Source organism: Streptococcus pluranimalium (assembly GCF_047785745.1).
GTDB classification, from domain to species: domain Bacteria; phylum Bacillota; class Bacilli; order Lactobacillales; family Streptococcaceae; genus Streptococcus; species Streptococcus pluranimalium_B.
This window is the reverse complement of sequence record NZ_JBLOJT010000008.1, coordinates 1-43,695: the sequence shown is the minus strand read 5'-3', so window position 1 is coordinate 43,695 and position 43,695 is coordinate 1. Positions and strand designations below refer to the sequence as shown.

37 protein-coding genes are annotated in these 43,695 nt (G+C 38.8%); 8 read left to right on the top strand and 29 right to left on the bottom strand.

The annotated features are described in order from the left end of the window. Nucleotides 1–286: 286 nt before the first annotated feature. From asnS to ACMZ6U_RS02485, 4 genes are all read right to left on the bottom strand, one after another. Entirely contained in the window at nt 287–1,633 is a 1,347-nt protein-coding gene (gene asnS, locus ACMZ6U_RS02500) for an asparagine--tRNA ligase (RefSeq protein WP_416106070.1), read from the bottom strand. 128 nt (nt 1,634–1,761) lie between these two features. Continuing rightward, nucleotides 1,762–2,943 (bottom strand): pyridoxal phosphate-dependent aminotransferase, encoded by a 1,182-nt coding sequence (locus ACMZ6U_RS02495; RefSeq protein ID WP_416106069.1) that lies wholly within the window; start codon nt 2,941–2,943, stop codon nt 1,762–1,764. Between the two features lie 95 nt (nt 2,944–3,038). Continuing rightward, nucleotides 3,039–5,486 (bottom strand): bifunctional DnaQ family exonuclease/ATP-dependent helicase, encoded by a 2,448-nt coding sequence (locus ACMZ6U_RS02490; protein WP_416106068.1) that lies wholly within the window; start codon nt 5,484–5,486, stop codon nt 3,039–3,041. Nucleotides 5,487–5,550: 64 nt separating this feature from the next. After that, complete coding sequence (locus tag ACMZ6U_RS02485) at nt 5,551–5,838, bottom strand: rhodanese-like domain-containing protein (RefSeq protein ID WP_416106067.1); 288 nt, start codon at nt 5,836–5,838, stop codon at nt 5,551–5,553. A 147-nt stretch (nt 5,839–5,985) separates the two neighbouring features. On the opposite strand from ACMZ6U_RS02485, the gene ACMZ6U_RS02480 reads away from it, so the two are divergent. Further along, nucleotides 5,986–6,819 carry an alpha/beta hydrolase gene (locus ACMZ6U_RS02480; RefSeq protein WP_416106066.1) on the top strand — a complete coding sequence of 278 codons (834 nt, stop codon included), beginning with the start codon at nt 5,986–5,988 and terminating at the stop codon, nt 6,817–6,819. A 110-nt stretch (nt 6,820–6,929) separates the two neighbouring features. On the opposite strand, the gene ACMZ6U_RS02475 is transcribed toward ACMZ6U_RS02480, so the two are convergent. The 3 genes from ACMZ6U_RS02475 to ACMZ6U_RS02465 form a co-directional block, all read right to left on the bottom strand. Beyond that, on the bottom strand, nt 6,930–7,886 hold the full coding sequence (locus tag ACMZ6U_RS02475; protein WP_416106065.1) for an NAD(P)-dependent oxidoreductase: 957 nt from the start codon (nt 7,884–7,886) through the stop codon (nt 6,930–6,932). 81 nt (nt 7,887–7,967) lie between these two features. After that, on the bottom strand, nt 7,968–8,723 hold the full coding sequence (locus ACMZ6U_RS02470; RefSeq protein ID WP_416106064.1) for an esterase family protein: 756 nt from the start codon (nt 8,721–8,723) through the stop codon (nt 7,968–7,970). Between the two features lie 364 nt (nt 8,724–9,087). Beyond that, nucleotides 9,088–10,266 carry an ATP-grasp domain-containing protein gene (locus ACMZ6U_RS02465; protein WP_416106063.1) on the bottom strand — a complete coding sequence of 393 codons (1,179 nt, stop codon included), beginning with the start codon at nt 10,264–10,266 and terminating at the stop codon, nt 9,088–9,090. Between the two features lie 149 nt (nt 10,267–10,415). On the opposite strand from ACMZ6U_RS02465, the gene ACMZ6U_RS02460 reads away from it, so the two are divergent. Beyond that, complete coding sequence (locus ACMZ6U_RS02460) at nt 10,416–11,051, top strand: MBL fold metallo-hydrolase (protein ID WP_416106062.1); 636 nt, start codon at nt 10,416–10,418, stop codon at nt 11,049–11,051. Between the two features lie 232 nt (nt 11,052–11,283). Then, nucleotides 11,284–11,439, top strand: a complete 156-nt coding sequence (locus ACMZ6U_RS02455; protein ID WP_416106061.1) for an alpha/beta hydrolase — start codon at nt 11,284–11,286, stop codon at nt 11,437–11,439. An 85-nt stretch (nt 11,440–11,524) separates the two neighbouring features. Here the strand turns inward: ACMZ6U_RS02455 and ACMZ6U_RS02450 are convergent, their stop codons facing one another. The 9 genes from ACMZ6U_RS02450 to queG all read right to left on the bottom strand — a co-directional run bounded on the left by ACMZ6U_RS02450 (nt 11,525) and on the right by queG (nt 20,229). Beyond that, on the bottom strand, nt 11,525–12,892 hold the full coding sequence (locus ACMZ6U_RS02450; RefSeq protein WP_416106060.1) for a sensor histidine kinase: 1,368 nt from the start codon (nt 12,890–12,892) through the stop codon (nt 11,525–11,527). After that, on the bottom strand, nt 12,883–13,542 hold the full coding sequence (locus ACMZ6U_RS02445; protein ID WP_104968171.1) for a response regulator transcription factor: 660 nt from the start codon (nt 13,540–13,542) through the stop codon (nt 12,883–12,885). The genes ACMZ6U_RS02450 and ACMZ6U_RS02445 overlap by 10 nt, the downstream gene beginning before the upstream one ends. Before the next feature lie 56 nt (nt 13,543–13,598). After that, complete coding sequence (locus ACMZ6U_RS02440) at nt 13,599–14,339, bottom strand: lantibiotic immunity ABC transporter MutG family permease subunit (RefSeq protein ID WP_416106059.1); 741 nt, start codon at nt 14,337–14,339, stop codon at nt 13,599–13,601. Next, complete coding sequence (locus ACMZ6U_RS02435; protein ID WP_416106058.1) at nt 14,336–15,079, bottom strand: lantibiotic immunity ABC transporter MutE/EpiE family permease subunit; 744 nt, start codon at nt 15,077–15,079, stop codon at nt 14,336–14,338. Before ACMZ6U_RS02435 ends, ACMZ6U_RS02440 begins: the two co-directional genes overlap by 4 nt. A gap of 4 nt (nt 15,080–15,083) precedes the next feature. Continuing rightward, nucleotides 15,084–15,785, bottom strand: a complete 702-nt coding sequence (locus ACMZ6U_RS02430) for a lantibiotic protection ABC transporter ATP-binding protein (RefSeq protein ID WP_416106057.1) — start codon at nt 15,783–15,785, stop codon at nt 15,084–15,086. 292 nt (nt 15,786–16,077) lie between these two features. Next, on the bottom strand, nt 16,078–17,010 hold the full coding sequence (gene ftsX, locus ACMZ6U_RS02425; protein WP_416106056.1) for a permease-like cell division protein FtsX: 933 nt from the start codon (nt 17,008–17,010) through the stop codon (nt 16,078–16,080). Next, entirely contained in the window at nt 17,003–17,695 is a 693-nt protein-coding gene (gene ftsE / locus ACMZ6U_RS02420) for a cell division ATP-binding protein FtsE (RefSeq protein WP_104968176.1), read from the bottom strand. Before ftsE ends, ftsX begins: the two co-directional genes overlap by 8 nt. 270 nt (nt 17,696–17,965) lie before the next feature. Continuing rightward, nucleotides 17,966–19,061 (bottom strand): peptide chain release factor 2 gene (gene prfB, locus ACMZ6U_RS02415; protein ID WP_416106055.1). Its coding sequence is split into 2 segments (ribosomal slippage): nt 17,966–18,988 and nt 18,990–19,061, totalling 1,095 coding nucleotides; the frame shifts between segments, so codons are not numbered across the junction. Between the two features lie 49 nt (nt 19,062–19,110). Next, nucleotides 19,111–20,229, bottom strand: a complete 1,119-nt coding sequence (queG, locus tag ACMZ6U_RS02410; RefSeq protein WP_104968178.1) for a tRNA epoxyqueuosine(34) reductase QueG — start codon at nt 20,227–20,229, stop codon at nt 19,111–19,113. Between the two features lie 90 nt (nt 20,230–20,319). Here queG and ACMZ6U_RS02405 point away from each other — a divergent pair, with 90 nt between their 5' ends. Then, a complete protein-coding gene (locus ACMZ6U_RS02405) occupies nt 20,320–21,177 on the top strand; it encodes a metallophosphoesterase family protein (RefSeq protein ID WP_416106054.1) in 858 nt (285 codons plus the stop codon). 434 nt (nt 21,178–21,611) lie between these two features. Here ACMZ6U_RS02405 and ACMZ6U_RS02400 read toward each other — a convergent pair whose 3' ends face one another. The 13 genes from ACMZ6U_RS02400 to ACMZ6U_RS02340 all read right to left on the bottom strand — a co-directional run bounded on the left by ACMZ6U_RS02400 (nt 21,612) and on the right by ACMZ6U_RS02340 (nt 38,817). Beyond that, nucleotides 21,612–24,296 carry a cation-translocating P-type ATPase gene (locus ACMZ6U_RS02400; RefSeq protein WP_416106053.1) on the bottom strand — a complete coding sequence of 895 codons (2,685 nt, stop codon included), beginning with the start codon at nt 24,294–24,296 and terminating at the stop codon, nt 21,612–21,614. 212 nt (nt 24,297–24,508) lie between these two features. Beyond that, on the bottom strand, nt 24,509–26,311 hold the full coding sequence (locus ACMZ6U_RS02395) for a glycoside hydrolase family 3 protein (RefSeq protein ID WP_416106052.1): 1,803 nt from the start codon (nt 26,309–26,311) through the stop codon (nt 24,509–24,511). A gap of 10 nt (nt 26,312–26,321) precedes the next feature. Then, entirely contained in the window at nt 26,322–27,122 is an 801-nt protein-coding gene (locus ACMZ6U_RS02390) for an HAD family hydrolase (RefSeq protein ID WP_416106051.1), read from the bottom strand. Between the two features lie 119 nt (nt 27,123–27,241). After that, a complete protein-coding gene (locus tag ACMZ6U_RS02385) occupies nt 27,242–28,774 on the bottom strand; it encodes a beta-glucuronidase (RefSeq protein ID WP_416106050.1) in 1,533 nt (510 codons plus the stop codon). A gap of 65 nt (nt 28,775–28,839) precedes the next feature. Continuing rightward, a complete protein-coding gene (locus ACMZ6U_RS02380) occupies nt 28,840–29,679 on the bottom strand; it encodes an SDR family oxidoreductase (RefSeq protein WP_416106049.1) in 840 nt (279 codons plus the stop codon). Nucleotides 29,680–29,719: 40 nt separating this feature from the next. Next, complete coding sequence (locus ACMZ6U_RS02375) at nt 29,720–30,814, bottom strand: mannonate dehydratase (RefSeq protein ID WP_416106048.1); 1,095 nt, start codon at nt 30,812–30,814, stop codon at nt 29,720–29,722. 63 nt (nt 30,815–30,877) lie between these two features. Continuing rightward, entirely contained in the window at nt 30,878–32,278 is a 1,401-nt protein-coding gene (uxaC, locus tag ACMZ6U_RS02370) for a glucuronate isomerase (RefSeq protein WP_416106047.1), read from the bottom strand. A 1-nt stretch (nt 32,279) separates the two neighbouring features. Next, complete coding sequence (locus tag ACMZ6U_RS02365; RefSeq protein WP_416106046.1) at nt 32,280–32,900, bottom strand: bifunctional 4-hydroxy-2-oxoglutarate aldolase/2-dehydro-3-deoxy-phosphogluconate aldolase; 621 nt, start codon at nt 32,898–32,900, stop codon at nt 32,280–32,282. Nucleotides 32,901–33,036: 136 nt separating this feature from the next. Beyond that, the gene (locus ACMZ6U_RS02360; protein WP_416106045.1) at nt 33,037–33,759 is read right to left on the bottom strand and encodes a FadR/GntR family transcriptional regulator; all 723 of its coding nucleotides are present in this window, start codon (nt 33,757–33,759) and stop codon (nt 33,037–33,039) included. Nucleotides 33,760–33,794: 35 nt separating this feature from the next. Beyond that, complete coding sequence (gene uidA, locus ACMZ6U_RS02355; RefSeq protein WP_416106044.1) at nt 33,795–35,588, bottom strand: beta-glucuronidase; 1,794 nt, start codon at nt 35,586–35,588, stop codon at nt 33,795–33,797. A gap of 12 nt (nt 35,589–35,600) precedes the next feature. After that, on the bottom strand, nt 35,601–36,638 hold the full coding sequence (locus ACMZ6U_RS02350; protein WP_416106043.1) for a sugar kinase: 1,038 nt from the start codon (nt 36,636–36,638) through the stop codon (nt 35,601–35,603). A gap of 59 nt (nt 36,639–36,697) precedes the next feature. Next, nucleotides 36,698–38,245: an MFS transporter gene (locus ACMZ6U_RS02345; RefSeq protein ID WP_416106042.1), complete on the bottom strand. Its 1,548-nt coding sequence runs from the start codon at nt 38,243–38,245 to the stop codon at nt 36,698–36,700. Between the two features lie 176 nt (nt 38,246–38,421). Then, nucleotides 38,422–38,817 (bottom strand): DUF1934 domain-containing protein, encoded by a 396-nt coding sequence (locus ACMZ6U_RS02340; protein ID WP_416106041.1) that lies wholly within the window; start codon nt 38,815–38,817, stop codon nt 38,422–38,424. A gap of 101 nt (nt 38,818–38,918) precedes the next feature. Between ACMZ6U_RS02340 and ACMZ6U_RS02335 the strand changes: the two genes are divergently transcribed. From ACMZ6U_RS02335 to ACMZ6U_RS02320, 4 genes are all read left to right on the top strand, one after another. Further along, on the top strand, nt 38,919–40,220 hold the full coding sequence (locus ACMZ6U_RS02335; RefSeq protein ID WP_416106040.1) for an HD domain-containing protein: 1,302 nt from the start codon (nt 38,919–38,921) through the stop codon (nt 40,218–40,220). 79 nt (nt 40,221–40,299) lie between these two features. Then, nucleotides 40,300–41,109 carry a sugar-phosphatase gene (yidA, locus tag ACMZ6U_RS02330; RefSeq protein ID WP_416106039.1) on the top strand — a complete coding sequence of 270 codons (810 nt, stop codon included), beginning with the start codon at nt 40,300–40,302 and terminating at the stop codon, nt 41,107–41,109. Further along, nucleotides 41,109–42,329: an aminoacyltransferase gene (locus ACMZ6U_RS02325; protein ID WP_416106038.1), complete on the top strand. Its 1,221-nt coding sequence runs from the start codon at nt 41,109–41,111 to the stop codon at nt 42,327–42,329. Before yidA ends, ACMZ6U_RS02325 begins: the two co-directional genes overlap by 1 nt. Before the next feature lies 1 nt (nt 42,330). Continuing rightward, nucleotides 42,331–43,560, top strand: coding sequence for an aminoacyltransferase (locus ACMZ6U_RS02320; RefSeq protein WP_416106037.1), 1,230 nt, complete (start codon nt 42,331–42,333; stop codon nt 43,558–43,560). Nucleotides 43,561–43,695 lie beyond the last annotated feature (135 nt).

Genomic DNA, 43,695 nt, shown 5'->3' with positions numbered 1-43,695 from the left:
ATATTTTAAAACCTAGATTCTTATTCTCAAAAATATAATCAAATGAATTAACGTTCAGAACAAGGAACAGAAAAACGCAGACAGTACTTGATACTCAATGAAAATCCAAAGCAGACTAGGCGACACAGATAGCAGATAGAACTGTAGTTCATCAAATCAAGTCAACGACATCTGCTTTGGATATTTGAAGAGTATGAGTACAGCGAATCGAAAGGGACCATGCATCAAATTTAATCCAAAAGACTATACCATCTCCGAGAATAAAATCGCAGAAACACGAGGGGCTTTATGGCTTAATTCTGTGAAGCATACGTGGGAATGGAATAGCTTCACGGATATGTTTGGTACCAGCGACGAAGGTTACCATACGCTCAATTCCGATTCCAAAACCACCATGTGGTACTGAACCATATTTACGAAGGTCAAGGTAGAAGTCATACTCAGACTTATCCATACCAAGTTCGTCCATCTTAGCAACAAGAGCATCGTAATCATCTTCACGCATTGAACCACCGATGATTTCTCCATAACCTTCTGGTGCAAGCAAGTCTGCACAAAGAACACGGTCTGGATTACCAGGAACAGGTTTCATGTAGAAGGCTTTGAAGCTTGCTGGATAGTTAACGACGAAAGTTGGCACACCAAAATAGTTTGAAATCCAAGTTTCATGTGGTGAACCAAAGTCATCACCATGCTCAAGATGTTCGTAGTCAGTGTCTTCATCTGCTTCATGTTCTTGAAGAAGGGAAATAGCATCATCGTAAGACACACGTTTGAAAGGTTCAGCAATGTAGCGTTTAAGAGCATCTACATCACGTTCAAGAGTTTCAAGAGCTTGTGGGGCACGGTCAATAACACCTTGGATAAGAGCTTTAACATAAGCTTCTTGGAGGTCAAGAGACTCTTCGTGAGAAAGGAATGAATACTCCGCATCCATCATCCAAAACTCAGTTAAATGACGACGGGTTTTAGATTTTTCTGCACGGAAAACAGGTCCAAAGTCAAAAACACGACCAAGTGCCATAGCACCAGCTTCAAGGTAGAGCTGACCAGATTGACTTAAAAAGGCTGGTTGTCCAAAGTAGTCTGTTTCAAAAAGTTCTGTTGAATCTTCTGCCGCATTTCCAGATAAAATTGGGCTATCAAACTTGATAAAGCCATTTTGATCAAAGAATTCATAAGTCGCATAGATAATAGCATTACGAACTTGTTGTACCGCATGTTGCTTACGAGAACGAAGCCAGAGATGGCGATTGTCCATGAGGAAATCAGTTCCGTGCTCTTTGGGTGTGATTGGATAGTCATGCGATTCACCGATGACTTCGATGTCAGTGATATCCAATTCATAACCAAACTTAGAACGATCATCTTCTTTAACAATACCAGTCACATAAACAGATGTTTCTTGACTGAGACGTTTAATGGTATCAAATTTTTCAGCTCCTTCTTCTTCGCCAAATTTTTCAAAGAAATTTGGTTTGAAGGCTACTCCTTGGAAGAAGGCTGTTCCATCACGGAGTTGTAAAAAGGCAATTTTACCTTTTCCAGATTTATTGGCAACCCAAGCACCGATGGTAACTTCTTCACCGACGTGCTTGCTGACTTGGTTAATGGTAATTAATTGACGTGACATAATACTTTATTTTAGTCCTTTCTGATTTCAGAGTTGTATAGTTTCAGGTGTTATCCTGTACCAGAGCTTTTTAAATTCTATAAAACAAGTTTCATTATAAAAATAATAACAGTACTCTTTATTTTCTATTATTGTTCCGACATATAATGATTGAGACGCTTGATCGCTTCTTCTAATGTTGCTAAATCTGTAGCGTAACTCATTCGGAGGCTGTAAGGAGCTCCAAATCCTGCTCCTGTAACGAGAGCAACTTCTGCCTTTTCCAAAATATCATTGGTAAAATCAGTAACATCATCAAAGCCTTTGATTGCCATTGCTTCCTTAACATTTGGGAAGAAATAGAAAGCACCTTGTGGTTTTACCAATTTAAACCCTGGGATTGCATTAATGAGTGGTTCAATGATATTTAAGCGATTTTCAAAAGCTTGACGCATTTCCTCAACTGAATCTTGCGAACCAGTCAAAGCCTCAATAGCAGCATACTGAGCCACAGTTGTTAGGTTAGATGTTGTCTGACTCAAGATTTTAAACATTCCAGCAATAATTTCTGGATTACCAACCGCAAAACCAACACGCCACCCTGTCATTGAGTATGTTTTAGCAACACCATTAATGACCATTGTTTGTTGACGAAGCGCTTCTGATAAGGTTGAGATTGGCACAAACGTATTGCCATTATAAACCAGACGACCATAGATATCATCAGATAAAATCAAGATATCATGTTCAAGTGCCCAGTTTCCAATCGCTAAGAGTTCCTCTTTGGTATAAATCATTCCTGTCGGATTTGATGGTGAATTGAGTAAGAAAACTTTAGTCTTATCAGTTCTAGCTGCTTCTAACTGTTCAAGACTTACCTTAAAATCATTTTCTTCCTTAGCTTCTACAAAAACAGGAACCCCTTCTGCCAATTCTACCTGATCAGAATAGGATACCCAATAAGGAGTTGGGATAATAACCTCATCACCTTGGCCCAAAACTGTCATAAAGTAGGCATAAAGGACAAATTTTGCTCCAGTGGCAGCTAGGATTTGATTGTGGGTTACTGTATAACCATAGAAATTTTCCATGTAAGTCGCAACGGCATCCTTCAGCTCCGGCAAGCCACTAGCTGGAGTATAGAAACTAACTCTATTATTCTCGATAGCTTCTATAGCTTTTTGATTGATATGTTCTGGAGTTTGGAAATCGGGTTGACCAAGTGTCAAATTTAAGATATCACGTCCTTGTGCCTTGAGCTCCTTGGCACGCGCGCCTGATGCTAAAGTCACACTTTCTTGCATCTTTAATATCCGATCAGATAATTTCATCTTGCCTCCCCGTTTCTACTTCCTCAATATGTTAACAGCATGATTAAAACCAATCAAAAAAACACATAAAAAAAGTCTTTCTTCAATACAACCTATTATAGCAGAAAATCAAGTATATCTGATAGGATTTTATCATTTTTTTCAATCCAAACCTGATGGGTCTTTCTCAAAATTTCCAAACTAGATGGACCGTAAGACTTCTCAAGGAGACGCGTGTCTAAAATAAGTGCCGCTGACTTCTGATTAGGACGTCTGCTTGTACGACCTAACGCTTGTTTTAAGCGCATCATCATGACTGGTAAACTATAAGCCGTAAAAGGATTTTTCCCTTCTTGAGATAAGCGATTAGCCATCTTTTGATTAAGAAAATCTTGAGGATTTTCAAAAGGAAGTCTCGTAATGACAAGGAGTAACTGATCATGATTGGTAAAATCAACCCCTTCCCAAAAACTTCCTGTTCCCAATAAAATAGCTGATTCTTCCGCTTCAAAACGTCTTTTCAACTGATGACTAGTTCCATTCTTCCCCTGGAGTAAATGCGAAAGCCCCGCTTCTTGCAAAGCACTAGAAACCTGCTCCAAGGCTTCTTTAGAAGTAAATAACACCAAAGTCGGTAGATTTAGCTGACTAAGCCGGTAGATCTTGTTAGCTAGCTCCCGATGGTAATCCTCGCCAGGCAAAGCAGGAGATACTCCTTGAGAATCAATCCAGATAGCCTGAACTGCATTTTTAGAGTCTTCGATAATGGTTTCTTGATAATCCGAAAAGCCTAATAGTTGTGGCAAAGACACTTGTGGGCTGATACTCAAAGTAGCAGATACAAAACTAGTCTTTTGATTTTCCGGTAAAAACGGTGAAAAATCTAAGAGAAGCTGGCTAGCTCCTTTCAAAAAGACACTGCGCTTTTCATTTTCCTGCCGACTATCAATCCAAATGGCATCATAGCGCCTATCCGCAATCTTATTTAATGCTTCTAAATCTGGATGGTTTAGTTCCACAATATCACGACGAATCTTCTGCCACTTATCATTTGGAACAAGCTCTTCCTTAGATTGGTGATAATCCACCACTAAATGGCTCAATTCAAATTGAAGGCTTTCGATTAATCGGCGTATCAGGAGCTGATCTGTCTCCTTCAAGAGGTTTTCCAACTGAGCCAAGGTTTCTAAAAGATTAACCTGAGCATGAGAAAAATCTTCCAGAGTTAAAAAGAATTTCTGCGCCTCATCGATAACCAGGTGACCCCCTTCAATCAAGCTAGCATCATCTTCCAAACGGGGCAAAAGATAAGCATGATTCGTTATTAGCAGACGGCTTGACTTAGCCTTTTCATAAGACCTAAGCCAAAAATCATCTTGAGCAAAAGGAGAACATGCGCTAAGATCACCATCGTGTTGGAGACTATCAAAATACCATTGCAGACGCTGTTTTTGCTTAATTTCGTTGAGGTCACCATCTTGAGTTTCCAAAAGCCATACCAAGAGCTGCATCTTGTAACGATTGAGAAGACGATTATCATCATCTTGGTCTAAGGAAGCTTTAAAAGCGTCCAATTTTAAGTAATTCGCGGGTCCTTTCAAACTCTGATAAGAAGTTCCAAAGACGTCATAGATTTTCTTAGCTTCTTGGGCCACGATTTGATCTTGGAGCAACTTTGTTGGCACAGAAATAATGACTCTTTGTTCTTCATTCTTAGCCAATAAGGGCAGCAGATAACCATAGGTTTTGCCGATTCCTGCTTGAGCTTGGATGAAGTGTATCTCTTTGTCTTCTTGTAAAATAGCTTGTGCAAACAGTTCTTGTTTGGGACGGCTATCAAGACCTAAGAGAGCCATGTTGGTTGTGAAATCTTGCGAAAATTTTTTCTCTTCCTCTTCAAGCTGAGGTTTTCTTATCAAGATACCTGCTACTTCTTGATAAAGAGAATGGTCATAATCCTTATCCAAAGCAACCTCATCAATCAAAAGGCGCGATTCAAAGATAAGATGGTCAGCGTAAGACTTGATTTTTTCAAGGGTTAAGCTAGGAAGGCTAGCAATTTTATCACGAATCTTGAAAAAGAGTTGAGCAGTCGCTTGAGCATCTGCAATAGCTGTATGGGCATCCTCTAAAGGAATATCCAAAGCCCTAGTCAATTCTCCCAAAGAATACTTTTCCATGCTAGGGAAAAAGACTTGAGCTAACTCAACCGTATCAACCCTCGGTGGTCGTAATTCAAATCCTTCCATGAAGAGTTGCTCTGATAAAAGATTGGCATCGAACTTGACATTGTGCGCCACAAAAACGCAGTCCTCAATCAACTCATAAATGTCACGTGCCACCTGTGAAAAATCAGGAGCCTTTGCCAACTGCTGGTCGGTAATTCCTGTTAATTGAATAATATGTTCCGATAAGGGTTCATGCGGATTCACATCGGTTTGATAAGTCTCAATAATCTTATCCCCCTGAATAATCACAATCCCCACTTGAATAATTTGCGCCATGATCGAAGCACCAGTAGCTTCCAAATCAATCACGGCATATTTCTGCTTGGACTTAGTCATAACAGTAAAATTATACCAAAAAAGAAGCTAGTATTGGGAACACTAACTTCTTTTATTTCATCATTCAAGATTCACTTCTTAATCCCAGAGCCTCTACTGCATCTAATGTTTTGAGATTGTGAACATCTGTAAATCCTGCTGCTTTTAAAGCGTCTTCAGCATGATCTGCTCTCGGCCCTAACTTGCAGTAGAGGTAGATTTTCTGATCTTTTGGCAAATCCAGCTTACCTGCCTCAACCTGATCTACAGGCAGATTGAGGGCACCTTTAATATGCTTTTCAGCAAATTCATCTGCACCACGAACGTCAATTAAAAGGGCATTCCCTTGTACAATATCATCTTTAACGGTCATTCATTTCCCCTTTCTTTCCTATCATTGTAACAAATAGATCATCTCTTTTAAAATCCTAACTAACCATTAAGTAAATAATTTTAAAACCCTTTTCAACTTGAAATGTGGTATAATCAATTTCAAGATAATTCTGAAAAAGAGGATATTATGGCAAAAAGAACCCGACTTAACAATTACTATCTAGAAATGGTAGAACATCATCTTCATGTGCCTTACTACGATGAAGAGCGGCGCATCCGTGTGCTTCTTCCTAAAGATTACCACAAGGAAGATTGGGCATCTTATCCTGTTTTATACATGCACGATGGGCAAAATGTCTTCTATAGCAAAGAATCTTTTTCTGGCTACTCTTGGAAGGTTATTCCTACCATCAAATATCATAAAGAGCTACCTAAAATGATTATCGTAGGGATAGACAATGCTGGGGATAACCGTCTTAACGAATATGCACCTTGGATGACCGATGTTGGCACAACTCCTGAAACAGCTAGTGTTGGTGGAGACGGCATGGCTTATGGTGATTGGGTGGTTAACACCGTTAAACCCTTTATTGATAAGACTTATCGTACCTTGACTGATCCTGAGCACACGCTCCTAGCTGGGTCCTCTATGGGAGGGATTATCACAGCCTATATGGGTGCAGCCTACCCTGACGTTTTTGGTAATCTCGGGGTTTTCTCACTAGCCTCTTGGTTCAGCGAACGAGATTTTTTACGGTTTTGCGACCATCATCCATTAGCCAAATCCAGCAGGATTTATATCCAAGTTGGGACTCTTGAGGGGGATGACGTTGATGAAACCTTCGCTTCCAATATGAACCAACGTTACATTGACTGTACCCTTCATTACTATCAATCGCTCCTTAAGTCTGGGACCAGCATAGACAATATCAAACTCAAAATCATGGCTAATGAAATCCACCACGAAAAACACTGGGCCGACCACTTCCTAGAATTCTTACAATTCACTTTAAAAGATTAAGTATCATCATATTTGCCACTTCCTTAACAATTTGTTAAGGAAGTTTTTTGAGCATTGGCCACTGAAAAAACCGCCCTAAGTTTAATCTTTGGACGGTCTTTTCAATCTCATTAAGCATTGACTTGATTAATGATTTTTCCGTCGTGAAGATAGGAAATGATATTTTGAGCTGTTTCTCGAGAAAGTTTAATGCGAGCATCCCAAGTGGCTGAACCAGAATGCGGAGTCATGACCACATTGTCCAAGTTGATTAGTTCTGGATGCGATTGCCCTTCAACCTCATAGACATCTAAACCCGCACCCGCTAATTGACCAGATTTAAGGGCAGCAATCATGGCTTCTTCATCTACTAAGGTACCACGAGCGGTATTAACTAAAAAGGCACCTTCTTTCATCTTGCTAAAGACTTCTTCATCAAAGAGACCTTTTGTGTCAGCTGTTGCTGGCGCGTGCAAACTGATAACATCTGCTTCTCTGACTAAATCATTGAAATCACGGTAGGACACCTGTAGTTCCTCTTCCTGATCCTTTGCTAAGGGATGACGTTTGTTGTAAATCACAGTAGCCCCAAAAACCTGAACCATTTTAGCCACTTCTTGACCGATGCGACCAAACCCAAAAATGCCAACGGTTTTACCGTTTAATCCCTGACTAAGGCCACTTGGCAAAGTTGTGTTAACCCATTCCCCATCACGGAGACGACGATCTAGAAAGGCAACATGACGCATGATTGATAGCATCAAGGTCACAGCCAATTCTGCTGTCGGTACCATGACAGCTTCAGGCGAATTAGATACCACTATACCCTTTTCTTTAGCATAGTCAATATCAATATGATCAAATCCAACACTGTGTGTTGAAATGATTTTGAGATTTTCACCTGCATCAATCATCTCCTTATCAACTGGTAATTGAGTCGTATAAAGGGCATCATAATCTGCTAAATGTTCTAAAAGCCAGTCTCTCGTATTTTCTAAAGGTGCTTGATCAACTTGAAAAACCTCTTTTAACTCAGACAAACCTTCTTCTAAGGGTTGTCCTAAAATCAGAACTTTTGCTTTTTCCATGTCAAAACCTCGCTTTCTCCTCATTATTGTATCAAAATAAAAAGGGCTTCCAAAATGGAAACCCTTATTTTTCAGTTAACCCTAGCCCAGGCGACCTTCTTCTTCTAGTTTGCCCATAAAGAATGGCATTTGCTTGCGCCACCATTCCCAATCATGGGCAACATCATGCCCCCAATAATCAAACCAAGCTGGAAGCTCTTTTGCAGTAAAAACTTCTTCCAAACGTTTCGTATCATAGACATGAGGCTCTTCCCAAGCCCCCTGACCAACAGCAACAATCATACGATTGTTACGGTAGCGATCCAAAAACCAAGGATCATTTTGCTGCCATAAGTAGTCCAGTGGCGAATTAAAATAAATCGCCTGATCATCACCGAATTCACCAGTGAAGAATCGCGCGTCATAGACACCAGACAGAGCAACAGAGACATCAAATAAATCTGGATGTTTTAAGGCAAAATTTACCGTATGGAAACCACCCATAGAGCATCCCGTTGCTAATAGGCCACCTTGCCAGCCAGTTTCATGGCGAATCAACGGTACTAGTTCATTAACAATATAGCGATCATAGGCATTGTGAGCAAGTGCCATATCATGACCAGACTTACCTAGGTTCAACCATGACTCTGAATCATAAGAATCAGGCGTAAAAAACTGAACCAAGCCACGATCAATCCAAGACTGACAAGCTTCAATCATACCAAAATCAGCATATTCATCATGGCTACCACCAGATGATGGAAAGACAAGCACTGGCTTTCCAGCATGCCCATAAACATTAAAAGACATTTCGCGACCAAGTTCCCCTGACCACTGACTGCGACGTTCAAATTTCATATAACAACTTTCTAATTTGTGGATAAGAGTGAGACAAAAATCGCTTCTTCGTCAGAATTCGATTCCCCCTCACCTCCCTAATTTTTAAGATTGGATCTGAAACAGTTCACTGGACTGTTTCAGATCCACCTCCGCACAGCTCAAACAGTCACTTCCTGACTGTTTGAGGTTGGAAATAAGGGAAGCTAAGGCTTATCTCGTTCGTTAGGGCTGTAAAAGCTGATGAAATCAACGAATTAGAACCCCCTCAACCACTGCATCTTGCTTGACAATCTAGAATGAATTGAGAGGTTAGGGCTTTTGTCCCAGCCTCCTAAATAACAAGGCGTTCTCGCAACAAAGACTTCCATTTCTCAGAGGAATCCTAAACTTTTTCTTGGGCATAACGGATTAAATCTCGCATGGTTTCGCGCTCAGGACAACGCCCAATGATACCGTCCTGACCCATAATCTCTGAAAATATTCCTGGTATTGATACTATAGATACCAAATGTTGACCAAAATATTGTCGAATATCCTCTAAACTGTGACGATATTTCTTATCACCTCGACGGGAGATGTAAAAAACATGATAAGGACGTTTGCTTTCAGATTTAAAGTGATTTTCCTTGACCACATTGGTGTATTCTTTGAAAATATCGAAATCGTTGGCGTAGTTCCACATATCAATGGTCATCCCACCTGGTGGGCGGCAGTTCACTTCAAGTGGAATAATCTCGCCTGTTTCCTTGATACGGAAAAATTCAAAATGGAAAAAACGTTCTTTGATATTAAAGGCTGAAACACACTTTTCTCCCAGAGGAACCAACTCAGGATTGATCTCTCTTGGTAAGAAATAATACATGTCCGTACCATTAGCAACCGTGTCTAAAACAGCCTCTGAATGTTCTAAACTAGAATAGAAAACAATCTTACCATCATGATCAGCTAAACCATCAAAGGTGATAATATCACCATCCACAAACTCTTCCATAATGTAATCCACTCGAGGAGAGCGATTAGCTAAAAAATGATCTAATTCATCATTTGTTTTTAATTTATAAGTATCAGAAGCTCCTACACCAGAGTTAGGCTTAACGATAATAGGAAAGCCTAATGTTTTCGCTAACTCCCTAGCTTCCTCATCCGTTTTAAAGGTATCCCCTGCCGCTACTTTCAAGCCCTGACCACGAAAAACCTCTTTCATCTGACGCTTCGTTTTTATAGCCAACATGTCTTCATTCTTAAAGCCAAACACGTTAAAATCGGTCCGTAATTTAGCATCCAGCTCTAACCAAAATTCATTATGAGATTCAACACGATCAATACGACCGTATTTATGGGCAAAATAAGCAACTGCTCTATAGACTTGGTCATAATCTTGCATATCATCCACACGATAATACTCGGTCAGATGTTGGCGAAGAGCTTCCGACAGTTGATCATAAGGCACATCAGCGATTCCTAAAGTGTTAATTCCGCTTTCATATAAACGATGAGCAAAGGTTTCAAAATTCGTCGGGAAATGCGGTGAAATCATTACAAAATTCAATTTATCTGTCATAATAACTCCTCTTAAACAGTATTAGAGATATTTTAGCATAGTCATATCGAAAAATCCATATATTTTTCAGAAAATAAAGAAAATAGAGAAAACAACAAAAATAATAGTCAAAAATACCCTTCACCTTATTTTTTTGATACACTAAGACTATGAAAACACATAAAATTTATAATACCGTAGCCGGCGAAAACACCTATTTATTAGAATCCGAAACAGAACTCCTGGTCATTGACCCAGGCAGCGATTGGACAAAAATTGAAAAGCGTATCAAGGACCTAGACAAACCTGTCTTTGCCATTCTCTTGACCCATACCCACTATGACCATATCTTAAGCGTTGAAGCTGTCCGCAAACACTTCAATCAGCCCCCACTTTATGTTTCTGAAAAAGAAGCTTCTTGGTTACAATCTCCTGTCGATAACCTATCAGGTCTCCCACGACATGACGATATGGATGACGTCATTGTAGCGCCAGCTGAACATATCTTTGAGCTCCGTAAACACTATGTTATCGGCGATTTCAACTTTACAGTTGTGCCAACTCCGGGACATTCTTGGGGTAGTGTTTCCTTCATTTTCACTGAAGAAGAAGCCATTTTTTCTGGTGATGCCCTCTTTAAAGAAACCATTGGACGAACCGATCTGCCAACAGGAAATTTTGATGACCTCATTTCAGGCATTCGTCAAGAACTTTTCACCCAGCCAAATCATTTTGCCGTTCACCCCGGGCATGGCCAAAGCACAACCATCGCCCACGAAAAAAACGTTAACCCCTACTTTCAATGAGACGATTTTAGAAAATTCTCTTAAGCTTATCCCTACTAATCTTGATAGCTATATCTGGTCTCTTGATTTTTGTTAAAGCTAAAACCTATCAGGCTAGCGCTACTGCTGAGAAAATGACCCACGAAGCCAGATCACTTGACCACAGTCTTTACTTCAAGACACAAGGAAAAACCAAGGCATCAGTGATTTTCTATCAGAGGGCACACTAGTTGAGGAAGAAGCCTATGCATCCTTGGCTGTTTCTTTGAGTCAAAAAGCCAAAAGTCGCTTAACTAACAATACCACTTATGTAACAATCGAGGGTGGCAGTCATGCTGGATTTTGCAATTATGGCAGACAGGCTAAAGACGGCAAAGCAAGCATTTCCAGAACCCAACAACGCCAATAATTAGTTCAGATGATGAACAACTTTATCAAAACACACGAAAACGACACCCATTAAGGTGCCGTTTTTTAGTGAGCTCGGAGGAAGATTACAACAATGGAAATACCAATGTGACTTTCGCTCCATCTTTAGCAAGATTATTTTCTAATATTAATTCGCCGTTATGGGATTGCATAATCTGAGATGCTATGTATAACCCTAAACCGTAGTTATCCGATGAATGCCTACTTTTATCACCACGATAAAATTGTTGTACCCCATGTGCCAAATCTTCTAAAGAAAATCCCGAACCCTGGTCAATCACAGATAGGTACAATTTATTAGTAGCAGTTTCTATCATTATTTCAATAGGAGCATTATCTGGAGAATATTGAATGGCATTATTTAACAGATTTTGAAAAGCTCTTTCAAAAAGCACTAAATCAATCAATAGAATATTATTGTCAACATCAATATCTTCTTTCAATAACCTTCCGTTAATTTCTACTATCTCACTTGCGATAAGTCTTACTCTTTCAATAAAATCTGTCATTGAGACTTTTTCTAGTGAAAAATCCAACTCTTTAATTGATTGATTTACCGTCATTAAAGTTTTGGTATATTCTGAAATACGGTTCATGTTTTTAATAATAAAAGAAACATACTCTGACTGCTCTTCGGTTAAATCAGTTTCACTTAATAATTCAGCATTACCTTTCACAATAGCTGTAGGCGTTTTGAGGTCATGTGTTAATGCTGATATTTGATTTCTTTTTTCCTCCTCTTGAAGCCAATTTTCTTTTAACGATAGACTCAAAGCCAGTTTCATGTTGTCAATACTATTCAAAACATCATTAAACTCTCTAATTTTTGAAAAACTAATCTCAATATCAAGATTTTGTTGAGCTATTTTCTGTGATGCTTCCATCATAGGGATTAATTGCTTTGTCATGTACTTAGCCCAGAAAAGAGTGACTAAAAAAGTGCTGATAAAACAGAAAACGATTAGTAAACTGGCAAATAAAAAGTTAATTTTAGGAAAATAATCATTCATCCAATTAATTGAATAATGCGGCTCAAGTTGATAATTGATAATAATGTAACCATCAGGTCTCTTATATTCTATAAATGATGATTTGGGCGTTGAGATTTCTTTTCTATTGTGAAAATGGATTGCCTTAATTTCATTTTCTTTAGTCATATTAGACTGAAGAATTTCACCGTCTAAATTCAGATAAATATAGCTTGCTTTATCAGGAATTAAACTATCATCAAATTTCTTTTGGTGTAAAATTGCTGTTTTATTGTCTATTATTTGATTTTCCGTTTCATTTGCAGGAATGATTAATCCCGTTTGATAAAAAGTAATAAAGGTAAGTAATGAAACTCCTATAGCTATGACTAAGCCGATCCCAACACTCCCTAAATATTTGAGAAAAATGACTTTCAGAGTTTGTCCTTTTTTATTTAATGCCATTTATAACCAATTCCCCAAACTGTCTCAATAGGATATTCTTCGTATTTTTGAAATTTAGCTCTTATATTTTTAATATGTTCCGAAATAGTAGAAGAATTACCGGTACTATCAAATCCAAAAATAGTTTCATAGATTTGTTCTCTAGAAAAAACCTGACCTTTTCGTCTAGCTAACAATTCTAAAATACGATACTCAGCCTTTGTTAGTTTGATTTTTTCATTATTCACAAATACTTCATTAGAAGATAAATTAAAGTGAATTCTACCTAAGTTTAAATTCAAATGTTTTTCTCTTTTCTCCCTTCGTAGATGTGCTTCAACTCTTGCCAATAATTCATGGACACCAAATGGCTTTGTGATATAATCATCTCCTCCATTTAATAGCCCTTCTACAATATCCTCTTCCATTGTCTTAGCTGTTAAGAAGAGGATAGGACAGTCCACTTTGCTACGGATTTTTTTACAAAGACTAAAACCATCAATCCCTGGCATCATAACATCAAGTAAAATTAAATCAAATTTGGTCAAAGTATCAGTATTTAGGTCTAAAGGATTTTGCAAGATTTCAACAAGATGATTATTCTTTTTTAAAATATTTTTCACAAGAACTAACAAATCATATTCATCATCAACAACTAAAATATTTGCCACTAAAACTCCTCCTAAAACGCTATCAATTTATTATACTACATTTTCTATTTGACTCATCAATCAATAAAAGGATTTCCATCCCAAGAATTAAACCATTTTACCGATCCCTCAAAAATAAGCAGAGTCAAAGGAAGAGACACATAAAGCCAAGTATTTAATTCTCTATATAAATAAGTTTGATCACTAAAATTGGTGCCGACAATATAGGTAGCAGCTAACCTTGATGACCAAGTACCTGGCAAAAAATACCAAATGTTATCACCAATAGCGGTCATTGAAAGTAAAGCAAGCAATGTCTCTACAAACCCTAGTCCAATTGAGACTCCGCTCCCGAAGTTCATCGATACCAATAGATGAATCATATAAATTGTTGTGGCTCCACCGGTAAGACATAACACTTCAATGAGACAGATTATTGGAGACTGATGACCAAAAAGCAAAGAAAAGACTGTGATGGAAAGACTGACAGAGATTAATAAATTAACCAATAACACTATTAATTTTCCGATATAAGTTTTACTCCGAGATTTTGTAGTAGATAGGATGACTTGAAATCGACCTGCATTTGCTTCCATATCTATAACTTTAGATGTTATAACGCCACAAATGATTGGAAGAACTACTCCAAGAAGGACTAAATAATTTTCTATGATAACGTCATTATCAAAATTTTTTAAACTCGTAAATTGGCTTGCCACGTAGAAAATCAGAGCATATAAAATTGGTAAAAATATATGAGCTTCTAAAATCCAGGTATGCTTTAATTTTAGAAATTCTGACTTTACTATATTCATCATGATGTCACCTCCTGCTTTGAAAACCAATTTGCAGTTGAAATTGTCAATATATAAAACAGACATATTGATAAGAGACAAGGTAGCCATAATGACGTACTGGTACTCATTGGGTTTGATAGGTCTGTTGGAACACCATTTGGAAGAATATGTAAGACTGGTACCATCAGCCTAAGTCCCCAAGAATAAGGACAATACAGCCACATAGAAGTATCAGACACTAAAATTCCTAGCCCTAAACCTATGATAGCATTTCCAACAATACTAACGACAAGACCAAATTTTTTAGCTAAAAAGAAGCACCATGGAATCTGCCAAATGTTTGTTAAAAGCAATAGTAAACTTGCAAAAAATAAAGTTACAATGCTGTAGTCAGGCGACAATTCTCTTCCAACAAACCATTGAAAAATTAAGACATATAGTAAATGACATAATGTTGTCAGACCCATATAAGTAAAAGTTATTACAATTTTTGCCACCCAAACTTTTTTTAAATTAATATCCAAAGGAAAAATGCCTCTGTAATTGAGTTTTTTATCTTCTTTTCTGTGCATCAAAGCAGGTATTAGGGCAAACGTCGCAGGCATTAAAATGACATACCACCAATTGTATGCATTAACTGTAAAATAAAAAGGCATTAATACAAAGGCATGTAGAACAGCAATGATAGGAGCAATTAAAGGTAATTTTATCAAAAAAGTACGTTTATTCTTTAAATTTTCAGCATGAATATAGCGCTTCATTAATTTACACCTCACTCTCATTAGCGATAACCGTCATAAAGAGCTCTTCTAAATTGCTGTCATGATGGATACGATCTTGATATTTTAATTCTCCCTCATGAATAATCCCTATATGTTCGGCAATATGTTCTACTTCTGCTAAGATGTGACTAGATAAGATGACTGTTATCCCTTTTTTAGGAAAACTCCTTATTAAATCACGTAATTCTTGAATACCAAGCGGATCTAGTCCATTTGTAGGTTCATCTAATATCAGTAATTTAGGATGGTTTAACAAGGCTATAGCTATACCTAATCTTTGTTTCATTCCTAAAGAAAATTGACCACTCTTCTTTTTTCCAGTATTTTTTAAATCAACTATTGCCAGCACTTCATCGATTCTTTTATCAGGTAATCCAAGTAAAAGAGCTCTTACTTTTAAATTTTCTCTAGCTGTTAAATTCTCATACAATGCTGGCATCTCTATCAATGCTCCAATATCCGACAAATCATTTCGGCTCCAACTGTGTCCTTCAAACTGTATTTCGCCAGACGTTTTGTGAAGCATACCTGTAAGCATCTTTAAAAGTGTTGATTTTCCAGCACCATTAGGACCAAGTAAACCATAAACTGTATTTTCTTCAATTTTTATAGATATGTTATTAACAGCTCTTTGTTTTCCAAATACTCTTGTTAATTTATTGGTCTCTAAAATATATTTATTCATATTATAAAGTTCCTTTCTTTTTCAACATCAGTATAGTAAAAAAGTTTAAAGATTTTATAAGGAAATCAAAAAAACAGACAAATATTACTTTGTCTGCTTTACTCATATTTAGTTGTGTCATTCCTCATCCCCAAACCGCTTCTGATACTCAACTTCAATGACAGCATCACCTTTTTTGCACATCCATGACCTGCTAAAGGGCGTTAAGATAAGTGCCAAAACAGCGATCGGTAGGAAAATAGTAAGGTTATCAGTAAATCTGATAGTGATATGTCTATAAGGTCACACTTTCTTAGATTTTTAAGAAGCGTCTCATTGATAGCACTGATCCTAGTGATCCGATGATGATTCCGATAGCAACCATTGCGACCACGCCAACTGGAATAGCTAAGTCCGGTTTGTAGAGGCTGAGATTTTGTTGCACAAGGCCTTTCATCAAGTAGTTATAAGCAATGATGTAGAGATAAGAACTCAAGGCTGCTGGAAGGATGGAACCAAGCAAGCCAATCCAAGCACCCTCAAAGAAGAATGGTCCACGGATGTAAGAATTCTTAGCACCTACCAAGCGCATAATTTCAATATCTCGGCTACGTGAGAAAATCGTAACACGAATGGTATTTGAAATAAGGAAAATAGCCACTAAAATCAAGATTGCAGTTCCTACAAGTCCCCAAATACGTACCATTTTCGCTAGATTGAAAATACGATCAGTATCAGCTCCACCATACTCAACCGAGTCGATGCCACCTAGCTGTTCTGCTGCACGCGCTACTTTCTTAACATCTTCAGGTGATTTGGTTTTCACATAGTAAACATCATAGAGTGGGTTAGCGTCATCATCAAAGACTTCTGAGAAGGAATCCCCCATCTTAGCTTTCAAATCTTCTAACTGCTCATCTTTACTTGAATAATCAATAGCTTTTACGCCCTCAATGTCTTTCAATTGGTCGTAAATCTTATGATAGTCCTTGTTGACAATTGTCTTTCCTGAACTATCTTTGACGGTTTCCTGGGCATCTGTCGAATCCACATTCAAGAAAACATTGACTTGAATATTGTCCTCGATTCCTGAAGCTAATTTTTCTGTATTAAGAAGAACACCAGCAAAAAGACCTACTAAAATCAAGGTAATAGATACTGTTGACATGGCTGCAAAAGTCATCCATCCATTACGTTTTAAACTCTTGATGGATGCCCATAAATGTCTGAAAAAGTTTCTAATCATTATAGCCGTACTCTCCTTCCTCTTCATCACGAACAATCTTACCATCTTCAATAGCAATCACACGATGACGCAAACTGTTAACAATTTGCGAATTGTGAGTCGCCATCAAAACAGTTGTTCCCTGAAGATTGATACGCTCAAGCACCTGCATAATTTCCATAGAAATTTCGGGGTCCAAGTTCCCAGTTGGTTCATCCGCAATCAACACCTTAGGATTGTTAACAATAGCACGCGCAATAGCAACACGCTGCTGCTCCCCACCAGACAACTGATTTGGGAAGGAACGCATTTTATGTTTAAGACCAACAAGTTCCAAGACTTCTGTCACACGCTTTTTGATATGTTTACGCTTTTCACCAATAACTTCCATGGCAAAAGCAACATTTTCATAGACAGTCTTACGTTCCAAAAGTTTATAGTCTTGGAAAACCACACCAATGGAGCGACGCAAAAGTGGTACTTGGCGTTTTTTCATTTTAGCCAAGTTAAATTCTCCAACTTTGAGAGAGCCGCTAGATAATTTTTCCTCACGGTACAATAGTTTGATAAATGTTGATTTACCAGCTCCAGAAGGACCAACGATGTAAACAAATTCACCCTGATTAACAGAGACACTGACATGACGAAGGGCCGTTGTAGAGCGACGATATTTCTTAGAAACATCCTTTAATTCAATTAAAGCCATAAATTAAGATACTAAGAGCATTAAAGGCAGACGAAAAATAGGAGCGTGACGACATATGCCTGCATATGAGGAAGGCTATCTTTTTTCGCTAGCTTTTAGCTCGAGTTCAATTTTTCTTGAACCCGTATCCATTCCTTTCTATAAGTTATAGGAATCATGAAACAAGCCTAAGGGCTGTGCCCAATTCCTTTCATAAGATACAAAGAGATAATTCTATTCATCGAAAACTTCCGATAAAATAGGAGGTTAGTCACCTCTTCATGTTAATCATTAATCCATACGCCACTTGAGGTAAGCGTCGATAAAGCCTTCAATATCACCATCCATGACCTTATCAACTTGAGCTACTTCAAAATTAGTACGGTGATCTTTTACCATAGTGTAAGGTGTGAAAACATAAGAGCGAATTTGACTTCCCCAAGTGATTTCTTTCTTGTCACCTTTGAGAGCATCCACTTCTTGCGCTTTTTTCTCCTGTTCCATTTGGTAAAGTTTAGCTTGCAACATCTTCATAGCACGATCTCGGTTACCATATTGGGTACGATCAACCGTTGAAGCCACCACAATTCCAGTTGGAATGTGGGTCAAACGAACACCTGTGGACACCTTGTTAACGTTCTGTCCACCAGCACCACCTGAACGGAAAGTATCCATTTTGATGTCATCATCGCGAATCTCAACTTCAATGGTATCATCCAACTCAGGCATAACCTCTACAGAAGTAAAGGATGTGTGGCGACGTTTAGCTGAGTCAAAAGGCGAAATACGCACTAAGCGATGAACACCCATCTCAGATTTCAAGAAACCATAGGCATTAGGTCCTTCAAAAGAAAGGGTGACAGACTTGATACCCGCTTCATCACCGGCTTGGTAATCCAAGGTCTCCACCTTGTAGCCCTTGGCATTTCCAAAACGCGTATACATGCGAAAGAGCATCTCAGCCCAATCTTGTGCCTCGGTTCCGCCAGAACCTGGGTGAATTTCCATGATAGCATTGTTAGAATCGTACGGTTCCGATAAAAGAAGCGTCATCTCGTAGCTAGCCATGATTTTATCTAGCTTTTCAAGATTGTCTTCCAACTCTTCTTGAACAGAATCATCCTCTTCTAACATTTCCATATAAAGTTCCGTCTCCTCAGACAGCTCCTCCATATTGTGGAAAGTTTCATAAGTTTGCTTAAGCTCATTCAACTCTTGCGACGTTTTTTGAGCAGCAATATTATCATTCCAGAAGTCTGGCTCAGTCATTCGGTTTTCAAGAAGCGCAATGTCCTCCTCCAAACGATCTAAGTCAAAGAGACCTCCTGAAGCTAGTCAACTTCTCTTTGTTTTCTACTATTTTTTGACGCATTTCAGCGATTTCCATGATAAACTCCTTATCTGAATGTAATCTTATCCATTCTAGCATAAAGCCCTTAAAATTGCCATTTCTGACGAACCAATTCCAACTCTTTGAGACTATCTTCTTCTTTTAGAGAAAGGCTGCGCATAAAATCAAGCATGGCCTCATCTGGTTTTTTAATAATCTCACCCAGTGCCCAAATGGCTGTCGCAGTATGAATGGGATTATTATTCTTATCAATAATCTCCACTAACTTAACCACCGCACTACGGTCATGAGCATTAGCCAAAGCAATAATAGCATTACGCTGCAAAATATTTTTCCCACGCCAAGAACCTGCAATCATGCCGAATTGTTCTTTGAAGGATTTGTTAGTCAACTCCAAAAATGGAATCAACTCAGGATGAGCTAGTTCTGGATCAATCTCACTAGCAAGAGGATTATCAATTCCACGATTATAAGGACAACAAATCTGACAAATATCACAGCCATAAATAACGGTTTTGATTTTCTTACGAAACTCCATGTCCATCATGCCCTTATCTTGAGTTTGGAAAGACAAACAACGACGAGCATTCATGGTTCCATCACCGATAAGGCAAGAGGTCGGGCAAGCTTCTAAGCAGCGAGTACAGTCACCACAACCGTAGTCCACTTCTTGATCCGGCTCAATCTCTAAGTTGGTAATCAACTCCCCTAAGTACATATAAGAGCCGAATTCCTTAGAAATCACCAGACCATTTTTACCGATAAAACCGATACCAGCACGTTTGGCTACTGCAGTATCTACAAGAGCCCCCGTGTCCACCATACCCTTGTATTCAAAATTCTCCGTCAACTCTTCAATCCCTTTAGCCAAGCGATTGAGCTTATCTTGAAGGACATAGTGATAATCTAAGCCCCATGAATTAGGAGTGATTTTCCCACGTTTATACTGGGTTTTAGGCGGTTTAACGGGCAGTTTATTAGGATAAGCGACAGCGATTGAGATAATGGTCTTAGCAGATTCCAAAGACAACTTAGGCTTTATTCGCTCCTCAATGACCTTATGCTCAAAACCAGTCGTCCGGCCCTCCTCGACACCAGCTCGTAAGGTTTTCTCCAAATAACCAAAATCATCGGCAGTCGTAAACCCAATCTTTGAAATGCCAATTTCCTTAGCAAGTTTTTGAATTTCCACCTTAATATCCATACTACTATTTTAAGGAAAAATCATGTTGATAGCAAGTCAGATCAGTAACAAGTTTGTGTCAAATCGCCTCAAAAAAGATACAATAGAGACATGACAACATTAGCTTTCATGAGTGACCTCCACATTGACCTCAACAACTTTACCGACTTTGAAACCAATACCCTCATCGACCTCCTCAAGGGAGAAGGTATTGACCACCTTCATATCGCTGGCGACATCTCCAATCACCACTACCAAGTATCGCTTCCTTTCCTAGAAACACTCAAACAGCATTTCCCTATCACCTATAACCTTGGCAATCATGATATGTTAGATCTGACTGAAACTGATATTGAGTATTTAGACTTCAAGATTCATGAGATTGATGGTCAAAAATTCCTAGCCTTCCACGGCTGGTACGACTACAGTTTTTATCCAGAAAGAACCAAGGAACAAAACTTAGTCTTTAAAAATCGTTTCTGGTTTGATAGACGCTTGGATAGACAGGCTTCCGATAGTAGTATTACCAAAGAAGCACTACGACGACTAGATGAGATACTAACGAATCATCCTGACCTTGATTTAGTAGCAATGCACTTTGTTCCCCACCAAAATTTTCTCATGACCCATCCCAAATTCCTCCCCTTCAACGCCTTTTTGGGAAGCCAAGCCTTCCACGGTGTATTTATCAAACATCACATCAAAGACGTGGTTTTCGGACACGCCCACCGTTCCTATGGCAGCCAAAAGATTGATGGTATCAACTATCACTCCAGACCTTTAGGATATAGACGTGAATGGGACTTAACCATCGATTATGTCAACCAACACCCTGAACTTAATCCTACAGGCACATGGAACCTATCCAAACGCTATCATTTGGTCAAAATATTGCCAGACTACCAGAACTACACTAAAAAACAGCTTAAAGAAGAATTTCGCAAATCTGTAACTGTCTTTGATTTCTAACCTTCTGACCGCTCCTTCACCATACAAGCTACAATTGAGGGATAGACTTGTAACAATAATCATAATTCATGGCCCCATGAAAGCAACTAACTACTATTTTTCTTGTCATCTTCAAAAATCTAGGAATAGATAAAGAAGGTCAAACAGACCCTTATCCTCCAAGGAAATATCACTTTTCTAGTGTTAAACTTGTATCAAAAACCATTCAAGATAAAGCTCATGAAGTCTCCACAGTCATTATCGGGAGACGACAATAGACTATCTCTTTTCCTTATCACAATTAGCAATAGCGTAACTCTGAAAACCACGACTTTCCTCTTTTCAAGAGTTCCGTCTACTCTTGAAAAGTTGACTCAGCTCCAGTTATGAATTTGTTATGACTCCAATAAAAAAATCAGATTCGTCATTGAATCTGATTTTTCTATTTCTATTGATTAGATAGCATTTTTATCCATTCCCAAGGCACGTTGAACAGCTTTAACAATTTCAACAAGCACAAGCATAGCAAAACTACCAATTAAAACAACAGTCCACTGTGATAATTCCAAGTGCGTCACATGGAAAATCTTCTCAAGGAATGGTACTGTCAGAGTCATAACTAAGAGTACCAATGACCCAAGAATAGCCCAGTTAAAGGTTTTGTTTTTAAATGGTCCAACTGTGAAAACAGATTGGTAAACAGACTTAACGTTAAAAGCATGCACCAACTGAATCATTCCAAGAGTTGCATAAGCCATAGTGAGGGCGTCTGCGTGAATTTCATGATAAGTATCATGGGCTGGATTAATGATTCCATATCCATAGACACCTAGAACGAGAGCAGCTTGGAAGAGGCCTTGATAAACAACTGCTCCCAGAACACCACCTGAGAAGAAGCTTGAATTACGTCCACGAGGTTTGTGACTCATAACACCTGGTTCAGCAGGTTCCATACCAAGCGCAATCGCTGGAAGGGTATCTGTTACCAAGTTAATCCAAAGAAGGTGAACTGGCTCCAGAACATCCCATCCAAATAGAGTAGCTAAGAAGATAGACAATACTTCAGCAATGTTAGCCGATAGAAGGTATTGAACTGTTTTCTGAATATTAGAGAAGACCTTACGCCCTTCTTCAACGGCGACAATGATTGTTGCAAAGTTATCATCCGCAAGAACCATATCAGAAGCACCTTTAGAAACTTCTGTACCAGTAATACCCATACCGATACCAATATCCGCTGTTTTAAGCGATGGTGCATCATTAACACCATCACCAGTCATGGCTACAACCTTACCTTCATTTTGCCAAGCTTTCACGATACGAACCTTATGTTCAGGTGATACACGAGCATAAACAGAATATTGTTGGAAGACTTTTTGGAACTCTTCATCTGATAATTCATTCAGTTCAGCACCTGTAAAGACATGATCTTCTGTATCGTTAGGATCAATAATACCAAGACGTTTAGCGATAGCTTCTGCTGTATCTTGGTGGTCACCAGTAATCATGATTGGACGAATACCAGCTTCTTTAGCCACTTTAACCGCCGCTGCAGCTTCTGGACGTTCAGGATCAATCATACCTACAAGACCTGAGAATACTAAATTATTTTCAACAACTTCAGTTTCTAAAGTTGGAACATTATCGTCATACTTGTAAGCCATCATAAGGACACGAAGTGCTTGTTTAGCTAACGTTTTGTTAGTAGTAAGGATAGCTTCTTTATCTGCTTCAGTAATCGGACGAATCGTTCCATTCTCTTCGATTTGCGTCACGCGCTTAAGCAACTGATCGGGAGCACCTTTAACAGCCACCAAATGTTTGCCATCTGCTAGACGGTGAATGGTCGACATCAATTTACGATCTGAATCAAATGGAAGTTCACCAACACGTGGCTCTTCTTTCAACACATCGCGGACATCAAAGTTATGATCCAAACCAAATTGCACAAGCGCTGTCTCTGTAGGATCACCAATCAATTTACCAGATTGATCAATCTTCGTATCATTGGCAAAGTTCATGATACGAAGCGTCATATTTGAATGCTCCAAATCATCTGTCGCATCTTGCAATTGACCATTAGTATAAATTTTTTCAACAGTCATCTGATTCATGGTTAGGGTACCAGTTTTATCAGAAGCAATAATTTCAGTTGAACCAAGCGTCTCAACTGCTGGTAATTGTCTAATGATCGCATTACGTTTTGCAAGGACTTGTGTTCCCATGGAAAGAACAACCGTCACAACCGCAGGAAGACCTTCTGGAATCGCAGCAACCGCCAATGCAACAGCAGTCATCAATGAATTTAACGGAGCTTCTCCACGGACAAAAACAGATACGATAAATGTAATCGCTGCAATAACCAAAATGGCAAATGTTAACACCTTAGAAAGATGGTGTAAGTTTTGCTTCAACGGTGTATCCGATTCATCAGCGTTTTGAAGCATGTTAGCAATATGACCAACTTCTGTAAACATCCCTGTATTGGTAACCACGCCAAGTCCGCGACCATAAGTAACGTTAGAGTTTTGATAACCCATATTGACACGATCACCAATACCAGCATCTTCTGCCAATTCAACAGAGAGATTTTTTTCAACTGGTACTGATTCCCCTGTCAAAGCAGCTTCCTCAATTTTTAAAGAACTTGCTTCTAGTAGGCGCATATCAGCAGGTACAACATCCCCTGCTTCGAGCAAGACGACATCACCAGGAACCAATTCCTTAGAATCCACTTCTTTGACATGACCATCGCGACGAACTCGAGCTAATGGGCTTGACATAGATTTAAGCGCATCAATTGCAGCTTCTGCCTGACCTTCTTGGTAAACACCGAAAGCTGCGTTAAGCACTACAACTAACAAGATGATTAAAGCATCTGTCAAACCGTGCATACCTTCTGTCAATACAGAGAGAGCTGCAGCTACTAACAAGATAATAATCATCAAATCTTTGAACTGATCCAAGAATTTTTGAAGAATAGTACGCTTTTCAGCTTCTTCTAATTCATTACGACCGAATTCAGCTAAACGTTGCTCCACTTGTGCACTAGTTAAACCTTTTTTACTGGTCTCTAGAGCTTCTAGAACAGCGTCTTCAGATTGAGTATAAAACGCTTGACGTTTCTGTTCTTTTGACACTTTTTCCTCCTTGGTCTTTCACTAATAGAAAAAGACCTGTTTATTTTTTAAACAAGTCTCGCAAATTAAGACTATGCCGGAAACAACTGTTTCGAAATGACGACATAATCACGACTGTAATATCTCACAAAAGCAAGATAACAATCGTCGGCTACTCCCTTGATGGATACAATTATAACAAAATCAATAATTTGACTCAAGTTAAATGGGAACTATCTTCCCATTTCAGTCGAATGCCATATCTTAGTATCAATTAATCCGCAATAAGGATCCACACTTGATACACCCGTAAATTCAGAATCACCTGAGAGTTTTTCAACCAAACTACTAATAGTATTTGGTAAGCTGTCATAGGCATTGATATATGTCCCAACTTGCGGCATATCTGCTAGAGCAAACGGGTGTTGTACAGATACTACAACTGTAGGTACTTCATGTACATAGAAAGGCTGATCTGGTGTTCCTTTAGCTGCTGGCCAAATAATACGTTGAGTGGTCCCTCCTGAATTAACATCAACTAAATTAATAATCAAATCGTAATGATCTGTAATTTCAGAAATTGGTCTTTTGGAAGCATAGACATTTTGAATAGCTGCTGGACGTTCTTCCTCTGGTAATTTTTTAATACGTTCTTCTGTATTTTCCCAGATAGAAACCTCATGACCACGAGCTTCTAGCAACTCTTTTAAGGCATCAGAAGCACGCTTCTTTCCTTGATTAATCAAAGCACCAAATCCACCCTTATAACCTTCCACCTCTACTAGTAAGATACGTTTATAACGTTCAGGTGTGACTGGTAAAAGATTTTTCTGCTTATTTTTGACTAGTGTGATAGCTTTATCAGCTACCTGATTAGAAATCTCTTTTGCTTCATCAGTACCAATCAAAGCTAATGCTTCTTCTTTTGGTAACATCATTTCTTCTCGACGACCTTCATAAGTATGAAGACCAAGTTTTGCTTTAAGGCCTAGAGTACGACGGAGAGCATCATGCAAACGTTCATCTGATAATAGACCATTTTCATAGCCTTCTTTCATCCATTTTACATCTTCATCAGGATCGTTGAAGAAGAGGAACAGATCACAACCTGATTCGATAGCAGTTGGCAAAAGTTCTCGTCTTGGGAGGGATGCAGTCATCCCAACCATGTGTGAAGCATCTGTTACAATAGCACCGTTATATCCTAATTCCCCACGTAACAATTCATCTAAGAGCGTTTTGTTCAGTGATGCAGGTAACATGTCATCCAAATCACGTTCAGGATGCATTTCTTTTTCAACATTTGGAAGATGAATATGCCCTGCCATAATACCAGGTAAACCTGCTTCAATCATCTCAACATAGATACGACCGAAAGTTTCCATCCATTCAGACTTGGACATCGGATTTGGCGCAAACGACAAGTGATGATCGCGTTCATCAATACCATCTCCTGGGAAATGCTTAGCGAATGGAATGATACCATTCTCCATAATACCACGCATATATTCCTTAGAAAGAGTAATAACTTGTTCGACCTCTGCACCCCAAGTACGGTTGGCAATAATTGGGTTACGCCAGTTACGGGACAAATCCATGATCGGAGCAAATGAAGCATTACAGCCTACTGCAGAAGCTTCAATACCAGCGATACGGCCGAGTTCATAAGCATACCTCGGATCGTTAGTGGCTGCAATTTTTACCTCATCGCCAATTTTGGTGCCATCTGTTACAGCTCCGTTACCACCTGATTCAGTATTGGCCGCAATTAGTATTGGAATTTTTGATTTGGTTTGAAGAATATAATTCTGCTCCCAAATATCTGCAGCAAGTCCTGGTGCATAACGAACAGCAGCAAACTTATAATCTTCCATAACTTGCGTCAAATATTCTTCACTTCTACTTGAGCCCATATTGACAAATAATTGACCAATTTTTTCATCTAAGGTCATATTGGCAATGGTTTCTTCTACCCAAGCGATAGCCTTATCGTCCAAGTTGTATGGTTTTTTACGTAAATCAACGAGATGTGTCATTGTAATTCTCCTAATCTAAATTTTTCCAAAATGCTTCTTTCAAATTTTCCAACTCTTTTGGAGATATATTTTTGATTGTAAATGATGTTGCAAATGTCTCTTCAAGATATTGCCATGATTCAGCTTCTTTTCCAACTAGAATTGGGTAGAAGGCTACATGGTTTTGTTCAGCAGCTGCCAGATCTCCTGGTGAATCTCCAATCATCAAGATATTTTCTGGTCTGTACCCTACTTTAATCAATGCGGCAATGACATCTTCTTTTTTTCCACGGTCCTGACAGTAAAGATCATCGATGTGATTAATAAGTCCTTGACCAATCCACTCCTCCTCAACCGCTTCCTTGTTAGCTGAACTAACCACATAAACTTTACCTAGTTCATGCAATTTTTCTAACCCGGATAAAGCTCCTGAGAAAGCTAGCGCATCTCCTTCATAAGCTTTGATTTGGCGGTTTACTTCATTAGACCAGTCGAGAGCTTTTTGTAAATCATCCGATGTATTTGACATTACTTCTTTTTCTAAAGAGACATTAGATAGAGATGTTGTCGCGTTAACCCATTTCTTTAAACGCTCAATGCCCTTGACACCTACACCATCCAACGCCATGACGAGACCGACAAATCTATTAACCCCTCTTGTTCGACTGTAAAGATTGATATTATCCCACTTTTCAAGGAAATCTTCTTTATTATCAACTTCAAAAAATCTTGCCGCTAAAGGTCCAAAAAAGAGCTGATGTTTGTAAGTCATTGTGTCCATCGCACAGCCATCTGAATCAACACAAAAGACATATTCTTGGTTTTTTGACATATTTCAACTCCTATATTCCTGTAATTCATCCGATGATTTTAATATATCACCGAAAGCAAGCGTTGTCAATTATAGAATCGTTATTTTATAAAAAAATTGAGCTCAAGAACTCAATCTTCTTATACTAAAATAAACACGCATTCCGTCGGCTTAATAAGTAATTGATCTGAAGAGAATTTTTCTCCCTCTAAATTAGGCAACTTATTATCTTGACTCAAGGACAATACTTCACCATTCAAGGTTATCTCTTTGGAGCGTTTGTCACCCTCCCTGCCTGATAAGCGATAAATTAAAGCATCTTTTTTGAGAGATAGTACGGTATTTTCAATTTCTGAGTTATTGATAACCAGAATAGCTTTCCCATCTTTACCATCTTTACGAGAATGCACAAATACATGAGAGCCTTCTTGAATAGGAATACCACTCTCAAAAACTTCCGTTCCCATTAAACGATTCCAGAGCAACACCGCAAAATAGTTTGGTCTTGGATCAAAGACTTCACGAGCTAGGTAGCCATAATCTGATGAAGCTAAGGTATTGTGGAAAATAATGCCATTTGTGAGTTTAGCAAACGTACCCATTTCATTTAAAGTGCGAGGAACATCTAAATAGGTAGATGCCCAAGTATTTCCCCCACCCCCAGCATCACCAGATTCTGTTACCCACATTTCTGCCCCCGGAACGAATCGATCACGCAGGGGAAGGTAGGTTTTACAAAAGTTTGAAGCTACAGCTAAATAGGTTTCTGACAAGGCAGCTTCCACCGACCAATGCCCTGCTGGCATTACAGAAGCCAGACGTTCTGAAACCCCATTGTAGTAGTGATAAGAAAAGACATCTAAAGGCACTTTCGTTCCTTCTAACAAATCTTCACAGTTAACCATTTTATGAGCAATCTGCTCAATGCCCCCGATACCTTTTTGCTGACTTGGATCTCCAAAGACAATATCATCTCCACCTGTCGAACTTGGTCCTACTTTTAAGCAATCCGGATAATTCTCATCTAACCACTGGAAGAAAAGGTCTTGGTCACGGCGATAGTGTTTTGCTGTGTAGCCTTTTGGAAATCCAGTGTCCTCTAGGATATTAGGCTCATTGGCAAATTCAACAGCTTCTATCGGTATACCATATGACTGGCTTAGAGCAAAGATTTTTTCAGCCTCACTCGGATGCCATGGTTCCTCCGCCGTGTGTAAACCGGGACAGTTAGCCATGGAAATTTTCAAGTGTCCACCAACTGCTTTAACAAAATCTAAAACACCCAGCCACTGTTCTTTTGTCAAAACATTAAGATAACCTTGTGGCGGTACTCCAGCAGTTTCACCATCAAAATCGTAATAAGTTTTGGTTGACCAAGTTCCTGAGACACGTACCCATGCTTCTCCCAATTCTTTCGTCAAATAACGCAACTTCTCATTTGATAAATCAATCGGATCATACTCTTGCATAAGGTCCTTATACATCGCTGCGATTCCTTCATCAGAAGGTTCGACGTAAAAATCTTCCGTTCCAGCAATTTGCTCTTCTGAATAAGACTTCCAGAAAGTTCCACCTGTCACTTCTGCAAACTCAACATTATAAGAAACCAAACGCGGATTTATATCACGTATCTTGTCTAGCTTTTCTAGCTCCAATGTAATCATTTCACTCATAAAAACTCCTTTATCTTTTCAAACCATGAGCAATCATCAACGACGCATCAAGCGCTTAAAACATATTAGACGCCTGAATAGGCTGAAAAGCCACCATCAATTGGAAGGACGACACCATTAACAAAACTTGCTGAATTTTCATCCGCTAGGAAGAAAAGACCACCAATTAATTCTTCAGCTTCTCCAAAACGCTCCATCGGAGTATTACGAAGAATTTTTTTCGCACGCTCCGAAGGTGAACCGTCTTCATTAAAGAGAAGACCACGGTTTTGATTAGTTACCAAGAAGCCTGGGGCAATAGCATTGCAGCGGATACCAACTTTTGAAAAATGCACTGCCAACCATTGCGTAAAATTCGAAATAGCAGCTTTAGCACCAGAATAGGCAGGAATCTTAGTTAATGGCGTAAAGGCATTCATGCTAGAAATATTGATGATATTTGCTCCTTTACGTCCCGCCATATCTTGGGCAAAAACCTGAGTAGGAAGCAAGGTTCCTAAGTAATTAAGATTAAAGACAAATTCAATACCGGCTTTATCTAAATCAAAGAATGATTTTGTTCCCTCAGGCAAATCTGTTTGGTGAAACTCATTGTCTGTCGTCGCTTTAGGGTTATTTCCCCCTGCCCCGTTGACAAGAATATCTGTCGGACCCAAATCCGATACAACCGCTTGGCGTACTTCTTCAAGATTGTCTTTATCCAAAACATTGGCTTTATAAGCTTTAGCAATGCCACCTTCAGCTTCAATGTCATCAACAAATTTCTGAGCTGCTTCTTGGTTCAAATCTAAGAGTGCAACTTTAGCACCAGCTTTCGCAAACTCTTTCGCCATATAGCCACAGAGAACACCTCCTGCTCCAGTCACAACAACAACTTTTTCTTTAAATTCAATTACTCTAGACATGATGTTTTTCCTCTCTTTATATTAGAAAATGACGGTTCAGCTATTTATCTCCCACTGTTTTCACGGTAATTCCAAAATCAGGTGTTTTTCCTGCAGCACGCATATTGGCTTCATACAAACCGTTGAAATAAGTGGCTCCAAGAGCACGATCATAAATACCATAGCCAGGTGTTTTTGTCTGATCAGACCAGATACGACGTCCATGGTCAGGACGAAGAGAACCTTTCCAGTCATAATCAACCAAAAGTTTCACGATAGCATTCATATCAATATCACCAGCTTGCGACAAATGCGCGGTTTCTTGAAAGCCCCAGTCTCCCGCAGTAACATTTCGTGTGTGCATAAAGTTGATGCGATTGCGTTTTAGAGCATATTCTGTCATGACAATCACATCATTTTGAGGATCTGATGCATATGAACCCACACACATGGTAATGCCATTATTTGACGAATCATAAATATTAAGGAAGCGTTCAATAGCTTCTTGACCAGTGATGATACGTGGAAGTCCAAAGATGCTATATGGTGGGTCATCAGGGTGAATCGCCATTTTAACGCCCGCAGCTTCAGCTGTTGGCATAATCGCTTCGATGAAGTACTCTAAGTTAGCCCACAAATCTTCTTCAGAAATATTATTGCGATAATTCTCAATAATCGCTTTCATCTCTTCTTTTGAATAAGATGAGTCCCAACCTGGCAAGTTCAAATCATCTGCCACTGGATCAACCCCTTCTAAATCTTCTTTGAGAAAGGCAAGTGAGGTTGAACCGTCTGGAAGTGGGTGATTCAGATCAGAACGCGTCCAGTCAAAAACCGGCATAAAATTGTAACAAACAACCGGAATACCAGCTTCTCCAACATTTTTGATGGACGTTTTATAATTTTCAATCAATTCATCACGATTGGGTTTTCCTTGCTTAATATCCTCATGAACAGGAATGGATTCAATAACTGTAATTTCAAGACCTGCATCTTCGACCATTTTTTTGAGTTCAAGGATATTCTCTAAAGGCCATGCCTGTCCGACAGGCACATCATAAACCGCTGTTACAATCCCCTGCATGCCTGGGATGGCTTTAATTTCTTCAAGTGACACAGGATCATTTTTCCCGTACCAACGAAATGACATTTTCATAATAATTCCCCCATACCTTAGTTATCTTCAAGCAAGAGCCTTGCTGACGATAAGTTTTTTTCTTTAATCGTTAAAATATTCAACAGCATTGTGATAAGCAATATCCTTAGCCATTTGACCTATTGCGTCATAATCGTTTGGAACTTCACCCTCTACCATCCATTGTCCCAAATAAGAAGCAAGGATGCGACGGAAATAATCATGACGTTGATAAGACAAGAAGCTTCGAGAGTCTGTTAACATCCCAACAAAATTTGCTAGTACACCTTGTTCAGCAAGGGCCGTCATTTGGCTTAGCATACCAGACTTTGTATCTGCAAACCACCAACCAGCACCAAACTGAAGGTAGGATTTAATCCCTTCTTCGTTAGTTTGGAAGTTGGCTAGAGTATTAGCAACAATAATGTTGTAGCTAGGATTTAAGTTATACCAAATCATTTTTGGTAGATTGTTTTGTTGAGCTAAATGATCCAAAAGTCGATTCATGTTAATAGCCAGTGCTGTTTGATCACCAAGCGAATCCACCCCGACATCACTTCCTAATTGTTGAAAAATGCCAGAATGATTATTACGCAAAGCTCCAAAATGAACCTGTGTTACAAAGCCATATTGTTTATAAAGGCGACAAAGTTCTGCAAATACTGCCGTTTGCCATTGATTGATTTCCAACTGGTTTGGCTGATAGCCTTCTTGAACAGTTTTCAAAAGACTATCCAAAGTCTCTTTATCAGCTTCTTCAAAGACAATCTCGGTAAAGCTAATATCACTTGCTTTGCAGCCTTTTTCAGCAAAATAAGCGACACGCTTTTCCAGAGCGTCGATAACGTCTTGAAATTCTTCAATTGATACTGCTGTCACCTGACTCAATCGACGAATGAAATCTGTAAAGTTTCGATGTTCGATAAAAGCCTCATCTGGACGAAAGGTCGGTGCAACAGTCGTGTCAAAACTAACATCGTCAGCTAATTTTTGATGCCATTCTAAAGAATCCAAAGGATGATCTGTCGTTCCGATAAACGTCACCTGACTATCCTTAATCAGTTTACGTGGGCTAATCTTTTTAGTTTTTAGCGTTTCATTAATCCGATGGTAAATATCTTCAGCATTTTCTTCTGTTAACACCTCATCAATCCCAAAGACGTTTTTTAACTCCATGGCTGACCAATGATACACAGGATTGCCATAAGAACGTGAGAGACTGCGCGCAAAGGCTTTGAACTTATCTAATTTAGAAGCTGCTCCTGTGATATAGTCTTCAGAGACACCGTGCGCCCGCATGAGACGCCATTTGTAATGATCACCACCCAGCCATAAATCAACGATATTGTCATAGACCTTATCCTCAAAAATTTCTTTTGGATCAAGATGGCAATGGTAGTCAAAAATCGGTTGATCCTTAATTTGATCATACAGTTTTAGAGCTGGCTCGCTCGTTAACATAAAAGTTTCGTCATTAAATCCCATCTTATTCTCCTACAGCTGCAATAAATTCTTTTGCAATCTCAGTCACTGAATCATATCCATCATCAGCGACACATGCTACCAAGGCAGAACCGATACCTACAGCACAAGCTCCAGCCTTTTTCCAATCAGCAACATTGGCTACGGATACTCCCCCAGATGGCATTAAATCCACTTGAGGAATCGGACCGTGAATATCTTTAATGAAACTTGGTCCTACAATGCCTCCAGGAAAAATCTTGATGATCGAACAGCCAGCTTCCATTGCCGTAACCACCTCAGTCGCCGTAGCACAACCTGGGAAGTAAAGATTTTTAGTTTCTTTTGCTACACCTTGAATCTCAGCAGAAAAATGCGGACTAACTAAGAATTTCGCACCAGCAACAATCGCTTCTTTAGCAAGTTTAACTGTCATCACAGTTCCTGCCCCAATAACGACATCATCACAGTTCTCAAACTCTTCTGTCAAATCACGAATAACCTGAGGGGCATTGGGTGTTGAAAAGGTGATTTCAATATTTCGAATCCCTCCCTCAATAGCACGTCGCGCAATCTCTTTCGCATCATTTTCATCTTTGCCACGTATAACGGCAAAGAAATAATTTTCTTTTAGAACATTTAACATAGCCCCCTCCTTTTTTTGTAATCGTTATCATGAATTAATTATAAAATTCATCAGATGATTTGTCAAGAGTTTTCTGCTTAAATATAAAAAGATTGGGGATAGCCCCAATCTTTTTATATATGCTATAGGTAGCTAATCATTCGTTAGATTTCGGCAGTCCATGTAGTTCAATTTTCTTTTCGTACCAGTTATCTAACACAGTTTGTCTGACGGTTAAGATATGAGACATCATACTATCATAAGCACCTATTGGGTGCCTTGCTTTAATAGCGTTTACGATATTACGATGAGCCTCAATACTAGCTTGTTTCATCTGACGATTTGTGTAATCTTCATTGATGATTTGTATGGATTCATTAATCACAGGAATCAAACTTTTAACCGCAATGTTCCCACTCATTTCCGCTATTAAACTGTGGAATGCCACATCTAGCTCTAAATGTTTTGGATCATCAGCTTTTAGTGCTTCTTCAATAGCCAGAGCAAGTTTTTCCAAACGCTCAATGTCTTCTTCTTTAGCAAATTGGGCGGCACGTTCAGCAATTCTTGGTTCCAAAAGATACCTTAATTCAAATAAATCTGTCGTTAATTTGATGCGATCTTTGACAAAAGCAAATCCAAAGGGATCTTCAGCAACTCCTTGTTTGGAACTAATATAAGTTCCTGAGCCTTGTCTGACCTCTAAAATATTACGAGCCACAAGACTTCTAACAGCTTCTCGGACGGTACTACGTCCCACATCTAGCACTTCTGACAGATCATATTCGTTTGGTAATTTTTGTCCAACTTCAAACCCCTGCTTCAAAATAAATTGCAAGAGGCGTTCTGCTGTTTTTTCAACCAGTGGACGCGCTGCCATAATTGTTCCTCCTTAAACCTTTTATGGTTATTATACTACTTTTTAGCTTTATAACCATAATTCGGAACACTATCCCAGCGTTTTTTAAAACTCCTAACAATACTCTTTGGCTGACGATTTCTTGAAAACAGTCCTTTGTGATTACCTTGTACTCTCAGTATCATCAGATTTGTTTCAAAATCAGCAAAATTCCACACTTGCTCACCTACGATATTGGCAATTTCATCAAAGACTTTATGATTCATATCATAAAAATCAATTTGGAATTCTTCTGTATAAGGGATATTCCACATGGAATGAAGACCTGGAAGAGTATCTGCTCCGTATTCTGTCATGATGATTGGTTTATCTGGATAAAGCGCTTGCCAATCTTCTAACTCTTTCCGCAAGCCTTCTTCTGCTTTTTTCAAATCACCGTGATGCACATACCAGCCGTAATAGCGGTTAAGGCAAATAACATCAACCAAATCCATAACTTTATCATGTTCTGGATCAGCCATCATGATATTAACCAAGGTTACAGGGCGTTTTTCAGGATCTAAATCCTTGTATAGCTTAATTAAAGGTTCAAAATACTCGTGCGCCCCGTCCTCATGACTTGCTGGCTCATTAGCCACGACCCACATAACAACCGAAGGGTGATTCTTATCTCTTTGAACCAATTCGCTAATCACTTGTTCATGGGCCGCTTTCGTCTCTAAACGTTTCCACGTCTCATTGCCTCCTCGAGATGCATCTAGCGAAGCATTAAAATTGTGGAAAAGCCCGACAGCAGGAACTTCATCGATAACAACAATCCCTAGTCTATCAGCTAAGCGCATCATCTCTTCAGAATAAGGATAATGTGAGGTTCTGAAGGAATTGGCACCGATTTCTTTAAGCAAGTTCAGATCGAGCAAATTAGCTGCCTCATTCAACCCACGACCATTGATAAAAGTATCTTCATGTTTTCCGAAACCTTTAAAGTAAAAAGGTTTTTCATTAATAAAGAATTGACCGTCCGCCACTCGAACACTTCGAATACCAAACGGCTCATCATAAACATCTAAAACCTTACCATCCTTGATAAGTTCAACATGTGCAGTGTAAAGATAAGCATCCAAAACTTCCCATAGACGAACATCTAGCAGCTCAGCCTGACCATTTTCCAAGACGGCAACTTCTTGTTGATTTTCATCAAAAATACTTACTTTAACATCATCGACAGGCTGACTGCTGGTCACATCCACTTTTACAACAGCAGAAGTCATATCATCAGATAGTTGGCTCGTGATAACAAGATCTGATAGATGGATTTTAGGGCGAATCACTAACTTCACTGGGCGATGAATCCCCGCATAGTTGAAGAAATCAAAGTTCTCCTGAACTTTCTTTTTAAGACTACCATCTTCTTGAAGTTCTTCGCTATAATTCCCAACTGGCAACGTCGTATAATTGAGTTCATTATTTGCACAGATAGAAACTTTGAGACGACTTTCTTTCATCAAGTGATCAGGCATAAGCACCTCAAACGGTGTAAAGCCGCCGCGATGCTCTCCAAGCAATTCCCCATTCACATAGACTTTGGCATAATGAGTCACAGAACCAAAGCGTAAAACAGCTTCTTGCTCTTTGTTAATATCAGGAATCTCAACAAAACGTTCATACCAAAAATCACCAATATAATCTCGCTTAGCTTGATCTACAAGCACATCGTTAAAAGAGGTCGGAACAGTCATAACCTCATCTGAAGCTAAGAGCTCTTGGGGATTATGGTCACCAAGTTTAAAATTCCATAAACCATTTAAATCATAAACATTACGTGTTTTCGTTAAAATTGGGTATAACATATCTTTTTCTCCTTATCGTTTAATATCCAAGTCACCTTTTTTCATAAACTGTTCAATATCATCTTTAGTGACGATATTGATGTCACCTTCAATGGTATGTTTAAATTTGAAGCTAGCCATACCGAGTTCTAAAACTTCTGGAACTGAAACATTTTCAAGCAATCCATAAATAATCCCAGCCGTATAGGCATCGCCAGTTCCTACGCGATCCAAAACTTGAATAGCCTCCCTATCCGTTTCATGTAGGATAACTTCTTGAGCATCATAGAGGTAGGCTTTTAACAAATACTCATTGGTTGCGCCAATTTCTCTTTCTGTAAAGGCGATGTATTTCAAACCATAATGATCAGCCATTGTCTCTAAAACGGTTAACAGAACCTCACGATTTTTGTAAGGTCTCGTCAATCCTAACTCATCCTTCAAATCCCCTCCTTTATCCGTCAATAGGGAAACAGGTTCAATCCCAATACAGACATCCGCCATAGCAACCAACTTAGACAGATCGTCACGCGCTTGTTGAAAAGAGTCCCAAAGGCTTTCTCGGTAATTTAAATCAAATGAAATAGGGATATTTTTTTCCTTTGCTTTAGTCATTAAAGCAAGAGCAATAGCGCAAATATTGGGATTCAAAGCTACCGTTATGCCACTAACATGAAGCCAATCCATATCCTCAACAATAGCCTCTAAATCATAATCTGATAATTGCGACTCGTAAAATGACGAGAACTTGCGATCATAAAGAACACGACTATTTCTTAGAGAAAAACCTTTTTGGTAGTAATAAATTCCCAATCTATCCCCACTTTTCACCAAATGTTCTTGTCCAATTTGGTGAGCAAATAAGAATGATTCTGCCATATGTCCCAAGTCATTATCAGGAATGGCTGACACCAGAGAAACTGTATGCCCTAATTGCCCCAAAGTCGATAGAACATTCAATTCAGATCCACCAAACTGACAGTCTAATTGAGTAGCCTGTGTCAAGGTTTGATGTTGTGGGGGCGACAATCTTAACATGATTTCACCAAATGCAACAACTTTTTTCTTCAATTTTTTATCCTCCCCTAGTATAAAAGCAGTTGCTTCAAAAAGGGCAACTGCAATTCATTTTATTTATCATCTACTGGATATTTTGATAAATCAACATAATCCATATCTGACAATGGAACATTTTTAGCAATAGCCATAGCACGTTCTTTATCACGAGCCGCTTTCATCGTATGAATTTTTTCTTGAATTTGAACCATCGTTTCTTTATCAAGTTTATAGAATTTCATCAAGAAAAGTGAGACTAGTAAGAAAACTGCTGGGATAATGGCAAATAAAATAATTGTCATCATTTTCAACTCTGGTGTCAAAGGTGTTTCTGCCGTTGGATAGTCTTTGGCAAAACCAATTGAAGTAAGAGCCCAACCCACAACCATCGGTGCAAAGGAAGATGCCACTGAATCCGTTAATGAGAAAATAGTTCCAATCATACCTGAAACATACCGCCCTGATACAGAAGTTTCATAGTCTGAAATATCAGCTCCCATCGTCAAAACAAGACTTGACGGCGCTGATGAGAAGTAGCGCGCAAAGATATAGGCAATAACAAAAGCAATGCTATATGGTGTCCATTTTGTAAAACTCAAGCCACCTTGTTCACCGAAGAAAAGAAGAGATCCCATAGCCATCAAACCAACGATACCAATCTGCAGAGCTAAAATATAAGCCCTTCGAAGCCCTCTTTTACGCGCCACACTGGCTGCAAAGGTTGTTACGAGTATATTTGGTATGACCATCATCGCTGAGATAGCACCAGATAAGGCATAGTTACCAAAAAGAATCCCAAAAAGCATGACCGTGACAACAGCATCGCCAAACAATTGTGCACAGAATTTGACAAGAGCGGCAGACAAGGAAAGGACTTGCAAAGGTTTATTTCCTTTAATAACTTGCCAGTAATCTTTGAGTGATGTTTTCTTGTTTTTCTCACCACCTAGTCCAAAGTATTTAGAATTATCTTTTTTCCAAATACCAATAATGGCAAATACGGCAAGGGCTGCTGAAATAAGGATAACCTGCCACATCAATTCAATAAAGAAACTTTCCGTAAAGCCGCCATGTTTTTTGACTAAATAACTAGAAACGACAATCTGACTTCCTGAAAATAAAATAGCTGTCATGATACCATCAACAATGTTAAAGATAGGACGTTGCTTAGGATCATTAGTAAGAGCAGTTTGACCAGCTTTGGTAATGGTTTGTTGCATAGAATAACCAATTTTATGGGTAATTAAAGCCACAATAAACAATGGCATAACCATTCCTTTACCAAAATGATGGATATTGAACAAGAATAGAAATGATAGAGCTGTAATCAAGTTACCTAAGACAAGAATAGGACGATATTTACCAAATTTAGTATTCGTCTTATCAATTAAGGCACCGATAGCTGGGTCAATAAACCCGTCAAAAATACGAATATAACCCATCAACTGACTAACAAATATAGCCGCTAAACCAAGGACACCAGTAGAAAAATAAGCAACAAAACTAAAGGCTACCAGATAAATATTGGTAGACGTATTATTTGCGGCAAATAAAATAATCTGCCACAGTTTCGCCCGATTGTAGGTAACATCTTCACTTCGATCCTTTTTATGACTCATCATAAGTCGCCTCCTTGAAGCTTTCTTTTGAAAGCGTTTTTATTTATCTACATTTTATTATTCATCAGATGATTTGTCAATATATTTTTTGTTTAAAATTAAAAAAGAGTGTTTTTTAGAAAAAACACTCTAAATTCATCTGATAATTATTGTTTGAGATTACTTTTATAGACTATCCTTTATTTCGCTTCCCAGCGTAAACGCATCTGATAATCAGCTAAGGCTTCTTCTGCTTCTGGGTGGGATAAAAGTTGATAATGGAGGATTAATTCTCGATCGTCCTGATTTAATGCAAACTGTGTGGTTTTGGTAACCAAGCGTTGCAAGCCAATCGGCGAAGGGATTTGTGCTTGTGCATAGGTATCTTTTTCAAATTTCATCATACTCTGAGGCTCGCTAAACCGTGTAACAGTCAATTCACTCGCATTAAATTTCAAAATAACACGCTCATTTTCCGAATTAGTATAAATGAGATAAGAAAAATCCCCCTTCTCCTTATACTCCCCATGAGCTTCTTCGTGAACCATATCGATGTCCTGATCCATCATAATTTTGTTATCAATGATAATTTTCATAATGTCTTCCTTCATTTTGGTCTTATCATTGTACCAATTTATGAGCTTTCCAGCAATTTTTGCTATAATAAAATTAACTTACGCCATTGAAAGGAAATGCTATGAAAGAAAAAGTTTTCCGAGACCCCATTCACAATTACATCCATGTCAAGGAACCTATCATCGCTCAACTGATCGATACCAAAGAATTTCAGCGTCTCCGTCGTATCAAACAAGTCCCTACAACCTCTTATACTTTTCACGGTGCTGAACATAATCGCTTTTCACACTGCCTTGGTGTCTATGATATTGCCCGTCGTATCACAGAGATTTTTGAAGCACAATACCCTCAACAATGGAATCCCGCAGAATCATTAATAACAATGGTGGCAGGCCTCCTTCATGACATTGGTCACGGTGCCTACTCTCATACTTTTGAGAGACTCTTTGAAACAGACCACGAAGCCTACACTCAAGAAATCATCACCAATTCTGAAACTGAAGTTAATGCCGTTCTTCGGCAGGTGTCACCCGATTTTCCAGAGCAAGTTGCTAGTGTCATCAACCACACCTACCCCAACAAACAAGTCGTACAACTTATTTCTAGTCAAATTGACTGTGACCGTATGGATTATTTACTTCGTGATTCCTACTACACAGGTACATCCTATGGACAGTTTGATTTAACAAGAATTCTACGTGTCATTCAGCCTGTTGAAAATGGGATTGTCTTTGCTAAAAATGGCATGCACGCTGTCGAGGACTATCTAATCGGCCGTTATCAAATGTACATGCAAGTCTATTTTCACCCATCCAGTCGTGCCATGGAAGTTCTCCTACAAAATCTTCTCAAAAGGGCTAAAACTCTCTATCAAACAACACCCAACTATTTTCAACAAACAGCGCCAAATCTCATTCCTTTCTTTGAAAAGCAGTCAAGCCTATCAGACTATCTATCCTTAGATGATGGCGTTATGAATACCTATTTTCAGGCTTGGATGACGAGTGAGGACAGTATCCTCAAAGACTTGGCTAGCCGTTTCATCAATCGTAAACTCTTAACCTCCATCAGTTTTGACACGGAAAATCAGTCGCAGTTGATTGAAATGACAAACTTGGTGAGACAGACCGGATTTGATCCCGATTATTATACAGGAGTTCATATCAATCTCGATTTGCCCTACGATGTTTATAAACCTGAAAGCGATAAACCTAGGACGCAAATAGACATCGCCGAAAAAGATGGCAGTAAACAAGAGTTATCATCGCTATCAACGCTGGTAGGAGCTCTGTCCGGCAATATTCACGGAGATCGTCGCTTCTACTTCCCAAAAGAAATGTTGCAAACAGATGATCTATTCGCCCAAGACAAGATCACATTTCAAAAAAATATCACTAATGGCCACCTGACCACCACCCTATAACCTAAGCTCTGCCATGACAAAATGGCAGTTTTTTAGTAAACTAGATAGGAAACACTTTTTACGAAAAAAGGAGACGACCATGTCTATCAAACTAGTTGCTATCGATATTGATGGTACTTTATTAAACGACAATCGAGAAATCACACCAGAAGTTTTTCAGGCTATTCAAGATGCCAAAGCTGCTGGTGTCAAAATTATTATCACTACAGGACGCCCCATCGCAGGTGTTACCAAAATGCTAGATGACCTCAATCTACGTGATAAGGGTGATTATGTCATCACCTTCAATGGTGGCTTAGTTCAAGAAACCGATACAGGTTCTGACATTGTTAAAGTTCCTCTTTCATACGAGGAATACCTTGATATTGAATTGATGGCTAGAAAACTTGGTGTCCATATGCATGCCATCACTAAAGATGGTATTTACACAGCCAACCGTAATATCGGCAAATACACTATCCACGAGGCGACACTGGTAGACATGCCAGTTTATTACCGTACACCTGAAGAAATGGCTGATAAGGAAATCGTTAAAATCATGTTCATTGATGAACCAGACATTCTTGATGAAGCTATTGCAAACATTCCCGAAGAATTTGCCAATCGTTTCATGTTAGTCAAATCTAAACCGTTCTATCTTGAAGTCGTTGACAAGGGTGTCAGCAAAGGAAATGCTATCAAAGCACTCGCTAAACAACTTGGGATTACTATGGACGAAACGATGGCTATTGGAGACGAAGAAAACGATCGTGCCATGCTCGAAGTCGTTGGTACTCCAGTCGTCATGGAAAACGGTGTACCAGAGCTCAAAAAAATTGCCAAGTACATCACCAAATCAAATGAAGAATCTGGTGTTGCATATGCTATTAGAGAGTGGGTATTGAAGTAATGACATATTCTGTAAAAATTGGTATCTCTCCCGAAGAGCACGACCAGTTTGTCATCCATCATCCCTTAACAAACCTACTACAGTCTAGTTCTTGGGCTAAGATTAAGGATACTTGGGGAAATGACCGCATAGGGTTCTATAATAATGGACAGCTAGTTGCTGTTGCTTCTGTCTTGGTTCAACCACTGCCGCTGGGCTTTACCATGATTTATATCCCTCGTGGACCTGTTATGGACTATGGCAATAAAGAGCTTCTAGCATTTGTTCTTGAACAGTTAAAAAAATATGGTAAGCAGAAAAAAGCCCTCTTTATCAAATGCGATCCATTCATCCTCTTAGCCGATCATCACGTCGATGAAGAATTAAATGAGAAACTATTCGGTCACGATGTTATCAACAATCTAACCGATGCTGGTGCTGAATGGACAGGACGAACAGAGGATTTATCTCAAAATATCCAACCACGTTTTCAAGCCAATATCTATGCAGAAGGTTTCTCAGAAGCGGCTCTACCTAAGAAAATCCGTCAAAGTATTCGTACTTCACGCAATAAAGGTGTAGAAATTGTTTTTGGAAGTATAGACCTCGTTGATGATTTTGCCAAACTCATGAAAAAGACTGAAGATCGTAAACAGATTCATCTTCGTGGGCAAGATTACTACGAAAAATTACTAAAAACCTACGGCGACGATGCCTTTATTACCATGGCAAAGGTCAATCTCAAAGAGCGCCTAGCCATCGCTGAAAAAGGACTCGAAGACGCTCTGGCATTACAAGCAACTTTCACTTCAGAAAATCGTCAAAATAAAGTCAAATCAACCGAGAACGATATCAAACGCTTCGAAAAAGAGATCCATTTTTTCAATGAAAAATTAGCTAGTGGTCAAGAAATAGTCCCATTAGCAGGAACACTCTCTATTAACTACGGAGACACTTCAGAAAATATTTACGCCGGTATGGACGAAGAATACAGACAGTACAACGCTCCTCTTATCACCTGGTTTGAAACCGCAAGTCATGCCTTTGAAAAAGGAGCTAAATGGCAAAATATGGGAGGAATTGAAAACAAATTAGACGGCGGTTTGTACCAATTCAAATCAAAATTCAATCCAATGATTGAAGAATTTATTGGAGAATTTAATATCCCTGTCAACCCACTTCTCTATCGCTTATCCAACACTGCCTATACGTTACGCAAAAAATTAAGGAGCAAATATTAAGATGCCTGTAAAAGCATTAACTTGGGACATTTTTGATCATTTTGTTAATCAAGCCCAACATCGCAGTTTTGAACAATCTTCTGAGATGGGCTACCTTCTCGAAAAGCGAGGCTATCAGGTATCTCCTGTCGGTTATGTCGACGACAATGACCTTGTTCAAGTAGCAGCCATCTTATATAGTACACCTGTAGCTGGTGGTCTTTATTCAGAAATCCACTATGGCCCTGTATATGATGACAGTCAATACTTAAAACCTTTCCTTGAAGGGTTAAAAGTATTTGTTAAACAACACAATACTATTGAACTAGCTGTTAAACCTTATGATAGTTATCAGCGTTATGATGACAATGGCAATGAAATCTCAGATAAAAATCAAGAATTACTAAATACCTTCAAAGAAGCTGGCTATGAGTTTCAAGGATTAACAACTGGTTTTAAAAGTAGTGACTGGCATTATGTTAAATCATTAGAAAACATCGAGCCCGCCAAACTCCTAAATAGTTTTAGTAAAAAAGGTAAGGCACTGGTAAAAAAAGCCAACACTTTCGGCATTAGCATCCGTCAATTAAAACGTCATGAATTAGATTTGTTCAAAAAAGTTACTTCTGCGACATCTGATCGCCGTGACTATGACGATAAACCACTTGAGTACTACGAATATTTGTATGATGGCTTCAAAGATAAAGCAAAATTTCTTGTTGCCAGTCTCAACTTCCAAGATTACCTTGATCACCTAACCAAAGATCAAGATAAATTAAAGGCAAAAATGACAAAACTTGAGAATGATTTAGAACAAAATCCAAACTCAGAGAAAAAGCGTAATCAACACCGTGAATTTAGCAGTCAGTCCGAAACATTTGACACTCGAAAAGCTGAAGCACAGGATTTTATTGCAAAATATGGTGATCAAGATATCATTTTAGCAGGCAGCCTCTTTATTCAAATGCCGCAAGAAACAACCTACTTCTTTAGTGGCTCCTACCCTGAATTTAACAAATTTTATGCCCCTGCCCTTCTTCAAGAATACATCATGAAAGATAGTATTGAAAAAGGCATCTTAAACTACAACCTTTTAGGTGTCGAAGGTACTTTTGATGGTAGTGATGGTATTCTTCGTTTCAAACAAAATTTTAATGGTTATATCGAAAGAAGACCAGGTAGTTTTAATTATTATCCAAAACCTCTAAAATTGAAAGCTATTCAAATAATCAAAAAAATATTAAGACGGTAAATAGGAGCGTTTTTAGTCAAATACACGAGCGGACAATTTCGGTTTCTAACAATGTTATTGATATTGTCAAACGCAATTTAAAGCTATCAACTGATGTAGTATTCTCAAATAGTCAAGGACAGCCGATCAATCTTG

Bases quoted from the DNA above. Each gene is read 5' to 3' on its own strand.
- ACMZ6U_RS02325 (WP_416106038.1), top strand. From the start codon at position 41,109: ATGACATATTCTGTAAAAATTGGTATCTCTCCCGAAGAGCACGACCAG.
- ACMZ6U_RS02385 (WP_416106050.1), bottom strand. From the start codon at position 28,774: ATGAGTGAAATGATTACATTGGAGCTAGAAAAGCTAGACAAGATACGT.
- uxaC (WP_416106047.1), bottom strand. From the start codon at position 32,278: ATGGGATTTAATGACGAAACTTTTATGTTAACGAGCGAGCCAGCTCTA.
- ACMZ6U_RS02495 (WP_416106069.1), bottom strand. From the start codon at position 2,943: ATGAAATTATCTGATCGGATATTAAAGATGCAAGAAAGTGTGACTTTA.
- ftsX (WP_416106056.1), bottom strand. From the start codon at position 17,010: ATGATTAGAAACTTTTTCAGACATTTATGGGCATCCATCAAGAGTTTA.
- ACMZ6U_RS02380 (WP_416106049.1), bottom strand. From the start codon at position 29,679: ATGTCTAGAGTAATTGAATTTAAAGAAAAAGTTGTTGTTGTGACTGGA.
- ACMZ6U_RS02465 (WP_416106063.1), bottom strand. From the start codon at position 10,266: ATGACAGATAAATTGAATTTTGTAATGATTTCACCGCATTTCCCGACG.
- ACMZ6U_RS02450 (WP_416106060.1), bottom strand. From the start codon at position 12,892: ATGGCATTAAATAAAAAAGGACAAACTCTGAAAGTCATTTTTCTCAAA.
- asnS (WP_416106070.1), bottom strand. From the start codon at position 1,633: ATGTCACGTCAATTAATTACCATTAACCAAGTCAGCAAGCACGTCGGT.
- ACMZ6U_RS02375 (WP_416106048.1), bottom strand. From the start codon at position 30,814: ATGAAAATGTCATTTCGTTGGTACGGGAAAAATGATCCTGTGTCACTT.
- ACMZ6U_RS02395 (WP_416106052.1), bottom strand. From the start codon at position 26,311: ATGACACATCTCGTTGATTTACGTAAAAAACCATACAACTTGGACGAT.
- ACMZ6U_RS02365 (WP_416106046.1), bottom strand. From the start codon at position 32,900: ATGTTAAATGTTCTAAAAGAAAATTATTTCTTTGCCGTTATACGTGGC.
- ACMZ6U_RS02435 (WP_416106058.1), bottom strand. From the start codon at position 15,079: ATGAAGCGCTATATTCATGCTGAAAATTTAAAGAATAAACGTACTTTT.
- ACMZ6U_RS02390 (WP_416106051.1), bottom strand. From the start codon at position 27,122: ATGTCAAAAAACCAAGAATATGTCTTTTGTGTTGATTCAGATGGCTGT.
- ACMZ6U_RS02490 (WP_416106068.1), bottom strand. From the start codon at position 5,486: ATGACTAAGTCCAAGCAGAAATATGCCGTGATTGATTTGGAAGCTACT.
- queG (WP_104968178.1), bottom strand. From the start codon at position 20,229: ATGGATATTAAGGTGGAAATTCAAAAACTTGCTAAGGAAATTGGCATT.
- ACMZ6U_RS02340 (WP_416106041.1), bottom strand. From the start codon at position 38,817: ATGAAAATTATCATTGATAACAAAATTATGATGGATCAGGACATCGAT.
- ACMZ6U_RS02320 (WP_416106037.1), top strand. From the start codon at position 42,331: ATGCCTGTAAAAGCATTAACTTGGGACATTTTTGATCATTTTGTTAAT.
- ACMZ6U_RS02345 (WP_416106042.1), bottom strand. From the start codon at position 38,245: ATGATGAGTCATAAAAAGGATCGAAGTGAAGATGTTACCTACAATCGG.
- ACMZ6U_RS02405 (WP_416106054.1), top strand. From the start codon at position 20,320: ATGACAACATTAGCTTTCATGAGTGACCTCCACATTGACCTCAACAAC.
- ACMZ6U_RS02360 (WP_416106045.1), bottom strand. From the start codon at position 33,759: ATGGCAGCGCGTCCACTGGTTGAAAAAACAGCAGAACGCCTCTTGCAA.
- ACMZ6U_RS02475 (WP_416106065.1), bottom strand. From the start codon at position 7,886: ATGGAAAAAGCAAAAGTTCTGATTTTAGGACAACCCTTAGAAGAAGGT.
- ACMZ6U_RS02485 (WP_416106067.1), bottom strand. From the start codon at position 5,838: ATGACCGTTAAAGATGATATTGTACAAGGGAATGCCCTTTTAATTGAC.
- ACMZ6U_RS02430 (WP_416106057.1), bottom strand. From the start codon at position 15,785: ATGAATAAATATATTTTAGAGACCAATAAATTAACAAGAGTATTTGGA.
- ACMZ6U_RS02470 (WP_416106064.1), bottom strand. From the start codon at position 8,723: ATGAAATTTGAACGTCGCAGTCAGTGGTCAGGGGAACTTGGTCGCGAA.
- ACMZ6U_RS02460 (WP_416106062.1), top strand. From the start codon at position 10,416: ATGAAAACACATAAAATTTATAATACCGTAGCCGGCGAAAACACCTAT.
- ACMZ6U_RS02440 (WP_416106059.1), bottom strand. From the start codon at position 14,339: ATGATGAATATAGTAAAGTCAGAATTTCTAAAATTAAAGCATACCTGG.
- ACMZ6U_RS02335 (WP_416106040.1), top strand. From the start codon at position 38,919: ATGAAAGAAAAAGTTTTCCGAGACCCCATTCACAATTACATCCATGTC.
- ftsE (WP_104968176.1), bottom strand. From the start codon at position 17,695: ATGGCTTTAATTGAATTAAAGGATGTTTCTAAGAAATATCGTCGCTCT.
- ACMZ6U_RS02480 (WP_416106066.1), top strand. From the start codon at position 5,986: ATGGCAAAAAGAACCCGACTTAACAATTACTATCTAGAAATGGTAGAA.
- yidA (WP_416106039.1), top strand. From the start codon at position 40,300: ATGTCTATCAAACTAGTTGCTATCGATATTGATGGTACTTTATTAAAC.
- uidA (WP_416106044.1), bottom strand. From the start codon at position 35,588: ATGTTATACCCAATTTTAACGAAAACACGTAATGTTTATGATTTAAAT.